This window comes from uncultured Porphyromonas sp., from assembly GCF_905372525.1.
Classification (GTDB): Bacteria; Bacteroidota; Bacteroidia; order Bacteroidales; family Porphyromonadaceae; genus Porphyromonas.
Map to the genome: position 1 here is coordinate 1 of NZ_CAJPPN010000021.1, position 41,434 is coordinate 41,434.

Genomic DNA, 41,434 nt, shown 5'->3' on the forward strand with positions numbered 1-41,434 from the left:
GGGTAGGAGAGGGAGTGGTACTAGGGGTGGCTTCCTCCTTGGGGGACTCCTTCTTGGGGGGAGGGAAGCCGATCTCGTGGATGGCGTGGGTCGGGCATACTACGACGCACTTACGGCAGAGTCGGCACTTGGTGTGGTCGATGTAGGAGAGGTTGTCTGCGATGGTGATGGCCTCGAACTTACACTCCTTGAAGCAGAGCGAGCAGCCGATGCAGGCATTCCCACAGGCCTTCTTTGCCACACCGCCCTTATCCTTATTGACGCAGCTGACGAAGATCCTTCGCCCCTTGGGCCCTCGGCGCCTTAGTTCGATGATGAACTTCGGGCAGGCCTTGACGCAGGCACCGCAGGCGACGCACTTGTCTTCGATGATTACGGGGAGTCTCGTCTCGCTGTCCATGTACATCGCGTCGAACTCGCAGGCATGGACGCAGTCGGCCATCCCTAGGCAGCCCCAGCTACAGTCGGTATCCCCCTTGTAGAGGGCTGAGGCGACGGCACAGCTGGATGCGCCGTCATAGACGTTGGTCCTAGGGCGCGCCTCGCAGGTACCATTACAGCGGACGACGGCTACGAGAGGGTCTTTCTTTGCTGCGGCCATCCCGAGGATTGCTCCGACCTTCTCCATCACTGGTGATCCGCCCACAGGACAGAAGAGTCCATCCAGTCCGCTCTCACTCTTGGCACAGGCGGCGGCGAAGGCGGCACAGCCGGGGAAGCCACAGCCCCCACAGTTGGCCTGGGGGAGGACCTCTGCGACCTCTGCTATGCGCGGGTCTTCCTTGACCTCAAATTTCTTGGATACGATGTAGAGCAGTCCGGCTCCGAGAGCTCCGATGAGTGCCAGTACGGCTATTGTGATGCCCATAGTATGGTTAGCGTTGAGATGTATCTGAGGGGGAGAGGGGGTGTACCTCTAGGGCTAGGGAGCGTCTGAGGCTACGGGCGCAGGTGTAGAGCGTCAGGTAGTAGAGGCAGAGGGCGAGCAGGGCCAGTAGGATCGAGGCCGTCTCGCTCCAGTGCAGGAGCTCCTGACCTATGCCTAGAGCTGAAAGCAGGAGGAGTAGGGGGAGGACGAAGGCAAGTAGGATGGCTCGCCGACCGATACTATTGCGTCCCTCGACGATGACTGCTTGGCCTACCTCGTAGTGCTCAGCCTGGTGTGTCGGTATGGACAGGAGGCGATCCTTGCAGTCGGCAGTGGTGCAGAAGTCCTTGGCATGGCACCCTGTGCAGGCGCTCAGCTGCTGAATCTTCACGATGAGCTCGCCGGGGTGCACTGCTGCCACGATCCCCGTACGTCGCTCTGACCCAGAGTTCTTTCTGTTCATAGTGGTGATACCTTGGATGGTGAGGAGCTGTAGTTATCAGCTCAGATCAGGGTATCCCTCCGTAGGGGAGGAGTACCCCCATACAAATCACATCAGCAAAAGTAGGTATTCTTCCAGAAAGATACAAGGGTGTTCCTCCCCGCTTTTAGGTACTGTTAAGTAATTTTACAGAGGAGTGTCTTTTGCGCCCTCAGAAGGGGGGGGTCTTTGCAAGAAGGGGCACCATAGGGGCATCATCGGACTGAGAGACCCTGAGGGGTAGGTGTCTCCTATACCATATATAATAGGTTAGGGACAGCTAGCTGGAGGGTATCCTCCGATGCTAGCTGTCCCTAGGGATGGGGGGCTCTCATATGGGGAGCTACCCCTCGGGGGATTAGTCTAGGAGTAGGGTGACGTTCTTGGCGATGAGCTGTCCCTTCTCGTTGCGGTCTAGCTCGAGCTCTACGTGGTCGCCTACGGAGAGGTTGTTGAAGACCGTCCCAGAGAGGCTCTTGTAGTGGAAGAAAGCGTTCTCGCTCATACCCACATCGATGAAGCCAAAGCCAGCCTTCAGCGCGTTGATATACCCCTCGGTGATTTCAGGTAGGGGCTCACTGGCACGCTTGATATGCTCCTCTAGGTCTGGGAGCTGGATCTTCCCCACGACCTTGACCTCGGGTACGGGGAGAGACTCCTGCACCGTCATGGTGAGCTTAGGCTGAGGCTCCTCGGCGATCTTCGTCTCGGACTCACTCTCGTCCTCAGAGTCTTCTACGGGCTTGACCTCCGTACTCTCGGGGATCGGGCGGGTACGTGCTGTGGGAGCCTGATAGGGACGTCCCTTGGTGTCCCTTAGCCGGTCGTCGGCACCATTCTTAGAGACGAAGAGTCCATTGATGATAGGATCGCTCCGATAGGCACGGCTATCGATGAGCTCGTTCATCATCACGGGATAGGTGGCCTCCTCTAGGAGCTCAAAGGACGTATACGTCGTCGTGGGCTCCTTCTTCTGCTCGCCGTCATGCTCTAGGTCCCAGCCGAGTACCATCACCCGAGTACCTAGGGCGTGGAGCTTCTTGACGAGTGGGATATAGTCTCCATCGGCAGCGATGAGTACTACGACGTCGAACTCCTGATGGAGTGCTCGCTCGTAGGCCTCGAGGGCAAAGAGGACATCCACTCCCTTCTCCTTCTTCTTCCCCTTGCCAGCACGAGAGAGGGGCAGGTGATGCTGTGTGACCCCCTCGGCGTTGAGCACGTCATCGAAGAGCCGTTCGTAGAACAGTACATCCCCAGCAGCCTTGGCAGCCTCACTCGCAGAGAGGCGACCGCGGAAGTAGTGAGCATCGACGATCTTGCACAGTTCAGGCTGTGTGGCCTCCATCTGGGCGATCTGGTAGCGTAGGAAGCGGTGTAGTCCCCCGACGCTCAGTCTACTCTTACGCTCGTGATGCTGATAATAAAAGGTACTTACGTGCCAAAAGTAATTCCCGTCGTAGAAGACACCTACGCGGGTCAGTTGTGATCTTTTTCCTTTAGTCATTATGCAAAAATTAAATTGTGATCCATGGGAGGGCAAAGCACTCGCCCACGGCATACAAAGATAGCTTTTTTACATAAAAGGCTCGTATCCCCGAGCATAACGTCCCTGAGTCGTACGTCCCTAAGAGTCCCCCGGTCGGGGTACCCTCAGCCCCGTCCGACTCTTCCCGCTACCTCCCCCCGATGATGTATCTAGGGTGGGGGAGCTGGCCTCATGACTAGGCTGATAGGAGCTCAGTCGGGGGGATCGGAGTTCCCTGCCAAGCGCCCTGAGTGCCCTGTCGTACCTGGGAGGGTACGCTCTAGGGATACCCTCCCAGACGCTCTGCGTATACCCCCCATTGCGCTCTCGACTAGAAGGGGAGAGTGTACACGTGAGTACACTCTAGTGTACGCGTGGGTACACTGTTGTATACACACGTGTACACTAGACCCCTCTCGGTAGGTCCTCTGGGATGGATATATCCAGCCCACTCCCTCGTCCCTCCCGCTCCCTACCTCACCTGCTCCCTAAGGGGGGGATTAGCCTGAGTGGTACGCCCCGAGCAGAGGTATACCCCTTAGGGATTTGGAAGTGTCAAAACATATGCTTTAATTTGTACTGAAGAAGGCTAAGGGTCACCCCCATTAGCCACTCGTACACATTCATCCCGAGAGATAATCAGTCTGACAACGTACTAGATAGCCTATAGGAGTAGCATTACATATCTACATAAAAGTAAGGTCGAACCGCCGCGTGCCTCCCCCTCTCTCCTGAGGGATCCCCTAGACGGGGCTGGAGCATGTCGGTACAAAAGCAAGACGGAAATGAAAAGATATGAAGGCATGATAGATGATGAGCTCGTTCATCTCTACGCTGCAGGTTGCGATGAGGCTTTCAATGAGTTGTTGGCACGGTATGATGCGTATGTGCATACCTATATCCGCTATTCCATCTCAGACGAAGACCAGGTGGAGGACGTCTTCCAAGAGGTCTTCATCAAGGTCATGCTCACCATTCGTCAGGGACGCTATACGGCGGAGGGTAAGTTCAAGAGCTGGCTGGGACGAGTCGCACACAACCTCGTCATCGATTACTTCCGCAGGCAGAAGGCCCGGGGAGCCTCCCAGCCCATCGAGAGCAACGACCCAGAGCAACCCCTACAGACCCTACAGGTTCCCTCGTCCGACCTGAGTGCCGAGGAGTCCATCATCCTACGGGAGCACCTTACCGACCTGAGTGAGGGGATCCGCCACCTCTCTCAGGAGCAGCAGGAGGTCGTACGTCTGCGCTACTGGGAGGATCTGAGCTTCAAGGAGATCGCAGAGCAGACGGGGGTGAGTATCAATACCGCTCTCGGGCGGATGCGCTATGCCCTAGCGCATCTGAAGCGTCACATGCGCTCATAGCCCTTCCCCTTTCCTGCACCCCATGATCGCCCCTAGGTGTCTACTGCTACTAGGCATGAGCCTCTGTGTCCCCGCTCTCGTGGGGGGCACAGATGCTCATGCTCAGCAGGGACGACCGGAGCATCAGCCCTATGTGGATCTACGTCGCTACTATCTAGGCTTCCGTATCGGGCTGCACACCTCTGACCTACACATTGTGAGTAGGGGAGAGCCAACCCCCGAGGGTACGACCCTCTGGGGGGAGACCCCGAGCTATCAGCCAGGCTTCAGTATCGGGGTCATCGGGGGGCTAGCCCTCGGCTCTGGGCTGGAGCTTCGCCTCTTGCCCACTCTGCATCTAGGAGAGAGCGAGGTCGCCTATACGGATGGTCGGCGAGAGGTCGGACGGTATAGCGTGAAGATGCACTTCGTGAGCCTGCCCCTAGAGCTCAAGTGGGGAGCCCTGCGCCTAGGTAATATCCGCCCCTTCGTCTCGGCGGGTATCTATACCCAGACGATGCTCGGGGGGAGTCGGGGCGATGTACTTCGCCTGCGGAGGATGGACTACGGGAGCTCGCTAGGTGTGGGCTGTGACTTCTACTTCCGTCTCTTCAAGCTCTCGCCTCAGCTGACCTTTAGCTACGGGATGGGTAATGTCCTCGATACCGATCGTCCGGATCTACGAGAGGATCGCCGCATCTACTATACGCAGGCACTAGAGCGGGTAGGGACACGTATGATCCTCCTCTCCCTGAGCTTCGAGTAGGAGCCTACGGAGGGACCGTATGATGTAAAAACGTATCTTTGTAGCGTTTTTCAGACATAGTATGCTGTAGGGAGGAGGGGAGAGAGACCTTGACCTTCCCCCGATACACCATTATAAGTAGGTACGATTTATGAGCCAAAAGTTCCCTGAATACGAGAGCTTACTGCTATCCGGGATCAACCAGAAGGTCCTGAACCGATGGCAGGAAGAAGACCTCTTCGCCCGAAGCCTCGCCCTGAGAGAGGGCGCCCCCTCGTTCGTCTTCTACGAAGGCCCCCCCTCAGCCAATGGGATGCCGGGGATTCACCACGTCATGGCTCGCTCGATCAAGGACATCTTCTGTCGGTACAAGACGATGAAGGGCTACCGCGTAGACCGCAAGGCCGGCTGGGATACCCACGGCTTGCCCGTAGAGCTCGGCGTAGAGAAGGCCCTCGGGATCACCAAGGAGGACATCGGCAAGACCATCAGCGTGGCAGACTACAACGCAGCCTGCCGACAGGAGGTGATGAAGTACACCCAGGAGTGGGAGGAGCTGACACGCCTCATGGGCTACTGGGTGGACATGGAGCACCCCTACATCACCTATGACAATAGATATATAGAGAGCCTCTGGTACCTACTCAGCGTCATCTACAAGAAGGGGCTCCTCTACAAGGGCTACACCATCCAACCCTATTCCCCAGCTGCAGGGACGGGGCTCAGCACCCATGAGCTGAACCAGCCGGGGTGCTATCGGGACGTAAAGGATACGACCTGCATCGCCCAGTTCCCCATCCTTAATCCTAAGGAGGAGATGAAGGGGCACGGGGCTGCCTATTTCCTAGCTTGGACGACAACCCCCTGGACACTTCCCTCCAACACCGCTCTCTGCGTCGGACCCACGATCGAGTACGTCGCCGTGCGTACCTACAACCCCTATAGCGGTGACCCGATCACCGTCGTCCTCGCCGAACCTCTCCTGCACACTCTCTTTGCTCAGGAGCTAGAGGGGCAGGAGGCACTCCGGGCTTACCAAAAGGGAGACAAGAAGCTCCCCTATCAGGTCGTCGGACGCTGGCAGGGTAGCGAGCTCGTGGGAATGCACTACGAGCAGCTACTCCCCTGGATGACTCCGAGTGGAGATGCCTTCCGAGTAATCTCTGGGGACTTTGTGACCACGAGTGACGGTACGGGGATCGTACATATCGCTCCTACCTTCGGGGCTGATGACAACAAGGTCGCCAAGCAGAGCGGCATCGGGGCTCTCCTCGTCCGCGACCGAGACGGCAACGAGCGTCCGATGGTGGATATGCGGGGACGACTGTACCGTATCGAGGACCTTGATCCTCAGTTCGTAGCCTCCTCGGTGAACGTCGATACCTACCGTGAGTATGCCGGTCGCTACGTCAAGAATGCCTACGATGAGACGCTCACCGAGAGCGATGAGACCCTCGACGTCTCCATAGCACTACACCTCAAGGGTGAAGGTCGGGTCTTCCGCATCGAGAAGCACGTACACTCCTATCCCCACTGCTGGCGCACGGACAAGCCCGTGCTCTACTATCCCCTAGATAGCTGGTTCATACGTACCACAGCCTGCCGGGAGGAGATGATGGAGCTCAATAGCAAGATCAACTGGAAGCCCGAGAGCACCGGTACGGGTCGCTTCGGTAAGTGGCTCGAGAACCTCCAGGACTGGAACCTCTCTCGTAGTCGCTACTGGGGTACTCCTCTACCTATATGGCGCACAGAGGACGGGCAGGAGGAGATCTGCATCAGCTCTGTCGAGGAGCTCTACAACGAGATCGAACGCTCCGTACAGGCGGGCTTCATGCCGAAGAACCCCTGGGCAGACTTCACCCCAGGGCTCTACACCAAGGAGAACTACGACAAGATCGACCTACATCGTCCCTACGTGGATGAGTTCATCCTCGTCTCTCCCTCGGGCAAGCCTATGCGTAGGGAGACAGACCTCATCGACGTATGGTTCGACTCTGGCGCTATGCCCTACGCCCAGCTACACTACCCCTTCGAGAACAAGGAGCTGCTGGAGAGTGGCCGAGCCTTCCCCGCAGACTTCATCGCAGAGGGGGTAGACCAGACACGTGGGTGGTTCTTCACCCTACACGCTGTGGCCACGATGGTCTCCCACCAGAGCTCCTACAAGGCGGTCATCTCCAACGGCCTCGTGCTGGACAAGAATGGCAACAAGATGAGTAAGCGTCTCGGCAATGCCGTAGACCCCTTCTCTACAATCCGCGAATACGGCTCCGACCCACTACGCTGGTATATGATCAGCAACTCCTCGCCCTGGGACAACCTGAAGTTTGACCTAGAGGGCATCGATGAGGTGCGCCGTAAGTTCTTCGCTACCCTCTACAACACCTACCAGTTCTTCGCTCTCTATGCCAACCTCGATGGCTTCACGGCCGAGGCTACAGAGGTGCCTCTCAGTGAGCGTGCCGAGATCGACCGCTGGGTACTCTCCGCTCTCAATAGCCTGATCCTAGAGGTAGACCGAGACCTAGAGGACTACGAGCCCACCAAGGCCGCTCGTGCTATCGGGGACTTCGTCTCGGAGCAGCTGAGCAACTGGTACGTACGTCTCTCTCGTCGCCGCTTCTGGGCAGGCGAGATGACCACTGACAAGCTCTCCGCCTACCAGACCCTCTACCACTGTCTGGTCACGGTAGCGAAGCTCATGGCTCCTATCGCCCCCTTCTACTCCGACCAGCTCTACCGAGACCTCGTCAGCCGAGGGACGAACGAGACGCAGTACTCCGTACACCTAGCAGACTTCCCCGTAGCAGACCGCACCGCTATCAATGCTGAGCTAGAGCGTAGCATGAGCCTAGCGCAGAGCATCTGCTCGATGGTGCTCGCTCTGAGACGCAAGGTCAATATCAAGGTGCGCCAGCCCCTACAGCGCCTCATGACCCCCGTAACCAGCGCCGAGGAGCGTGCTGCGATAGAGCCCGTCATCCCACTGATCCTCAGCGAGGTCAACCTCAAGGAACTCCAGTTCGTCTCCGACGGAGGAGAGGGGATCCTCGTCAAGCGTATCCGCCCCGACTTCAAGAAGCTCGGCCCACGCTATGGCAAGATCATGAAGCCCCTAGCCGAGGCACTCACCGCCCTCGAGCAGGCCCAGATCCTAGAGCTAGAGCGCACCGGTAAGCTCACTCTGAGCGTCGCTGGTACGGAGGTGCTCCTAGAGCGGGAGGATGTAGATATCTATTCTGAGGATATCCCCGGCTGGCTCGTGGCCAACGAGGGGACACTCACCATAGCCCTAGACATCACGGTCACCGAGGAACTACGCCTAGAGGGGACCGCCCGAGAGCTCATTAACCGCATACAGAACCTAAGGAAGCAAAGTGGCTACGAGGTCAGTGACCGCATCCGAGTCCTCCTACCCGAGGATGAGGAACTCGCGAGGGTGCTCGGCCGCTATGGCTCCTACATCGCTCGAGAGGTACAGGCCGTGAGCATCGACCAGCGTGCCGACTTCACACCACTCCTAGAGCTGGATCTGGACGACAGACTGATCCCTATATACATCGAGCGCGAGAATATCTAAAACACAAGCTGGGCGAGGGAGGTCGTCACCTCAGACCCCCCTCCCCGTCCAGCCCTTTACCCACTATACTATCCAATGAGTACAGAAAAGACCTCTTACACGGATGAAGAACTCCAAGAATTCAAGGAACTAATCCTACACAAGCTGGATCAGGCGATCAAGGACTACGAGCTCCTGCGAGGCAGTGCTACCAACTCCTCGGAGAACGATGTGGCCGATACGCTCCCGACCTTCAAGGCTGTCCACGAGGGCGCTGTAGCCCTCTCCAAGGGTGAGGCAGGGCGTATGGCCGAGCGTCTACTGAAGTTCATCCACAACCTGCAGGCCGCTCTGCGCCGTATCGAGAATAAGACCTACGGTATCTGCCGCGAGACGGGCAAGCTCATCCCTAAGGAACGCCTCCGTGCTGTGCCCCATGCTACCCTAAGCATCGAGGCCAAGCTCAACGAGAAGAAATAAGCATGACCGAAGGCAAAGGCACCAGAAACAACCTAATTATCTGCCTCACATTCATCCTCCTGCTCCTAGTCATCGATCAGGTGACGAAGATCTGGGTAAAGACGACGATGATCGAGGGAGAGATGCACGAGATCGCCTCGTGGTTCAAGATTTACTTCGTGGAGAACGAGGGGATGGCCTATGGGATCACCATCGGGAGCAAGCTCCTGCTGACGCTCTTCCGCATCCTAGCCATGAGTGCAGGGCTCTACTACCTCATCAAGATTATCCGCATGGGGCGGTTTGGCTTACCATTCAGTCTGTGTATCTCGCTCGTTGTAGCAGGGGGCTTTGGTAATATCATAGACTGCCTCTTCTATGGGGAGGTATTTACCTCGAGCCACGGAGCTGTGGCCCAGCTTGTCCCTTGGGGGCAGGGCTATGGGGACTTCCTGCACGGTAAGGTCGTAGACATGCTCTACTTCCCGATCATACGTACGACTTACCCTAGCTGGAGCCCGATCCATGCTGGTGAGCCCTTCGTCTTCTTCAGTCCTATCTTCAACTTTGCAGACTCCTGCATTACCACCGGGGTACTGATCCTACTCCTCTTCTACCGCAAGACCTGCACAGCAGCCCTGGAGCTCCTCCAGCACAAGGGACAGACCACCTCTACTCCCCCCGAGGCTTAGCCATGCTCCCCCCCCGACGACTCCTGCGCTCACGGCTCACAGCGTATCTCCTACTCACCCTCCTCGCTCTCGGAGTGGGGCAGGGCTGTCGCTCCCATGGCTGGCATCGGGTGGATCTGCAGACGATGCAGCGTATCATGGGGGAGATGGCGATGGCTGAGGCTTCGTTCTCGGAGCGTGGTCTGTCAGATAGCCTACGTATCATCGGCTATCAGGCTCTCCTCGCTCGCTACGACATCACCCTACAGGACTGGGATAGCTCCCTCGTCTGGTACAGTACCCACGAGCTGGAGAACTATACGAAGATCTACGAGTATGCTACAGCCGACCTCACGAGCCGCCAGACTCAGCTCAAGCAGCGCATCGACAGCCTAGAGCGTATCCAGGAGCGACTACGACGCTGGCGAGCTGGCGACCTAGACTCGGTGAACCTACTAGAGGATAGCGTCTCCTATTATCCCGCTGGGGGGTATGTAGAGCGGACCTTCGAGTACACTCCTGATATGAGCTACTCGGCTCCAGCTCAGGTCTCCTTCGCCGTACGGGTGCTGGGGCAGGGAGGCAAGGGGAGCCGTCCACTACGCCTCAGCCTCCATCTGGCACTCACGGACTCGACGCAGCTCTCCCGGGAGCTTCGCCTCTCTCGTGCGGGGCTTCACGAGATCCGCATCGACCTCCCCGAGGGGAAGTCCATGCGTACGGCCTATGGTAGTCTAAGGGGCTTTGCTCCGAGCGCCAAGGGCTCGCTGCTGGCTATCGATAGCTTTAGCTTCGCTCGCTACAAGCCCGCAGTACCCGATGCACCTGCCCCCGAGGAGACCCTCTCAGAGGGCGAAGGCAATCAACCTGAGGTGCTATGAGCCCCGTAGGAGCCACTCCAGGAGCGGGCAAGGGGGAGAGACCCTCGCCCTTCTATGCTAGTCATAGCCTTCGTCTAGGGGGCTACATCGCTCGTTGGATAGCTGTACGGCTCACCCCAGCGGGCACCCTAGAGCTCCGTCCCTTCACCGAGGAGACGGAGCGAACGATATTCATAAACGGGACCATCACATTAGTCGCCCCGACTCTACCCCTAGAGCAAGGGCAGGAGGAGCTCATCGACTTCCCTGCACTCGTTCGGCTCACGGCAACACATCGCCCCCCCTGGAGGCTGCTCCTGCCAGATGAGACTCGGGGGACGGGCACAAGGTGACCACAATAAACTAGATCACATGTCTGAACGAAAAGTCCGAGTACGCTTTGCCCCTAGCCCTACAGGGGCACTCCACATCGGAGGGGTACGCACCGCTCTCTATAACTATCTATTTGCCAAGGCACATGGTGGCGAGCTCCTCCTACGTATCGAGGATACGGATAGTCAGCGCTTCGTCCCAGGGGCGGAGGCCTATATCATCGAGTCGCTGAAGTGGCTCGGGATAGGCTTCGACGAAGGAGTAAGCTACGGGGGAGACCTCGGGCCCTATCGACAGAGCGAGCGCCGAGACATCTACCGACACTACGTCCAGGAGCTCCTCGACAAGGGGAAGGCCTATATCGCCTTCGACACGCCTGAGGAGCTTGAGGAGAAGCGTCGGAGCATTCCGAACTTCCAGTACGATGCCTCCACCCGAGGCTCTATGCGCAACTCCCTGAGCCTACCCAGAGAGGAGGTCGATCGCCTACTGAGTGCGGGCCAGCAGCATGTCGTTCGCTTCCTCGTGGAGCCCAATGTGGAGGTAGAGGTAGATGATATGATCCGTGGACGTGTGACCTTCAATAGCTCTGTGCTCGACGACAAGGTCCTCTACAAGAGTGCAGACGACCTACCCACCTATCACCTAGCCAATATCGTCGACGACCACCTCATGCAGATCACCCACGTGATCCGTGGAGAGGAGTGGCTCCCTAGCTCACCCCTGCATGTCCTGCTCTACCGAGCCTTCGGCTGGGAGGATACGATGCCTCGCTTCGCCCACCTAGCCCTCCTGCTCAAGCCCGAGGGCAATGGCAAGCTCAGTAAGCGTGACGGTGATCGCCTGGGCTTCCCCGTCTTCCCCCTTCGCTGGGTAGACCCGAAGACGGGTGAGGTCTCCTCGGGCTACAGAGAGAGTGGTTACCTGCCCGAGGCTGTCGTGAACTTCGTAGCACTCCTAGGCTGGAATCCCGGCAATGAGCATAGCGAGGTCATGAGTCTCGAGGAGCTCGTCCGCTACTTCGACCTAGAGAAGTGTAGCCGTTCGGGAGCAAAGTTTGACTACGAGAAGGGTAAGTGGTTCAACCACTATTATATCCAGCAGTCCTCGGATGAGCGCCTAGCACTCCTACTCCGCCCTTACTTCGAGGAGACAAAGTATCCCTTTGACCTCGCCTTTGTCACCCGCTGTATCGCCCTCGTGAAGGAGCGAGCACAAACACTCTCCGAACTCTTTGACCAGCTTAGCTACTTCTTCGTCGCTCCTACGACCTATGACGAGAAGACCGTAGCGAAGCGGTGGAAGGCAGAGAGTGCATCGCAGATGCGGGAGCTCATGGAGCTCCTAAGTACGCTCTCTGAGAAGCTCCCCTCGGAGGATACCGAGGGTCGGGTGAAGGCTTGGCTCGAGGAGCGTGGCTACGGGATGGGTGCTGTGATGAACTGCTTCCGTCTCGCACTGGTCGGGGCTGCTAAGGGACCTCATCTCTTTGACATCACGGCACTCCTAGGGCGCGAGGAGACGCTTCGTCGTCTGGCTCGCATCATTGAGGTCCTTGGGTAAGCTTGCATGTGCTATCGATGAATCCACTCTATAGCTTTGCTGGTATTCTTGCCTCTGCGGCACTACATCTAGCCTCCACATTCAACCCGAAGGCTCGGCTTATCGTCGAGGGACGGCGTGCTACGCCCGAGCGTCTGAGCAAGCTCGACCCCGAGCGTCCGGTAGCATGGTTTCATGCCTCTTCGCTAGGGGAGTTTGAGCAGGGACGTCCGTTGATCGAGGCGCTGCGTCGTACTCATCCCGAGTATCAGATCCTCCTCTCGTTCTTCAGCCCCTCGGGCTATACGGTGCGGCATGACTATGCCGGAGCGGACGTGGTCGTCTACCTTCCCTCTGATCGTCAGCCCTCGGTGGATCACTTCCTAGAGCTAGCACACCCCTCACTAGTCGTCATCGTCAAGTATGACTTCTGGCCAACGATGCTCTATGCCCTCGCTAAGCGAAGGATCCCTACCTATCTGGTCTCGGCGATCTTCCGTCGGGAGCAGCTCTTCTTCCGCCCATGGGGAGGGTGGTATCTCCGCCTGCTGACACTCTTTGAGCACCTCTTTGTGCAGGATGAACCCTCTAGGAGGCTCCTCGTAGAGCATGGTATCGAGGCTGTGAGCGTGACGGGGGATACTCGCTTCGATCGTGTGATGGAGATAGCCGAGGAGGCAAAAGATATCCCCGAGGCTGCCTGCTTAGAGGGGCGAGTACTCGTCGCTGGGAGTTCTTGGCCAGAGGATGAGGAGCTCCTCATCCCCTATTTCAATGAGGCTCCCTCGGACTTCAAGCTCATTATCGCCCCTCATGAGATCCATGAGGAGCATCTGCAGACGATCGAGGCGAAGCTACAGCGTCCCTTTGCCCGCTATACCGAGGTAAAGGCGGGGCGAGTAACAGCACCCTATGAGTGTCTGATTATTGACTGCTTCGGTCTACTCTCCTCTATCTATCGCTACGGGCGTTATGCCTATGTCGGGGGAGGCTTTGGCAAGAGTGTGCACAATACCCTAGAGGCCGCCGTGTATGGTATCCCTGTCTTCTTTGGCCCCGAGATACACAAGCATCGGGAGGTACGAGAGCTCTGCACCGAGGAGGTAGGCTTCGTCCTACATACGCAGGCGGAGCTCGCGAAGCTCATCGCACGCTTTGACCAGAGCCAGGAGGCACGGGCTGTCGCCTCTCGAGCTCGAGACTACTTCGCTACCCAGCGTGGGGCAACAAAGACAATCCTGAAGGCTCTCTTCCCCGAGGAATAGACTTCCTGAGATAGAAGTCTATGAAAAAGGAAGGCGACACACTCCATATCTAAGAGTCTGTCGCCTTCCCTTTTTGCCCTTGATGGGGCGCCTTCAGCCAATCTCGCTAGAGACCTTCGTAGACACGTACCCAGCCGTGCGTGTCTGGATAGTCGCCGTACTGGATAGCGCGTAGACGCTCATAGAGCTTGATAGACAGAGGCCCAGGCTTGCCGTCCTTGCTGATGATATAGCTCTTCTTGAGGTCTAGATCATCGACACGCTCGATAGGGCTGATTACGGCCGCAGTACCGCAGGCACCAGCCTCCTCGAAGGTCTCAAGCTCCTCGACATGCACCGGACGACACTCTACCCGTAGGCCTAGATCCTCGGCTAGCTGCATGAGGCTCTTGTTGGTGATGGAGGGTAGGATAGAGGTGCTCTTAGGGGTAATATACGTATTGTCTCGTATGCCGAAGAAGTTGGCAGGGCCACACTCATCGATGTAGAGCTTCTCCTTGGCATCGAGGTAGATCACAGCAGAGTAGCCCATAGAGTGGGCTAGCTCACCAGAGCGTAGGCTGGCAGCGTAGTTCCCACCGACCTTGTAGGTGCCAGTACCGAGGGGAGCTGCTCGGTCATAGCCCCGCATGATCGCCATGGGGGTAGGACGGAAGCCCTCCTTGAAGTAAGCCCCCACTGGGGTGACAAACATGAGGAACATATACTCGTTGGCGGGCTTGACCCCGACTTGCTTCCCGAGTCCGATCATCAGAGGACGGATGTAGAGCGAGGCACCACTCTCGTAGGGTGGGATGAACCGCTTGTTCAGCCGAAGCATCATATCGATCGCCTCTAGGAAGCGCTCAGTCGGTAGCTCGGGCATGAGGATCCCACGGCTCGTCTGCTGCATGCGCTGGGCATTCTCCTCGGGGCGGAAGACCCGTACCTTCCCATCCCTTCCACGGAAGGCCTTGAGTCCCTCGAAGGACTCCTGTCCATAGTGTAGGCAGGTAGCTGCCATTGGGATGGTGATCATGTCGGATGAGGAGACCTCCCACTCGCCCCATGCGCCGTCACGCCAGTAGCAGCGGACGTTGTAGTCCGTAGGGATGTAGCCGAAGCTGAGACTCTTCCAGTCTAGGAGCTCTTCTTGTGATTCCATACTATACGTTAGTTACTTGAATAGGTGTATATATAATCTCATTGCCCTGTGTGCCGGCGGATGATCTCACCGCCACGCTCTAGGGCTTTCATATTCATCGGGATGAGCTTGTGATGACGCTCAGGGAGTGACTTCTCGAGTCCCTTGCGGATGCTATCGAGGGGGAGCATCGGATGTACCGAGAGGGTTGCCCCGAGGACGAGCATGTTGAAGACCTTGGCGTTGCCCATGTGGTTCGCCTCATCGGTGGCTGGGACTTCGTAGATCTGTATGTCTGTTCGCTCAGGGATGTGGGTCACTCCATTGGTGTCGTAGATGAGTATCCCCCCGGGCTTGACACGGGGGGTGAACTTATCGACGGAGGGCTGGTTGAGGGCGATGACGACGTCGTACTCATTGACGAGTGGGGAGCTCACTGACTCATCGCTGATGATGACAGTGACGTTGGCTGTCCCACCTCGCTGCTCGGGGCCATAGGAAGGCATCCAGCTGACGTTCTTGTCCTCCATGAGTCCAGAGTAGGCTAGGATCTTGCCCATCGAGAGGACGCCCTGCCCCCCGAAGCCGGCTATTACTAGTTCGCAGGTCATAGTAGTAGGTATGTTAGTGTGGGGGTTAGACGTTCTTTAGGTCGCCTAGTGGGTACTCGGCGAACATATGCTCGGCCATCCACTTATTGGCTTCGTCTGGAGTCATCTTCCAGCCGGTATTACAGGTCGAGACGATCTCCACGACGGAGGTGCCTCGGCGCTCCATAGCGTTCTGGAAGGCCTTGCGAAGGGCTTTCTTTGCCTTCATCACGGCCCCAGCCGTGTGTACTGACTGGCGGGTGACGTAGCAGGTGCCATCTAGTAGTGCGAGTAGGGAGGAGATCTTCAGAGGGTATCCGTTGAGCTCCGTCTTACGCCCCTGTGGGGTGGTCGCAGTCTTCATCCCTATGAGGGTGGTGGGAGCCATCTGCCCTCCGGTCATACCGTAGATACCGTTGTTGATGAAGATGATCACGATGTTCTCTCCTCGGTTGCAGGCATGGATCGTCTCGGCTGTACCTATTGCGGCTAGGTCGCCATCGCCCTGATAGGTGAAGACCATCTTGTCGGGATTGAGTCGTTTGATCGCAGAGGCGAGGGCGGGAGCTCGTCCATGAGCAGCTTCCTGCCAGTCTACGTCGATGAACTTGTAGGCAAAGACGGCGCAGCCTACGGGAGCGATCCCGATCGTTGATTCCTCTAGTCCCATATCTGCGATCGTCTCGGCTACGAGCTTATGCACGACTCCGTGGCTACAGCCAGGGCAGTAGTGCATCGCCACGTCGTTCATCAGAGCGGGCTTGGCATAGACCAGATTCTCGGGCTTGATATGGTCTTGTATATTAGATGTTGGTGCCATAGTGTATCGTGGGGTTATCCCTTCTTTGTATAGACTAGTAGCTTCAGGTAGAAGAGCACACGCACGACGATAGCGGCCAATCCGAGGATCTGGAAGAGTCTCGGGGTGGTGTCTCTACAGGCGAAGAAGGCTACGACTGAGCCGAAGGCTAGGATGTAGAATCCCCATTGTAGGGCTCGGTCTATGCGGTCTGCCTGGCGTCGGCTACTCGGTCTATTCATATCACTTACTTGATGAGGAGTTTCTTTAGGTTCTCGAGGATCTCACTTGGGGAGAAGAGCATCCCCCCCATTCGTCCGTAGTGCTCTACAGCGACCCGTCCGTTCACGGCAAGGCGTACATCCTCGACCATCTGCCCAGCGTTGAGCTCAGCGACGAGGAAGCCCTTGGCTTGGTGGCTAAGGCGCTGTATCGCCTTCGTCGGGAAGGGCCAGAGGGTAATCGGGCGAAGGAGTCCTACTCGGATCCCTTCGGCACGAGCCTGCTCTACGGCCTTCTGGCAGATACGGGCAGAGGAGCCGAAGGCTACGAGGATGTAGTCTGCATCCTCGGTCTGGATCTCTTCGTAGCGGACTTCGTTCTCTTCGATGAGCTTGTACTTAGCCTGGAAACGCTCGTTGTTATGCTCCATGATGGAGGACTCAAGCTCTAGGGAGGTGATGATGTTGGGCTTGCGTCCGCCCTTGCGTCCGAGGGTGGCCCAGGGGCACTCGGCTCGGATCTCATCCTCGGTACGTCGGGGGGTGTAGTCTGGTAGACGTACCTTCTCCATCATCTGGCCGATGATCCCGTCGGCGAGGATGATCGCTGGGTTGCGGTACTTGAAGGCGAGCTCGAAGCCTAGGGGGACGAAGTCTGCCATCTCCTGCACGGAGTTGGGAGCAAGGGTGATCAAGCGATAGTCTCCGTGTCCGCCTCCCTTGACGGTCTGGAAGTAGTCAGCTTGGCTGGGCTGGATCGTCCCGAGACCAGGCCCACCACGCATGACGTTGACTAGGAGGCAGGGGAGCTCTGCCCCTGCGATGTAGCTGATCCCCTCTTGCTTGAGGCTCATCCCGGGGGAGGAGGAGGAGGTCATGACGCGTTTGCCACAGCCAGCGCCTCCGTAGACCATGTTGATCGCGGAGACCTCACTCTCTGCTTGTAGGACGACCATCCCGGTGGTGTCCCAGGGGTGCTCCTCGGTGAGGGTCTCGAGCACCTCGGACTGGGGGGTGATAGGGTAACCGAAGTAGCCATCTGCGCCTGCGCGGATAGCCGCATGGGCGATCGCTTCGTTGCCCTTCATGAGTTTGATTTCTTCTGCCATAGTGGATGTTGATGTGTGTCGGTGATTACTTCAGGGTTCGTTCACTCTTTCCACTTGTAGACGGTGATACAGCCATCGGGGCATACGAGCCCACAGCTGATACAGCCGATACAGTCGTTGTCGTTTTTCAGTCGTGCGTAGTGGTAGCCTTTCTGGTTCACATCCGTAGGATGGAGCTCAATGACGTCTGTTGGACAGGCCACAACACACAGGTCACAACCCTTACAGTGCTCTGTGTCTACGACGATCGTTCCTCTTGTCTTAGCCATAGTTCCAATGGTGTTGTAAATCGTTCGTGTCGTGTCTCTCCCTCTGGCTCGGTCATTCTCGTCTGGTGCGAGGTGGTGTGTAGCTCGCTCCATGTACCCAACTAGGGGGATTGACACCTCAAATATACCAATTATTTGCTATTGTACCTATGCTCTGTATCTTCTTTCCTACCTATCTCGGAGATCTGTCCACCCCAGAGCGCCCGATCGTGTCTCCTTGTTCGTGGCGAGAGCTCCCCTCTGTACGGCCTGGGATGGGCGGTGGATAGCTCTCCTCTAGCCCTATGGGAGGGGGCTTGGGGACTACCCTCTCACTATAATAATAGGTATAGGCTAGAGGGGTAGGACTACCCTCCTAGCCTATACCTATTGTTATATAGTGACTCTCTGATCGCTCAGCTAGATGGATGCTACACGCTCCCCCCAGAGTCTACGTAGGGAGGGGAGGGCAGAGGCAAGCTCACTCATGGAGTGCAGGACGAGGTCGGCCCCTTCGCTCCGGAGGATCTCGTCAGCGAGAGGACCCGTATTGACTGCGACGGTGAAGATACCAGCACGGCTGGCGGACTGGACGCCCATGGGGGCATTCTCTATCACGATCGCCTCGCTAGGGGAGACACCTGCCTTACGGAGACCCTGTAGGTAGGGCTCGGGGTTAGGCTTACCTATCTGCACATCCTTGCCCGTGACCATGAGCTCGGGGGTGAAGGTATGGGGGAATGCCTTGTCGAGACGATCCAGGAGTGAGGCCTGCGAAGAGCCCGTTACGACGAGACGACGTAGGTCCCTCACCTGCTTCAGTACCTGCTCTATATCTGGTATCGCATGACCCTCGTCATAACGGACGAAGAGCTCGGTCTTGCGCTGATAGAGGTGGGTACGCTCCTCGGGGGTAGCCTCTCGCTGGTGAGTACGCTGGTAGAGGAGGTCGATCGTGTAGCCCCCAGTCTGACCCTCGAAGAGGTACACGTCCTCAGGCTCCATCATCAGTCCCTGCTCGTGTGCTGCCTCTACCCAAGAGCGGCAGTGTGCGGGCATGGAGTCGAAGAGCACCCCGTCCATGTCGAAGAGTACAGCTCGTAGACTCGGGGGCGTAGTGATGTGATGGCGTGTCCGATAGGCTTGGAGCCTAGTGGCGATTACCTCGGGGAGGGTCGTGGGGGAGAGTGTCATGTGGGGTGTTATTCTTTCCTATTGCGTGCGGTGAAGGTATCGACGACGACTGCTATCGCACCGTCGCCAGTGACGTTGCATGCTGTGCCGAAGCTATCCATAGCGATGTAGAGGGAGATCATCAGGGAGAGCTGCACCTCATTGAAGCCGAGGATCGAGCTGAGGATCGCTAGAGCGGCCATGATGGCGCCTCCTGGGACACCCGGAGCTGCGACCATCGTGATCCCGAGCATGAGGATGAACTCGGTGAAGAGCCCGATGTCGTGGGTGCCCCCCGTCATGAGGATGAGGGCAAGGGCACAGGAGACTATCTTCAGCGTGCTCCCCGAGAGGTGTATAGTCGCGCAGAGAGGGATCACGAAGGAGCTGACCTCGTCCGAGACTCCGTTCTTCTTCGTCTGTGCCAACGTCACGGGGATCGTGGCTGCCGAGGAGGCCGTACCTAGGGCGGTGAAGTAGGCGGGGAGCATATTGGTCAGCAGGCGTAGAGGGTTCTTCCGAGAGATCAGCCCCGCTAGGGTAAACTGAAGTAGGAGGAGGAAGATGTGTAGGACGAAGATGACCCCGATCACCTTGGCGAAGATCAGTAGGGTGTCCAGCACCTCATCGTTGCTCGCCATCCCGAGGAAGACCCCAAAGATATAGAGGGGGAGTAGGGGGATAATCACCTGGGCGATGAAGTAGGAGATGATCTCCTTGACGTCTATGATCACGGCCATGAGGGATCGGGAGTGGATCTTTGCTGCTCCTAGACCGAGGATGAAGGCTAGGATAAGTGCTGTCATCACGCCCATCACAGGAGGCATCTCTACGGTGAAGAAGGGGGTGAGAGCCTCGGCCTTCTCTACGCTCGGTGTGAGTCCTCCGCCCTGGATCAGCTGGGGGAAGATCGCACTACCCGTCAGGTAGGCGAGGTAGCCAGAGAAGACTGTGGAGCCATAGGCGATCCCCACCGTCAGCAGGAGGATCTTCCCGGCCTTGTTCCCAATGCTCCCGATAGCCTCTGCTACGAGGGCTAGGATAATCAAGGGGATCATGAAGCCGAGGAACTGTGAGAAGATGGCATTGAAGGTCAGGAAGAGACGTGCCACGAAGGTGCTCGCTACCTGAGGCAGCAGTAGGGGCATCAGTCGTCCGAGGACGAGTCCGAGGAGGATAGCGATGACGATACGTCCGAGGAGGCTAATCTTGATACGTTTCATGTAGAGCTTGAGTTTATGTTTATGTGTAGTCGTTATGGTGCTAAAGTAGTGATTTCCTCACATATCTGTACTTCTTCTCATTATATCTCTCGCCATACTGTCCCCAGACAGAGTGAGCGACCTATGCCGCGCTTGCTTCGTGCCGTCGGTATAGGTCGCTCTACTCATCTAGCTCTAGGGAAGTGTCTGCGCCTAGGGGCGCATCATAGCTAGCTCTGTCGGCTCTGTCGCTTGCGCTCAGTCTCGTCGAGGATGATCTTGCGCATACGCATGGAGTGGGGGGTGATCTCTACGTACTCGTCGGGACGGATATATTCCAGAGCATCCTCTAGGCTGAAGACCACGGGAGGGGCTAGGGACACCTTGTCGTCACTGCCCGAGGCTCGCATGTTCGTGAGTTTCTTGCTCTTGCATACGTTCACGGCGAGGTCACCTTCCTTGGTATGCTCCCCGACGACCTGACCTGCATAGACCTCCTCCTGGGGGGAGATGAAGAAGCGACCTCGGCTCTGTAGGTTGTTCAGCGCATAGGCATAGGCTGTCCCCGTCTCTAGGGCGATGATAGAGCCGTTGCTCCTGCGCTCGATGTCTCCCTTCCAGGGCTGATACTCTAGGAAGCGGTGGGCCAGGACGGCCTCGCCTGCCGATGCGGTGAGGACATAGTTATTGAGCCCGATGATACCTCGTGAGGGGATGGTGAACTCGAGGAAGACGCGGTCACCACGGGTCTCCATCATGACCATCTCCCCCTTGCGCCGTGTGACGATGTCGATGATCTTACTAGCGGACTCCTCGGGGAGGTTCACCGTCAGGAGCTCTACGGGCTCGTGGCGTACCCCATCGATCTCGTGGATGATCACCTGGGGCTGTCCTACCTGCAGCTCATAGCCCTCACGGCGCATCGTCTCGATCAGGACAGAGAGGTGGAGGACTCCACGTCCATAGACGATCCAGCTATCGGCTGTCTCGGCGGGCTGGACGCGTAGGGCTAGGTTCTTGTCTAGCTCACGCATCAGGCGGTCATGGATGTGGCGGGAGGTGACGAACTTCCCTTCCTTGCCGTAGAAGGGGGAGTTATTGATCGTGAAGAGCATACTCATCGTGGGCTCATCGACGGCGATCGTCTCTAGTGGCTCTGGGGTGGAGGCATCGGTGATGGTCTCACCGATCTCGAAGCCCTCGATACCGATCAGGGCACAGATGTCGCCGGAGGAGACACTCTCTACCTTGGTACGCCCGAGACCCTCGAAGATATTGACCTCCTTGATACGCATCTTGCTGACCGTACCATCACGCTTGCATAGGGCTACCTCCTGTCCCTCTCTTAGGGTGCCTCGATGGACACGACCTACGGCGATACGTCCTACGTAGGAGGAGTAGTCGAGCGAGGTGATGAGCATCTGTGCTGGCCCCTCGAGCTGTACGGGGGCGGGTATCTCACGTATGATCGTATCTAGGAGTATGGAGATGTCCTCGGTGGGCTGCTGGTAGTCGGTGCTCATCCAGCCCTGCTTGGCCGAGCCATAGATCGTAGTGAAGTCCAGCTGCTCCTCTGTAGCCCCGAGGGAGAACATGAGGTCGAAGACCATATCCTCCACCTCGGCAGGACGGCAGTTGGGCTTGTCTACCTTGTTGATGACGACGATAGGCTTTAGTCCCATCTCGATAGCCTTCTGTAGGACGAAGCGGGTCTGAGGCATGGGACCCTCGAAGGCATCGACGAGCAGTAGGCAGCCGTCGGCGAGGTTCAGTACACGTTCTACCTCGCCACCGAAGTCGGCGTGGCCTGGCGTGTCGATGATGTTGATCTTGACATCCTTGTAGCGGATACTTACGTTCTTGGATAGGATGGTGATGCCTCGCTCACGCTCCAGGTCGTTATTGTCTAGGTAGGTATCTACTTCGGCAGCCTTATCATCCCTGAATAGCTTACCGGCTAGGAGCATCTTATCGACAAGGGTGGTCTTACCGTGGTCCACATGTGCGATAATCGCTATATTGCGAATGTCTTGCATTTTCTTCTCTCTATAAGTCTTCTTATTTTACGGCTGCAAAGGTAGTTAAATATGCGCACTTGCTTCCCCTACCTATTTTACTTGGATACCTACTTCTCTATATGCCTATCCATAGCCCACCCCAGACTCTGGGTGATGGCTCCTTCGCTTGACGTCCAAGCTCTATCACTCAGAGCTACAGGTGGACTCTGAGCATGGAGCCGTGAGTTTCTACTCGCAGGCATCCATCCCTATGCGACGGAGCCGTTTCTTAGAGGCGTCTAGCGCCTTGAGCTCCTCAGGAGTGAGCTCCCTTTCGGTCTTTCGATAGAGGGATTCATAGCTATAGGGGTATCCTCCTATACGATATTCACAAATCTCAGGCTTGTCTGTAAAATCGAAGACAGAGTATAGCCAAGCACCCTTATCGGTTACATGGACGATAAATAGGGGTTTCCCCTTAAAATTCCGCTCGTAAATAGAATATTCGTATTCCTCGAAAGCCTTTATGAAGCGTTTGGTCGGGGTGAAGCGAATACGCTTGAATTGCTCTCGGCTAAGCATGATGGGCTCTTCCTTTACGAAAAATCGGAGCACCCCGATGCAGTAAGTGTATGGACGATAATGGTAACGAAAGACTGGTAGGTCAATAGAGTCTTGTATGCCACGCCAAGCAGGACGTAGAAAGCTCCATCCTATTCCTTTGGGTAGATTGAAGTTCTTCGTCTTTATAGCCCTTCTCCATCGCTGTACATAGGCTCTTGAGGAGCCTGCTTGTGGGCTCTTGCTCCAGTGGTTCAGGAGGTAGATGGTGTCTACCTCCTGAGCCCTGAGACAGGTGAGACAGAGACAACCGGCAAGGAGTAGTAAGATGCTTCTTAGCCTGCTTGATCTTCTCCTCATACTCTTATCTTCATAAGTAGTTTTATCGACAGGGATCCATTCCTATACGACGGAGCCGTTTCTTGGAGTCTTTTTGAGCCTTGAGCTCCTCTGGAGTGAGCTCCTTTTCGGATTTTCGGTAGAGGGATTCATAGCTATAGGGAGCTCCTCCTATATAATAACACTCTTCCATCCAGCGGTCAACTGTAAAAGCGAAGACGGAGTATAACCAAGCTCCCTTAGGGGTTACATGGACGATAAATAGGGGCTTCCCCCTCAATCTCCGCTTGTCTGCTGTATCATCGTACTCATCGAAGATCTTTGAGAAGCGCTTGATCGGGGTGAAGTGAATGCTCTTCAGTCGTTCTCTGCTGAGTACGATAGGCTCTTCCTTGACGAAGAAGCGTAAGAGACCGGTACAGTAGCGATAGGGGAGATAATGGTAACGGAAGAGTGCTAGGTCGATGGAGTCTTGTATGCCACGCCAAGCAGGACGTAGACAACTCCACCCCACAGCCTCAGATCTGTGGAAGTTCTTATCTTTTAGGGTTTTATCAAATTCTATCTCAAAGTCTCTCCTAGAGCCTGCTTGTCGGCTCTTGCTCCAGTGGTTCAGGAGGTAGACGGTGTCTACCTCCTGAGCCCTGAGGCTGGTGAGACAAAGGAAGCTAGCTGGGAGTAGTAAGACGCTACTTAGCCTGCTTGATCTTGTCATCATACTCTTATCTAGCCGTGAGTTTCTACTCGCAGGGATCCATCCCTATGCGACGGAGCCGTTTCTTAGAGTCCTTTAGCGCCTTGAGCTCCTCTGGTGTGAGTTCCCTTTCGGTCTTTCGATAGAGGGATTCATAGCTATAGGGGTATCCTCCTATACGATACTCTAGGAGCCCAGTTTCAACCGTAAAATCGAAGACGGGGTATAGCCAGGCTCCCTTAGGGGTCACATGGACGATAAATAGGGGTTTCTCCCTCCACTTCCCCTTTTCATCTGTATAATCGTACTTACTGAAGACCTTTGAGAAGCGTGCAATCGAGGTGAAGCGAATGCTCTTCAGTCGTTCTCGGCTGAGTACGATGGGCTCTTCCTTGACGAAGAATCGCAAGACACCAGTACAGTAGCGATAGGGTAGATAGTGGTAGCGGAAGAGTGCTAGGTCAATGGAGTCTTGTATGCCACGCCAAGCAGGACGCAGACAGCTCCACCCCACTCCCTCGGATTGGTGGAAGTTCTTATCTTTTAGTGATTTATTAACTTGGATCTCAAAGTCTCTCCAGGAGCCTGCTTGTCGGCTCTTACTCCAGTGGTTCAGGAGGTAGACGGTGTCCACCTCCTGAGCCCTGAGACTAGTGAGACAAAGGCAACCAGCTAGGAGTAGTAAGACGCTCCTTAGCCTGCTTGATCTTGTCCTCATACTCCTATCTTCATAAGTAGTTTTATCGTCAGGGATTCATTCCTATGCGACGGAGCCGTTTCGTAGCTGCATCCAGAGCCTTGATTTCCTCAGGAGTGAGATCACTTTTTGTCTTTTGGTAGAGGGATTCATAGCTGTAGGGATATCCTCCTATATAACACTCTACAATCTCAGATGCAACCGTAAAATCGAAGACGGGGTATAGCCAAGCTCCCTTAGGGGTTACATGGACGATAAATAAGGGCTTCCCCTTAAATCTCCGCTCGTAAATAGAATTATCGAACTCCTCGAAAGCCTCTGTGAAGCGCTTGATCGGGGTGAAGCGAATGCTCTTCAGTCGTTCTCGGCTGAGCACAATGGGCTCTTCCTTGACGAAAAAACGCAACACACCGGTAAAGTAGCGATAGGGAACATAGTGGTAGCGGAAGAGTGCTAGGTCGATGGAGTCTTGTATGCCACGCCAGGCGGGACGCAGGCAGTCCCACCCCACAGCTTCTGATTGCTGAAAGCTCTTGTCTTTCCAGGCTTTCTTAAATTGCATATCAAAGTCTCTCCATGAGCCTGCTTGTCGGCTCTTGCTCCAGTGGTTCAGGAGGTAGACGGTGTCCACCTCCTGAGCCCTGAGGCTGGTGAAGCAAAAGCAACAGGCCAGGAGTAGGAGGATACTACTCAATCTGATTGATCTTGTCTTCATACTCTTTCTTGTCTTTTTCTATCTGCCTTCGTTTTGGATCAGGGAGCTGTTTGTAGGCTCTGGTATCTTCTAGACCAATCCAGAAAAGAGCCTCACATTTATTCCTTGGGATCTCTCCACCGAAATGATTATAGATAATATCGACAAAGTCTTTCTGATAGTGAGGACCATAAAGTTCGTGGGTAAAGTGGTCTTTATTATCCTTAAACCTAGAGTAGTAGTCTGCTAGTCCTGGATAGTCTGAGGCATTGAATATCTGCTTTAACTCACCAATGATGGATGATCTCCCCCCACAGCGGGAAAGCATTGTTGCGAACAAATGGGCATGCAGATACTCATGTAAGATTGATGTCGCTAAAACTTCAGGAGGAAGTTGGTTCACAAGCCTAGCATTGAAGACAATCTTCACCATATAATCCTTCGGTGGAATGGTATGGGCAACTATAGTCTTCCGTTTTCCATCTTCGGTCTTGCTATCCGGAATGTCCTCAACCTCAAGCCGCAAATGGGCAACAGACTTCTTTCCATCAAAGAACCTAGTGAACCTCTTCATGAGTTTGCTATCCTTCAAGAGTTTGGTATAATGGGGCATTACCTTAGAATCCTTGAATGAGGGCGTTACAAAAATCTCATCATTGAGCTTGTCCTCTGGGTCTGGATCTGGAGCGGGAGGAGTATAGTCTCCTCCACCTCCTCCGCCTCCATAACCGCCCCCATCACCTGAGTCATCCACAGGAGGAGGGAGTTTTTGATTCTTATCATCCTCATCATATGGACCTGGTACCCATTCATACCAGCAACGTTCCTTCCACTCTAGATTGTCATCGCTTTCTGCACCAGCAGCATACTTGACGCATTTAGACCTAAGGGCTCTGAGGCCATCTTTGTCTGAGAAGATAGTTCCATCTTTGGGTTTTTTCTCGAGTGCGAATGTCGTGAAGTAGTCGAACCTCCACCATTCATCCTTCGGGAGATGGGACCTATGAATGAATTGGTATCGGAAAGTCGTATCTCCATGAAGGTGGAATACCTAGAGTAGGTTAATCTCCTCAGGGCTCTTGCGCTCAAACAAGGGGATGAATACGAGAGTATCTATCCCCTGATCTGCGATGATAGCAGAGCCCCAGAGGGGACTTATTCCCCTCTGTGAGAACTGGGAGGCTAGGTTGGTGGTGTCATCGCGAAGCTGGAGTTGCCGAGCGATAGCATATAGCCTAGCATCGAGATTAGTCTCGAGGTTAAACGGAGAGTTTACGGGTGTCTCCCCTTGGGTAACCTCATCTTTCCTACAAGAGGAAAAGAGGGTCAATGCTCCTAGTAGGAGGAGTGCTATCCAGGAGCTGATAGTTCTGTTCATAGGACTGATAGTTATATGTAGAGTTAGACATGTACGTATGGTCATGGGGAGAGTGCTACTCGAATAGCATCCTCTACGACTACAAATGTAGTAAATTCTTCTTCCCATTATTCCCTCTAGTACAAGGTTGGATGAATGGCTTGAAGGTGCTATATGTCAGGTAGTTGTAAATGCCTGCTGAGTATAAGCCCCCTGGGAGATAGAGGTCTCTCAGGGGGCTCGTCGTAGGTGTTGTTAGTTCAGGCTTCCTTGGAGGTCTTAGGGGATAGGGAGCTCTACCTGTAGAGGGTTTAGTCCCTCTCGCTCCACGAGAGGGTGAGCCTGCCCCACCTTAGGTTTTTCCTCGGGGGATTTCTTTCCCTAAGGATTCCTACAGCAAAGGGTAGAGGTGTGTCCCAATGCTTCGTCTATAACGAGTTCTGTATCAGAGATTCTAAGAGGGGCTAGAGGACATGCAAAGGAGCCCTAGAGAGGACATACTTAGAGCGAGGTAGTGTACACGCGTGTATACAGTTGTGTACACGTGGGTATACTATTGTGTACACACGTGTACACTTCTCCCTTCTAGGTAGGAGGTATATACTAGCTGAGTCACACCTAGGGTAGAGATACTTCTATCTTGGGTATGGGCTCCTCGATGACTTTGCCCTCGACCTCTAGTGGTTTCACGCGTCAGCCCTGTCCTAGTCCCCATAACCCATTTACTATACCCTAGGTATTCCTTATATTTGTAGAGATAAGTAACGAACGAACTAAAAGCAAAGCAAAAGATGGCACTTCAGATAGGGGATCTCGTCCCCGACAGCCTAGGACTAGACCAAGATGGTGTAGAGGTACGTCGTAGTGACTACCCAGGCAAGAGGATTATCCTCTACTTTTATCCCAAGGACAATACCTCTGGCTGTACCGCTCAGGCCTGCAGCCTGCGTGACGGATACGCAGAGCTCCGTGAGGCAGGCTATGAGATCATCGGGGTCAGCCGAGATAGCGCTCGGAGTCACAAAGGCTTTATCGAGAAGCATCAGCTCCCCTTCCGACTCATCGCCGACACGGATGTACAGCTCAATGAGCTCTTCGGGACATGGATCGAGAAGAGTATGTATGGGCGTCGGTATATGGGTACCGAGCGCACAACTTTCGTCATCGATGAGGCGGGGCGCATAGAGCGTATCCTGCGTGGTAAGGAGGTCAATACCAAGGAGCATGCCCAGCAGATCCTAGCGAGCAAGTAACACATTACATATATACAAGTAGCATGAGCGAAGAAATAAAGGAAAAGCCTACCAAGGCAAAGGACAAGGATAAGGGCCTCTCTCTCGAGGAGGCCAAGCGCAAGACCCTCAGTGTGGCACTGGCCAACATAGAGAAGGTACACGGCAAGGGCTCTGTGCTCAATATGGCAGAGCGTCCTACGGTAGATGTAGCAGCCATCCCCTCGGGGTCTATTGGCCTAGACGTCGCCCTCGGTGTAGGGGGCTATCCCCGTGGTCGTATCATCGAGATCTACGGCCCTGAGTCTTCGGGTAAGACCACGCTAGCTATCCACGCTATCGCAGAGGTGCAGAAGCAGGGCGGCTTCGCAGCGATCATCGACGCCGAGCATGCCTTTGACCCCGTCTATGCCGAGGCGCTGGGGGTGGATATGAGCAGCCTCTATATCTCCCAGCCCGACAACGGGGAGCAGGCTCTGGATATCGCCGAGCAGCTCATCCGCTCGGGGGCTATGGACCTCGTGATCATTGACTCCGTGGCGGCTCTCGTGCCTAAGGCCGAGATCGAGGGCGATATGGGCGAGGCCAAGGTCGGGCTACAGGCTCGCCTGATGTCGCAGGCCCTTCGCAAGATCACGGGGGCTATCAGCAAGTCCAATACGACCTGTATCTTCATCAACCAGCTACGTGAGAAGATCGGGGGCAACTCCTATGGTCCCTCGGAGACGACCACGGGGGGGAATGCCCTGAAGTTCTACGCCTCGGTGCGTCTGGATATCCGTCGTATCGGCCAGCTCAAGGATGGTGATGAGGTCTTCGGGAACACGACACGCGTACGGGTCATCAAGAATAAGGTCGCTCCCCCCTTCCGCGTCGCCGTCTTCGACATCCTCTACGGAGAGGGTATCTCCCGTATCGGTGAGATCATTGATCTAGCAGAGGCTGCTGATATTATCAAGAAGAGTGGCTCGTGGTATAGCTATGGCGAGACGAAGCTCGGACAGGGCAAGGAGAATGCCAAGCAGACCATTGAGGACAACCCCGAGCTCCAGGAGGAACTGACTCGCCTCGTCTTCGAGCGCCTCAAGGAGGGCCCCATCGGCAAGGACAAGAAGAAAAAGAAGTCCACGAAGGACGAGGACGAAGATGAGGAATAGAGTCCCCCTCCGTACGAAGCTACTATGGGTAAGCTAGTCGTCATCTCTGCACCCTCCGGCACGGGCAAGAGTACGCTCATCACACGCCTACGGGCAGAGCACCCCGAGCTGAGACTTCGCTTCTCTATCTCGGCTACTAGCCGTGCCCCACGGGGGACGGAGCGTGATGGGGTGGAGTACTACTTCTTCTCGCCCGAGGAGTTTAGGTCTCGGATAGAGGCAGGGGAGTTCCTCGAGTATGAGGAGGTCTACAGTGGTCGCTACTACGGCACACTACGTAGCGAGGTAGATCGGTGCCTGCAGGAGGGCGACAACCTCATCTTCGATGTGGACTATGTCGGAGCCTTGAATATCAAGAAGGCTTATGGAGCCTCTGCCCTGAGTATCTTCATCAAGCCCCCCAGCATCGAGGAGCTACGTCACCGCCTACAGGGACGCTCCACCGACAGCGAGGAGGTCATCGAGGAGCGTGTCGCCAAGGCTGCACTTGAGCTAGAGCATGCCGAGGCCTTCGACGAGGCGCTCGTCAATGATGATCTCGAGACCTGCTATGGCGAGCTCTACCGACTCATCCATACCTTCCTCTCCGCCTAGAGTATATCTGGCCTAGAGCTATTACGACCAGCCCCCTCATGAGCGAGACCTTAGTCTCGACCCATGAGGGGGCTGGTCGCTTTGTTGGGGTATGGCCTTCTGCCGGGGGCTACTTGTCGTACCAGACGACACCCCGCTGGTCAGTCAAGGTGAGTACGAGCTCACCGCCCTGCATCAGCTGGGTATAGGTGATATGGGAGCGATTGAGTGGACGACCATTGAGCTGTGCCGACTGGATATATCTCCTAGTGGAGGAGAGCCCAGGGGCGGAGATGGTGAAGGTGCGCCCATTCTCTAGGTGTAGGGTGAGGCGCTCGAAGAGGGGTGTCGTCACCTCATATTCGCTCGTGAGCGGATCGACCGGGTAGAGACCCATGGCGGTGAAGACATACCATGCAGACATCTGTCCACAGTCCTCATTGCCACAGAGCCCATCAGGGCGGTGCGAGTAGAGCGTAGAGCGTACCTGATGAATGAGGTCAGCTGTCTTCCAGGGCTCATTCACATAGTTGTAGAGGAAGATCACGTGGTGGCTAGGCTCGTTGCCCTGGACATACTGCCCGATCATACCTGTGGAGAAGATAGGGAGTGCTATCTCTTTGGGCGTCGTACGGGAGAAGAACTCATCGAGACGATCACGTAGCTGCTCACGTGAGCCCATGAGCTGCTCTAGCTGACATACTGCATGCTGGGCAGCGAAGAGGTACTGGTAGGCATTGCTCTCCGTGAAGTGCTTCGTGTAGGCAAAGGGATTGAAGTCTGGGAGCCAACGTCCCTTACCATCCTTAGGACGGAAGAAGCCCGTGCCCTTATCCCATAGGTTCTTGTAGCTCTCTGCACGTGCTCGATACTGCTCTGCGACATCACTATCACCCATCCACTCGGCATAGGCTGCGATGGCAGCATCGTCGTAGGCATACTCCAGCGTCTTGGAGACACTCTCATCCTGTAGGTCGGCAGGTACGTAGCCACGGCTCTGGTACTCATCTAGCCCACGGTAGTACTGTCGCTCGGCAGTGTTACGTAGGAGGTTCAGTAGGTCGGCAGGATCTGCGGGCTTATATACGCCCTTGAGTACCGCCTCTACGATGACAGGTATGGAGTGATGCCCGATCATCATATCAGTCTCAGAGGCAAACATATTCCATACGGGTAGGTGGAACATGTTCTGATCGCCGAAGTCAATGAGCGACTGAACCATATCACGGTTCTCCTTGGTGGCTATGAGATTGTAGAGCGGGTGTACGGCACGATAGGTGTCCCATAGGGAGAAAGTGCTGTAGGTAGCTGTGTTATCCTCCCTGAAGTGTGTCCTTCGGTCAGCCCCTAGGTAGTTCCCATCGGTATTGCTATAGAGCGTGGGACAGACCTGTGCACGATAGAGTGCGGTGTAGAAGGTCTTCTTGAGGCTGTCGGGGGCATTCTCGGGGATGGTGATCCTGCTTAGTCGTTCCTGCCAGAGGGTCTCGGCCTGGGTACGATACTTGTCGAAGTCAAACTCCTTCTCCTCATCCGTCCAGTTGCCCATGGCTCCCTGAGTGCTCGTACCCGATAGTGCCGTCTCGATGATGAGCTGATCGCCAGCCTTCACCTTGTAGTATAGGTAGGCAATAGCCGAGCGACCAGAGGCTTGTCCGTAAGGCTCTCCCTGACGATGCTCGATGAAGATACTATCGGGGGTACGTGAGAGCTGTGTGTAGAAGTACACCTCTTGGTCACGTGCCCAGCCCGTAGACTTGCGGTAGCCCTGCAGTGCCGTGGGGGTGACCTGCTCCACATCACTCTCTGTGGTACGATCCCAGTTCATCGCTCGGTCTAGGTCTAGAATGACACAGGCGGAGTCGGAGGCACGATTGAAGGTATAGCGCTGCACACCCATGTGGGGCGAAGCCGTGAGCTCCACTCGTATGTCGTAGGGCTCGAGGGTCACCGCATAGTAGCCAGCGTGTGCCTGCTCTGTCTCGTGTCTGAAGCGTGCGTGTCGCCCTAGGCGAGCTGTCTCCCCAGTCGCCTTGTCTATGGTGTAGGTTCCGCCCTCTAGGGCAGGCAGTAGCACGGGCATGAAGGGTATATCATAGAGGTCACCAGCCCCCGTACCACTTAGATGGGTGTGGCTGAAGCCCGCTATCGTGCTGTCGGGATAGAAGTAGCCTGCTATCCGATCCCAGCCTGGTAGCCCATTGTCTGGGCTCAACTGTACCATCCCGAAGGGGACGGTAGCGCCAGGATAGACATTGCCCACCCAGTCGGTACCGATAAGTGGATCGACGAGCTGGGCAAGGGGATTCTTGTCGTCAGTCTTACGATTGCTACAGCTACTGAAGCTGCAGAGGAGGGCTAGCCCGAGGGCTAGGATACAGAGAATAAGGGTAAGCTTTGTTTGTCTCATATTCATCACTGTCAGGAGCGACTTCGCCTGTATCTTAGCCCCCTCGCAGTGAGGCTAAGAGTGGTGGCGCAATCGCAGGGATGAAGATAAGGATAATTTTACACACTGCTCCCTCGTGTAAGGGCTGGGAATGCACTAATGCAAAAGCAAATGGGGCAGAGAGGGATATCCCTCTCTGCCCCATTCTGTGTATTGATGGCTCTCCCAAAAGGCTAGGGCAAGGCTACCTCTAGCGTGAGGGGAGGAGATGCGTTGGAAGTGCTAGCTGAGGCTCTTAGTGTGTAGGGTTCTGTGTCAGCTTCCCTGGGTAAGCATCGATCGCATTCTGCGGGATGAAGTACACCACTCGGTAGTCGGTGGGGGCTATGTCCTCACGCTGATGGTGAGCCCCGGGGTAGCGACGTATGAGTGAGCCCCCGTTGCGGAATACATCGTAGCTACGCTCAGCCTGGAAGGCAAGCTCCAGCTGGCGCTCCTTGTCGATGCGCTCAGGTGCATTCGTAGCATCAAGGCTCGTATACTGCGCGCCAGGGATGGAGCGTGTACGCACGAGGTTGAGGTCGGCAAGGGCTGCACTGTAGTGACCGAGCTTGGCCTCGGCCTCAGCACGATTGAGGTACACCTCGCCTAGACGTGAGATGACAGGGGAGTGTAGCTGGCTATTCTCACCCTCACGGGAGCACTTTGTGATGTAGAACATCGGGTAGGCTCTATTGAGTGCGATATAGGTATCCAAGACCCCTCGGTATGTCTTCCCGCCGTAGGTGATGCTGTAGATCTCCTGAGTAGCGTCTATAGGGGTCAGGGTATAGGAGGATGCTTGACCCTGATCCTTCTCCTCCTTAGCTATTATCTGCCCATTGGTGCGGGTGACGGGGAGCTGTAGGTAGTTCATATCCCCGGAGTCCTCCGTCTTAATGAAGCGGAATACCTCTCCCTTATCGTTGTCATACACGGGCTCGATGAAGGCTGCACGAGCATCTACGATACGCATCCTATTGGGGCGGTAGTCATTGCGCCCCGTCTCGTCTAGTAGAGCGAGGTACTTGGCACTGGCGTACATCTCGCCCCAGCCCATACCGCCGATATTGGCATACATCCCACCGATACCGTAGTAGTGGTCGTAGCCAGAGAATTCGGAGGCTAGACGACGGATGACGAAGATGGACTCCTTGTTGTTCTCGGGGAGGATCTGGTTGTACTTCATGAAGTCCTCACGGTCGAGGAGCTGATACTTAGCACTCGAGATCACCTTGGAGGCATATTCAGAGGCCAGCTGAGCATACTTAGTATTAGGCTGGTCATAGGTGCCACTCATATAGAGATAGAGGCGGGAGAGCAAGGCTTGGGCGGCACCCTTAGAGGCATAGAAGGGTGTGCCAGTGCGCTCGGGAAGGAGCGTCTCAGCCTGCTTCAGATCCTCGATAGCCTGTGCGTAGGTCTCAGCTACGGTAGCACGGTCGGGGAGAGTGAACTTACCGAAGATGTTCTTGGGCGCACTCTTGATGATCGGTACGCCGAGGTTCTTCTCGGGGTTTTGATAGTAGGGACGCCCGTAGGCTCTCACGAGGTAGAAGTAGAGGAAGCCACGTACGAAGTAAGCCTCTCCGACATGAGACTTGACCTCGGCATCGGTGGAGGAGCCATAGAGGTCGATGATGTTGGAGGCTTGTATGATAGCCTTGTAGCTATTGTCCCAGAAGGCTTGTAGGCGGTAGTTCTGTGGGGTACGGTTGAAGGTGATGAACTCAAAGAAGGCATCTGTCGAGGCACCACGTATCATGATGTTGTCCCCTGCGTACTCGCCGCAGCGGTGCATGGCATCACTCCAGGTCTTGAGCTGGGCATACATCCCGTGGGTCATCCCATCGATAGCCTCCTCGGGGTGATCGAGGATACGCTGGCTAGACATGCTCCCCTTGGGCTCTCTGTCGATGTTGCAGGCTACTAGTAGGCAGGAGGCCACTAGCAGCATAAGTATCTTGTTCATATCTGTATCGTGTAGCTAGAGTGAGAGGTTGAAGCCTAGGACGAAGCGGCGGACGGGGGGGTAGACACTGATCCCCGTTGTCCCCATGACAGAGCCGTCGGAGGCGGGTAGCTCGGGGTCTACGCCTGAGTACTTCGTGAAGGTCAGGAGGTTCTCAGCATTGAGGTAGATACGTAGGGTCTGTATCTTCAGCTGAGGGAGGGAGAGGTTGTAGCCGAGGGTTAGGGTACGTAGCTTGAAGAAGGAGTTGTTCTCTAGGTAACGAGAGGAGGCCTTGTTCCCATTGTCCTTATTGTTGTATAGGGCACGTGGGTGGGTAGCGATGTCTCCCTTCTTCTGCCAGCGTGACCAGCCCTTCTGTAGAGCCATCTGATTGCGGTCTGTGTAGGCGAGGTCAGAGTCTAGCTCCTGGCGAGAGTAGTTGTAGATCTGTCCCCCGAGAGCGTAGCCAAAGGTAGCTGAGAGGTCAAACTCTCTCCAGCGTAAGCTCGTCGTGATCCCCCCGAAGACCTTGGGTGCAGCAGAGCCGAGCTTGTAGTACTTGGCCTCGGCGTAGTTCTTGGTCGTGACCTTCTTGCCATCAGCATCCTCCTTGTACCATAGGGGACGTCCGTCCTCTGGGTCTACACCTGCCCACTGGGGCATATAGTAGGTGTCGATGGGCGAGCCGATCTCTAGGATACGAGTGGCTGAGCCTGCGATACCGCTCCCGTCGCCGATGATGACTGGCTTGGCGATGTACTGACCCGAGGGATCATACTGACGGAAGATGTCGGTGAGCTTATTGGCATTGTGTCCGATGTTGAGGTCTAGGCTCCAGGTGATGTCCTTGGTGCGGATGAGGTCACCCCCGATAGCCACTTCGATACCTCTATTGTCCATCTTACCGATGTTGCGGTAGACGTGGGTCACCCCTGTTAGGCTGGTGACGGGGACGTTGTAGAGGATGTTATCGGTCTTCTTGGAGTAGAGGTCGAGGGTGAGGCGTAGACGGTTCTCCCAAAGCGAAGCATCGAGCCCGATACCAGCTGTGTAGGTACGCTCCCAGGTTAGGTCTCTATTGCCTATCTGCGAGATGAGCATACCTGGCTGGCCATTGTAGTTGGAGGCTATGGAGTAGAGGTCATACTGAGGGTAGAGGGCAGAGGGGCGGTTACCAGCTGAGCCATAGGAGGCACGGAGCTTGAGCTGGTCGAAGGCCTTGACCCCAAACCATGACTCGCGGTGAATGTTCCACCCACCACTGATGGAGAAGAGCGTCCCATACTTGGCTCTTGAGCCGAGGTTGGAGGCACCATCACGGCGGATAGAGCCCTCGACGAGATAGCGGTTGTCGTAGCTATAACGAGCATTGGCGAAGACGGACTGTACAGCCCACTCAGCGATACCCCCCTTGGCTCTCTCGGGCTTGGCGGTAATATCGAGCACCTCAAAGCCGGGTACAAACCCCGTCCCGTAGACATCGGTCGATTTGCCCCAGTAGTCGTTGAACTCGTAGGCTAGGAGACCATTTAGGTTGTGTAGTCCCCAGCTATTGCTCGTCAGGAGCTTTTGGTTCGTATAGCGTCGGGCTACCTGTCCGTGATACTCGGTGATACGTCCCTGCACGCTCTCTCCACCGCTGGAGCGTGGGTCTTGATAGCCGTGGCTCGTGCTGTGGACGTACTTGTAGTTATTGACCGAGGAGAAGGTCAGCCAAGGAGTGATACGGGCATCGAAGTCGAGGTTGCCCATGAACTCATAGTTACGTCCCTCGGCATGGTTCCACTGCAGGTCTCGGATGTAGTTCGTACTGTTGCTGTTCACCCATCCAGAGTACTGGTGGGGGACGGGCTTGCCATCAGCATCATAGGGACTATCCCAGGGGAGCATAGAGTACATAGCGGAGACGGAGTACTCCCTATCATCGGAGGTCTGCATCGCACCACTGATCATGGGGCGGATGGTGAGCCAGTCGAGGGGCTTGTAGGCAGTCTTGAGGCGGAAGTTGTATCGCTTGTAGTCGAAACCCTTGACGGCGCCCTTCTCATCGTAGTAGCCTAGGGAGAAGAGGGAGTTCATCGTCTCGCTCCCGCCCTGTATCGTGAGGTTGTAGTCCTGTGAGATGCCCGTGCGTGTAGCTAGTGCCCACCAGTCGAAGTTATCGTTGCGTAGGGCGGGCTTCCATCGGGGGAAGGGGATGGTGCTAGCGTTGCCTGTGGAGGCGAAGTAGTCGTAGAGCTCGGCACCGTTCATCATGCGTAGGTTGCCATTGTTCAGGCGGCTAAGGCCTGCACGGACGGAGGCAGAGACACGGAGCTTGCCTGAGCGGCTGCTCTTGGTGGTGACGACGACGACCCCATTAGCTCCAGCAGAGCCGTAGATGGCGGTGGAGGCTGCGTCCTTGAGGATCGTTAGCCCCTCGATGTCCTGAGGATTGAGCTGTCCAGGGTCGTCCCCTACGATCACGCCATCGATGACCCAGAGGGGGCGTGTATTCCCATTGAGGGTGGCTTGTCCACGGATCACCACGGCTGCACTCGAGCCAGGTTGTCCCGATCCAGGTGCGACGTAGACCCCGGGAGCCTTGCCATTGAGGAGGTTGGAGACGGAGGGGGTGGTCATGTCCTTGAGCTTGGTATCCTTGAGACTGATCATTGCCCCCGTGAGGCTCTCCTTGCGCTGTGTCGTATAGCCTACGACGACGAGTTCGCTTAGGGTCTTTGAGTTTTCTGTCAGCTGGATGACTTGCTCCTTCTCGGTAGCTCGTACCTCTAGGGTCTCGTAGCCGATGTAGGAGATGACGAGTGTCACCCCGGGCGCAGCAGACAGGGTATAGCCCCCCTGCATATCGGAGACAGCACCGATACGCTTGTTGCCCTTGACATGGATACTAGCACCGATGATCGGCTCACCAGTAGCAGCATCCACGATACGCCCACGTACCTTCCCAGCTACTTGGGCTAGAGTGAGAGGGCTCGATGACGGCTCTTGCTCGGGGGCTGCACTTGCCGCAAGGGGCAGTGTGCAGATGGTGAGCAGGGAGACGGCAAGCGTACTCCGTAGCCGAGCCCGATGTGAAAGTGGTCTTTCGTTCTTCATTCTTTTGAGTCTTTATGGTTAATGAAGTAGTACAATTCCGTGGCAAATATAGAGCATTCCTAGGGGATACGTACCTAAACTAAGGTGTTCATACTTAATAAAATAATAAAGGAAGTCAGAGCTTTGTCTACCAGTGTTTTACCCAGTGCTTTGAATGATATTTAGGAATGTGTCTGTACCTCGCTCAAGGGGGAGAGTTGGGTGCGCTCACTCCTAAACAAACGATCTAGGTGGGGACTAGTACGAGACCCTCTGCTCCATAGTCATATCACGCTCCTCAATCCGACCCTGGTAGTGACGATACCTAGGGGGTAAAAACGAACATACCGAGAACGCTCATGCGCTCTCGGTAAGGACGCCTTTGCGTTCATACTAAGATCGTAGATGCGCTCTTAGTATGAACGCTGATGCGCTCTCGGTAAGAGCGCAAAGGGGCTATTTGTACGTGCATTGTAACCCCCTCATCATAAGCGATATGAGGGGGTCGATACCTCTCTGGAGGTGCGGGCTATTCGGTCGATGGGAGTTGCTGGGGCTATCTCTGACCTCGTGGGTCGGGATAGGATGAGCCAGCTCTCGGAGGGGGGGCTGATACTAGGCTAGAGCATCGGAGCGAAGAGGCGCATCACAGACTCTGCCATACGTGTCTGCCGACTGCGCTTCTCCCATTCCTCGGCAGTGAGCAGACGACAACGCTTCTTGTCAGCCTCGAATAGGGCGATGAGTCGCTTCGTAATGCCAGAGTCGTAGACGAAGCCCGAGATCTCGAAGTTGTGCTCCAGGCTACGGAAGTCCATATTGGCAGAGCCAATGGAGGCTAGGCTGCTATCGACCATAATGAGCTTGGAGTGAAGGAAGCCCTCGGTGTAGCGATAGATCTTCACCCCAGCCTCCAGCAGTAGAGTCAGATAAGAGTTGGCAGCGTAGGTCGTGAGTCGAGAGTCGGTACGCTCGGGGAGCATGAGCTCCACTTGGACGCCAGCTAGGGCTGCGGTGATGAGGGCGTTATTGAGGTTCTCGGTCGGTAGGAAGTAGGGTGTCTGGATGTAGATACGCTCACTAGCACGAGAGATCATATAGATGATGGCCTGCTCGATGGATCGCCAGTGACTGATCGGGCCACCCGAGACGAACTGCACGGAGGGCGAATATTCGTTGGCTGGTACGGAGGGGTCAAAGTAGCGGTCCATATTGACGACCTTGCGTGAGACGGTGTACCAGTCGATGAGGAAGGAGCTCTGCAGACCCGCCACAGCGACCCCCGTGATACGGAAGTGGGTGTCTCGCCATCGCCCTAGCTCGTTGCCCGTGAGGTAACGCTGGGCGAAGTTCATCCCCCCTACATAGCCGATAGAGCCGTCGATGATGACGATCTTGCGGTGATTGCGGTAGTTCACCGTCGTGGAGAGTAGCGGGAAGGCCACACGCATGAAGGCATAGACCTGTATCCCCGCCGAGCGCATACGCTGCCAGTAGGCCTTGGGGACATTGTACGAGCCGAGATGGTCGTAGATGATACGTATGGTTACACCCTCCTTGGCCTTGCGGATGAGTATGTCGGTCAGGCGGTCAAGTACAGCATCTGCCCCGAAGATGTAGGCCTGTAGGTGGATGTACTCCTCAGCCTGCTCTAGGTCGTGGAAGAGTGCCTCGTACATATCTGCCCCCCAGGCGTAGATCTCTAGGGACTGTAGCTGTAGGAGGGGGGTATTGGAGTTGCGCTGGATGAGCTCGATCAGACGAAGGTGCTCCTCCGTGATCTGTCGCTTGCGCTGTAGGTGCTTCGGTAGGGAGAGCTGCTGGGGGCGACGCATGAGTCGTCGGTAGAAGCGTCGACTGATGCTATGTAGTCGCCTCTGGTCTTGGCCGAAGACGATATAGGTCATGATCCCCACGACCGGTATTAGCCCGATGATGAGGATCCATGCCGATGCCTTCAGAGGGTTACGGTTCTCACTGAGCACCGTGCCGATGACCCCTAGGGTGGTCACTATATAGGCTATGATGAGCCAGCTAGAGAATGCCATAAGAATGAGAAACCAAAGGGCTAGATGAGCGCAGGGAACTCCCCGCAGTCAGGCTAGCTCGTGACGAGTAGGTGGTAGCGATCCATACGTACCACTCGGTAGCGTCTCAGGGGGGACTGGGCAGAGCCCTCCTCGGGGCGACCAGTACCCTGTAGCACCTCGAAGGCACTCCTGCAGCTCGGGCACACCAGTCGCATCCCCTTCACCTCCAGCTGTGCTCCCTGACTATGCTCCCCTGGGCAAGCGAGGTCAAAGGCGTAGAACTCCTCCGCCTGCTCGACAGAGCGTACCACCGCTAGCCCAGCATTGCCGAGACGATCCTGTGCCGTCTCGGGCTGGGTGATACGCACGATGCCCGCAGGAGAGAGTAGTGCCCTGTGGCGAGTATCCTGCAGGTGGAGGTGGTAGTACACCGCAGCCTGAGGTACCCTAGGCTCCACAGCTCTCGTACAGGATACGAGCCCGACGAGCCCAGCGAGTGCGAGGTAGTCACACAGACGAGCCATACTATCTAGGAGGTGTAGGGATCAGTGAGGGGAAGGGTAGGATCAGTAGGGGAGGATAGCCAGCATATCGGCTAGTCGCTCGATACCCTCCTCGAGCTTGCTCCCGATCATCTTCCGGATGAAGAAGTTTAGGTCGGCACGTAGGGTCAGCCTGAGGCGTGTATCGTTAGGTGCGGGCTCGAGTAGCTGTATCCACAGGGTGAGGTCTAGGGGAGACTGCTCGGTGGCAAGCTTGATCGTACCCTCAGGCTCACGCTCTATGACACGTAGCAGGAGTCTACCTGCGCCGGGGATGACGAAGGCACAGCTATCCGCATCGATAGGCTCTATCTGGATCTTCTCCTTAGCCTCCTCGGGTAGTCGATCCCGTACGGAGGCTAGACCATTGAGGTCGGAGAGACGCTCATAGACACGATGGCGGGGGGCAGCGATACTCTTGATCGAACTGGTATAGTCACTCATTGAGATAAGTCTAATGTATGAGGTGATAGGGGCGATAGGGACGGGGGCGCACTAGCATCTCCCCGTCCAGGTGTCTGGGCTCTGACGCCACTGCTTGAGTAGCGACTCGTCCTCGGGCGAGATGTAGCCCGTCGCAAGGGCCTCGGCGATCACGGTGTCGTAGTCGCTGAGGGTGACTAGACGCACAGAGGCTTCGGCGAAGGCCTCTACAGCCTGAGGGAAGCCATGGGTGTAGACAGCGACCATGCCGAGGACTTCGCTACCAGCCTGACGGAGGGCCTCTACGGCCTTGAGGCTGCTCCCACCTGTGGAGATCAGATCCTCTACGACGAGGACACGGCTACCCTCGGGGAGCTCTCCCTCGATCTGATTGCCCATACCATGATCCTTAGCCTTGGGACGTACATAGACGAAGGGGAGACCTAGGAGGTCTGCTACGAGTGCGCCCTGTGCGATAGCACCCGTAGCGACACCTGCGATGACCTCGGGCATCCCGTATTCCCTACGGATGGCCTCAGCAAGCTCCTCCTTGATGAGGGTACGTACGGCAGGATAGGATAGGGTGACACGATTGTCACAGTAGATAGGGGACTTCCACCCTGATGCCCAGGTGAAGGGTGCATCGGGCTGGAGCTTGACGGCCTTGACTTCGAGCAGGGCTTTGGCAACACGCTCAGCCGTGGTCTTTGTATTCATTTGTCGATGTATCTGATGTATATTGAAGAGTAGAGTCTTAGGGGAGGTCGAGGGTGAAGCTATCGGCATCCTCCCATACGGGGAACTTATGCCTTAGGTCAGCCAGCGGAGCATAGTCGAGTGTCGCTACGAGGACTGTCTCCGCACTCTCCTCTGCCTCGGCGAGGGCTTCCCCACGAGCGTTGAGTATCGCTGAGTCGCCCGTGTAGACGAGTCCCTGTGGATCGGTGCCTACACGATTGAGCCCGACCATATAGGCGAGGTTCTCCATAGCTCGTGCTCTGAGGAGGGTCGAGAAGACCCGACGACGAGGACGAGGCCAGTTGGCCACGCAGATAATGAGGTCATACTCATTATGCACGTTGCGACACCAGACGGGGAAGCGCATATCATAGCAGATGATAGGCAGTATCCGCCAGCCATGGAAGGAGAGTATCTGACGCTCCGTAGCTGCAGAGACGAACTCCCGCTCGCCACCAGGGGCGAAGAGGTGTCGCTTAGGCTGTCGCTGCATCTGTCCCTGCTCGTCGATGAGGAAGAACATATTATAGATCTTGCCATCGCTCGCCCGTGTGAGGTAGCTCCCAGCGATCCCTACTTGGTACTCCTTGGCTAGCTCTGTGAGGAGAGTACAGACCTCGCCTCGATCTTCGTCAGCGAGCTGTGCGGCCTCGGCAGAGAAGCCTGTCGTGATCGTCTCAGGGAAGATGATGAGCTCAGCCTCGTGGGCATGCTGGGCTACGTAGCTGCGGATGCGCTGGCAGTTGCCCTCGACATCATTCCATAGGATGGAGCACTGCACAGCTGCCACACGTAGGGTGGGGGAGGGAGAGAGG

General features: G+C 55.9%; 38 protein-coding genes. 12 read left to right on the top strand and 26 right to left on the bottom strand.

What is annotated here, in order from left to right:
- The 3 genes from QZ170_RS05210 to QZ170_RS05220 form a co-directional block, all read right to left on the bottom strand.
- A partial coding sequence (locus QZ170_RS05210; protein ID WP_297178155.1) for a Fe-S cluster domain-containing protein occupies nucleotides 1–868 on the bottom strand: 868 nt, incomplete at its 3' end.
- Nucleotides 869–875: 7 nt separating this feature from the next.
- Nucleotides 876–1,331: a SoxR reducing system RseC family protein gene (locus tag QZ170_RS05215; RefSeq protein ID WP_297178158.1), complete on the bottom strand. Its 456-nt coding sequence runs from the start codon at nucleotides 1,329–1,331 to the stop codon at nucleotides 876–878.
- 376 nt (nucleotides 1,332–1,707) lie between these two features.
- Nucleotides 1,708–2,856 (bottom strand): NYN domain-containing protein, encoded by a 1,149-nt coding sequence (locus tag QZ170_RS05220; RefSeq protein ID WP_297178161.1) that lies wholly within the window; start codon nucleotides 2,854–2,856, stop codon nucleotides 1,708–1,710.
- An 806-nt stretch (nucleotides 2,857–3,662) separates the two neighbouring features.
- Here QZ170_RS05220 and QZ170_RS05225 point away from each other — a divergent pair.
- The 9 genes from QZ170_RS05225 (at nucleotide 3,663) to QZ170_RS05265 (ending at nucleotide 13,660) form a co-directional block, all read left to right on the top strand.
- On the top strand, nucleotides 3,663–4,244 hold the full coding sequence (locus QZ170_RS05225) for a sigma-70 family RNA polymerase sigma factor (protein ID WP_297178164.1): 582 nt from the start codon (nucleotides 3,663–3,665) through the stop codon (nucleotides 4,242–4,244).
- A 55-nt stretch (nucleotides 4,245–4,299) separates the two neighbouring features.
- Complete coding sequence (locus QZ170_RS05230) at nucleotides 4,300–4,989, top strand: porin family protein (RefSeq protein ID WP_297178166.1); 690 nt, start codon at nucleotides 4,300–4,302, stop codon at nucleotides 4,987–4,989.
- Nucleotides 4,990–5,119: 130 nt separating this feature from the next.
- Nucleotides 5,120–8,551: an isoleucine--tRNA ligase gene (gene ileS, locus QZ170_RS05235; RefSeq protein ID WP_297178170.1), complete on the top strand. Its 3,432-nt coding sequence runs from the start codon at nucleotides 5,120–5,122 to the stop codon at nucleotides 8,549–8,551.
- Between the two features lie 75 nt (nucleotides 8,552–8,626).
- On the top strand, nucleotides 8,627–9,010 hold the full coding sequence (locus QZ170_RS05240) for a TraR/DksA C4-type zinc finger protein (protein ID WP_297178173.1): 384 nt from the start codon (nucleotides 8,627–8,629) through the stop codon (nucleotides 9,008–9,010).
- A 2-nt stretch (nucleotides 9,011–9,012) separates the two neighbouring features.
- Entirely contained in the window at nucleotides 9,013–9,681 is a 669-nt protein-coding gene (locus QZ170_RS05245; RefSeq protein ID WP_297178176.1) for a lipoprotein signal peptidase, read from the top strand.
- 2 nt (nucleotides 9,682–9,683) lie between these two features.
- Complete coding sequence (locus QZ170_RS05250) at nucleotides 9,684–10,541, top strand: DUF4296 domain-containing protein (protein WP_297178179.1); 858 nt, start codon at nucleotides 9,684–9,686, stop codon at nucleotides 10,539–10,541.
- Nucleotides 10,538–10,873 (top strand): hypothetical protein, encoded by a 336-nt coding sequence (locus tag QZ170_RS05255; protein WP_297178181.1) that lies wholly within the window; start codon nucleotides 10,538–10,540, stop codon nucleotides 10,871–10,873. The genes QZ170_RS05250 and QZ170_RS05255 overlap by 4 nt, the downstream gene beginning before the upstream one ends.
- A gap of 19 nt (nucleotides 10,874–10,892) precedes the next feature.
- Entirely contained in the window at nucleotides 10,893–12,416 is a 1,524-nt protein-coding gene (gltX, locus tag QZ170_RS05260) for a glutamate--tRNA ligase (protein WP_297178184.1), read from the top strand.
- Nucleotides 12,417–12,433: 17 nt separating this feature from the next.
- Nucleotides 12,434–13,660 (top strand): glycosyltransferase N-terminal domain-containing protein, encoded by a 1,227-nt coding sequence (locus tag QZ170_RS05265; RefSeq protein WP_297178186.1) that lies wholly within the window; start codon nucleotides 12,434–12,436, stop codon nucleotides 13,658–13,660.
- A 106-nt stretch (nucleotides 13,661–13,766) separates the two neighbouring features.
- Here the strand turns inward: QZ170_RS05265 and QZ170_RS05270 are convergent, their stop codons facing one another.
- The 15 genes from QZ170_RS05270 to QZ170_RS05340 form a co-directional block, all read right to left on the bottom strand.
- Nucleotides 13,767–14,804: a branched-chain amino acid aminotransferase gene (locus tag QZ170_RS05270; RefSeq protein ID WP_297178188.1), complete on the bottom strand. Its 1,038-nt coding sequence runs from the start codon at nucleotides 14,802–14,804 to the stop codon at nucleotides 13,767–13,769.
- A gap of 38 nt (nucleotides 14,805–14,842) precedes the next feature.
- Entirely contained in the window at nucleotides 14,843–15,394 is a 552-nt protein-coding gene (locus tag QZ170_RS05275; RefSeq protein WP_297178190.1) for a 2-oxoacid:acceptor oxidoreductase family protein, read from the bottom strand.
- Nucleotides 15,395–15,419: 25 nt separating this feature from the next.
- Complete coding sequence (locus QZ170_RS05280; RefSeq protein WP_297178191.1) at nucleotides 15,420–16,193, bottom strand: thiamine pyrophosphate-dependent enzyme; 774 nt, start codon at nucleotides 16,191–16,193, stop codon at nucleotides 15,420–15,422.
- 14 nt (nucleotides 16,194–16,207) lie between these two features.
- Nucleotides 16,208–16,414 carry a hypothetical protein gene (locus tag QZ170_RS05285; protein WP_297178194.1) on the bottom strand — a complete coding sequence of 69 codons (207 nt, stop codon included), beginning with the start codon at nucleotides 16,412–16,414 and terminating at the stop codon, nucleotides 16,208–16,210.
- A 5-nt stretch (nucleotides 16,415–16,419) separates the two neighbouring features.
- Nucleotides 16,420–17,502: a 3-methyl-2-oxobutanoate dehydrogenase subunit VorB gene (locus tag QZ170_RS05290; RefSeq protein WP_297178196.1), complete on the bottom strand. Its 1,083-nt coding sequence runs from the start codon at nucleotides 17,500–17,502 to the stop codon at nucleotides 16,420–16,422.
- 41 nt (nucleotides 17,503–17,543) lie between these two features.
- Complete coding sequence (locus QZ170_RS05295) at nucleotides 17,544–17,771, bottom strand: 4Fe-4S dicluster domain-containing protein (RefSeq protein WP_297178197.1); 228 nt, start codon at nucleotides 17,769–17,771, stop codon at nucleotides 17,544–17,546.
- Between the two features lie 399 nt (nucleotides 17,772–18,170).
- Nucleotides 18,171–18,944, bottom strand: a complete 774-nt coding sequence (locus QZ170_RS05300; protein WP_297178199.1) for an HAD-IA family hydrolase — start codon at nucleotides 18,942–18,944, stop codon at nucleotides 18,171–18,173.
- A gap of 8 nt (nucleotides 18,945–18,952) precedes the next feature.
- The gene (locus QZ170_RS05305; RefSeq protein ID WP_297178202.1) at nucleotides 18,953–20,146 is read right to left on the bottom strand and encodes a dicarboxylate/amino acid:cation symporter; all 1,194 of its coding nucleotides are present in this window, start codon (nucleotides 20,144–20,146) and stop codon (nucleotides 18,953–18,955) included.
- 209 nt (nucleotides 20,147–20,355) lie between these two features.
- The gene (typA, locus tag QZ170_RS05310; protein WP_297178205.1) at nucleotides 20,356–22,161 is read right to left on the bottom strand and encodes a translational GTPase TypA; all 1,806 of its coding nucleotides are present in this window, start codon (nucleotides 22,159–22,161) and stop codon (nucleotides 20,356–20,358) included.
- A 210-nt stretch (nucleotides 22,162–22,371) separates the two neighbouring features.
- Nucleotides 22,372–23,043 (bottom strand): hypothetical protein, encoded by a 672-nt coding sequence (locus QZ170_RS05315; RefSeq protein ID WP_297178207.1) that lies wholly within the window; start codon nucleotides 23,041–23,043, stop codon nucleotides 22,372–22,374.
- A gap of 22 nt (nucleotides 23,044–23,065) precedes the next feature.
- A complete protein-coding gene (locus QZ170_RS05320) occupies nucleotides 23,066–23,740 on the bottom strand; it encodes a hypothetical protein (protein WP_297178212.1) in 675 nt (224 codons plus the stop codon).
- A gap of 22 nt (nucleotides 23,741–23,762) precedes the next feature.
- Nucleotides 23,763–24,434 (bottom strand): hypothetical protein, encoded by a 672-nt coding sequence (locus QZ170_RS05325; protein WP_297178215.1) that lies wholly within the window; start codon nucleotides 24,432–24,434, stop codon nucleotides 23,763–23,765.
- A 28-nt stretch (nucleotides 24,435–24,462) separates the two neighbouring features.
- Nucleotides 24,463–25,128, bottom strand: a complete 666-nt coding sequence (locus tag QZ170_RS05330) for a hypothetical protein (protein WP_297178217.1) — start codon at nucleotides 25,126–25,128, stop codon at nucleotides 24,463–24,465.
- A complete protein-coding gene (locus QZ170_RS05335; protein WP_297178220.1) occupies nucleotides 25,100–25,861 on the bottom strand; it encodes a hypothetical protein in 762 nt (253 codons plus the stop codon). The genes QZ170_RS05330 and QZ170_RS05335 overlap by 29 nt, the downstream gene beginning before the upstream one ends.
- 297 nt (nucleotides 25,862–26,158) lie before the next feature.
- Complete coding sequence (locus QZ170_RS05340; RefSeq protein ID WP_297178223.1) at nucleotides 26,159–26,485, bottom strand: hypothetical protein; 327 nt, start codon at nucleotides 26,483–26,485, stop codon at nucleotides 26,159–26,161.
- 770 nt (nucleotides 26,486–27,255) lie between these two features.
- Here QZ170_RS05340 and QZ170_RS05345 point away from each other — a divergent pair.
- From QZ170_RS05345 to gmk, 3 genes are read left to right on the top strand one after another with little or no spacing between them, the layout of a single operon-like run.
- The gene (locus tag QZ170_RS05345) at nucleotides 27,256–27,717 is read left to right on the top strand and encodes a peroxiredoxin (RefSeq protein WP_297178225.1); all 462 of its coding nucleotides are present in this window, start codon (nucleotides 27,256–27,258) and stop codon (nucleotides 27,715–27,717) included.
- Between the two features lie 23 nt (nucleotides 27,718–27,740).
- Entirely contained in the window at nucleotides 27,741–28,853 is a 1,113-nt protein-coding gene (recA, locus tag QZ170_RS05350; RefSeq protein WP_297178228.1) for a recombinase RecA, read from the top strand.
- A 24-nt stretch (nucleotides 28,854–28,877) separates the two neighbouring features.
- Nucleotides 28,878–29,447 carry a guanylate kinase gene (gene gmk / locus QZ170_RS05355; RefSeq protein WP_297178231.1) on the top strand — a complete coding sequence of 190 codons (570 nt, stop codon included), beginning with the start codon at nucleotides 28,878–28,880 and terminating at the stop codon, nucleotides 29,445–29,447.
- A gap of 109 nt (nucleotides 29,448–29,556) precedes the next feature.
- Here gmk and QZ170_RS05360 read toward each other — a convergent pair whose 3' ends face one another.
- The 8 genes from QZ170_RS05360 to QZ170_RS05395 all read right to left on the bottom strand — a co-directional run.
- On the bottom strand, nucleotides 29,557–31,836 hold the full coding sequence (locus QZ170_RS05360) for a GH92 family glycosyl hydrolase (RefSeq protein WP_297178234.1): 2,280 nt from the start codon (nucleotides 31,834–31,836) through the stop codon (nucleotides 29,557–29,559).
- A 274-nt stretch (nucleotides 31,837–32,110) separates the two neighbouring features.
- A complete protein-coding gene (locus tag QZ170_RS05365) occupies nucleotides 32,111–33,826 on the bottom strand; it encodes a RagB/SusD family nutrient uptake outer membrane protein (RefSeq protein WP_297178237.1) in 1,716 nt (571 codons plus the stop codon).
- A 15-nt stretch (nucleotides 33,827–33,841) separates the two neighbouring features.
- Nucleotides 33,842–36,907, bottom strand: coding sequence for a TonB-dependent receptor (locus QZ170_RS05370; RefSeq protein ID WP_297178240.1), 3,066 nt, complete (start codon nucleotides 36,905–36,907; stop codon nucleotides 33,842–33,844).
- A 599-nt stretch (nucleotides 36,908–37,506) separates the two neighbouring features.
- Nucleotides 37,507–38,934, bottom strand: coding sequence for a cardiolipin synthase (gene cls, locus QZ170_RS05375; RefSeq protein ID WP_297178243.1), 1,428 nt, complete (start codon nucleotides 38,932–38,934; stop codon nucleotides 37,507–37,509).
- Between the two features lie 53 nt (nucleotides 38,935–38,987).
- Nucleotides 38,988–39,440: a hypothetical protein gene (locus QZ170_RS05380; protein WP_297178246.1), complete on the bottom strand. Its 453-nt coding sequence runs from the start codon at nucleotides 39,438–39,440 to the stop codon at nucleotides 38,988–38,990.
- A gap of 42 nt (nucleotides 39,441–39,482) precedes the next feature.
- A complete protein-coding gene (locus tag QZ170_RS05385; RefSeq protein WP_297178249.1) occupies nucleotides 39,483–39,902 on the bottom strand; it encodes an SRPBCC family protein in 420 nt (139 codons plus the stop codon).
- A 51-nt stretch (nucleotides 39,903–39,953) separates the two neighbouring features.
- Entirely contained in the window at nucleotides 39,954–40,598 is a 645-nt protein-coding gene (pyrE, locus tag QZ170_RS05390; protein ID WP_297178251.1) for an orotate phosphoribosyltransferase, read from the bottom strand.
- Between the two features lie 37 nt (nucleotides 40,599–40,635).
- A partial coding sequence (locus QZ170_RS05395; RefSeq protein ID WP_297178254.1) for a nitrilase-related carbon-nitrogen hydrolase occupies nucleotides 40,636–41,434 on the bottom strand: 799 nt, incomplete at its 5' end.

Coding starts and splice junctions, on each gene's coding strand:
- recA (WP_297178228.1), top strand. CDS start 27,741: ATGAGCGAAGAAATAAAGGAAAAGCCTACCAAGGCAAAGGACAAGGAT.
- QZ170_RS05245 (WP_297178176.1), top strand. CDS start 9,013: ATGACCGAAGGCAAAGGCACCAGAAACAACCTAATTATCTGCCTCACA.
- gmk (WP_297178231.1), top strand. CDS start 28,878: ATGGGTAAGCTAGTCGTCATCTCTGCACCCTCCGGCACGGGCAAGAGT.
- QZ170_RS05365 (WP_297178237.1), bottom strand. CDS start 33,826: ATGAACAAGATACTTATGCTGCTAGTGGCCTCCTGCCTACTAGTAGCC.
- QZ170_RS05360 (WP_297178234.1), bottom strand. CDS start 31,836: ATGAGACAAACAAAGCTTACCCTTATTCTCTGTATCCTAGCCCTCGGG.
- cls (WP_297178243.1), bottom strand. CDS start 38,934: ATGGCATTCTCTAGCTGGCTCATCATAGCCTATATAGTGACCACCCTA.
- QZ170_RS05250 (WP_297178179.1), top strand. CDS start 9,684: ATGCTCCCCCCCCGACGACTCCTGCGCTCACGGCTCACAGCGTATCTC.
- QZ170_RS05325 (WP_297178215.1), bottom strand. CDS start 24,434: ATGAGGACAAGATCAAGCAGGCTAAGGAGCGTCTTACTACTCCTAGCT.
- QZ170_RS05220 (WP_297178161.1), bottom strand. CDS start 2,856: ATGACTAAAGGAAAAAGATCACAACTGACCCGCGTAGGTGTCTTCTAC.
- pyrE (WP_297178251.1), bottom strand. CDS start 40,598: ATGAATACAAAGACCACGGCTGAGCGTGTTGCCAAAGCCCTGCTCGAA.
- QZ170_RS05230 (WP_297178166.1), top strand. CDS start 4,300: ATGAGCCTCTGTGTCCCCGCTCTCGTGGGGGGCACAGATGCTCATGCT.
- QZ170_RS05255 (WP_297178181.1), top strand. CDS start 10,538: ATGAGCCCCGTAGGAGCCACTCCAGGAGCGGGCAAGGGGGAGAGACCC.
- QZ170_RS05265 (WP_297178186.1), top strand. CDS start 12,434: ATGAATCCACTCTATAGCTTTGCTGGTATTCTTGCCTCTGCGGCACTA.
- QZ170_RS05300 (WP_297178199.1), bottom strand. CDS start 18,944: ATGACACTCTCCCCCACGACCCTCCCCGAGGTAATCGCCACTAGGCTC.
- ileS (WP_297178170.1), top strand. CDS start 5,120: ATGAGCCAAAAGTTCCCTGAATACGAGAGCTTACTGCTATCCGGGATC.
- QZ170_RS05340 (WP_297178223.1), bottom strand. CDS start 26,485: ATGAACAGAACTATCAGCTCCTGGATAGCACTCCTCCTACTAGGAGCA.
- QZ170_RS05240 (WP_297178173.1), top strand. CDS start 8,627: ATGAGTACAGAAAAGACCTCTTACACGGATGAAGAACTCCAAGAATTC.
- gltX (WP_297178184.1), top strand. CDS start 10,893: ATGTCTGAACGAAAAGTCCGAGTACGCTTTGCCCCTAGCCCTACAGGG.
- QZ170_RS05315 (WP_297178207.1), bottom strand. CDS start 23,043: ATGAGGAGAAGATCAAGCAGGCTAAGAAGCATCTTACTACTCCTTGCC.
- QZ170_RS05305 (WP_297178202.1), bottom strand. CDS start 20,146: ATGAAACGTATCAAGATTAGCCTCCTCGGACGTATCGTCATCGCTATC.
- QZ170_RS05215 (WP_297178158.1), bottom strand. CDS start 1,331: ATGAACAGAAAGAACTCTGGGTCAGAGCGACGTACGGGGATCGTGGCA.
- QZ170_RS05295 (WP_297178197.1), bottom strand. CDS start 17,771: ATGGCTAAGACAAGAGGAACGATCGTCGTAGACACAGAGCACTGTAAG.
- QZ170_RS05370 (WP_297178240.1), bottom strand. CDS start 36,907: ATGAAGAACGAAAGACCACTTTCACATCGGGCTCGGCTACGGAGTACG.
- QZ170_RS05275 (WP_297178190.1), bottom strand. CDS start 15,394: ATGACCTGCGAACTAGTAATAGCCGGCTTCGGGGGGCAGGGCGTCCTC.
- QZ170_RS05380 (WP_297178246.1), bottom strand. CDS start 39,440: ATGGCTCGTCTGTGTGACTACCTCGCACTCGCTGGGCTCGTCGGGCTC.
- QZ170_RS05280 (WP_297178191.1), bottom strand. CDS start 16,193: ATGGCACCAACATCTAATATACAAGACCATATCAAGCCCGAGAATCTG.
- QZ170_RS05225 (WP_297178164.1), top strand. CDS start 3,663: ATGAAAAGATATGAAGGCATGATAGATGATGAGCTCGTTCATCTCTAC.
- typA (WP_297178205.1), bottom strand. CDS start 22,161: ATGCAAGACATTCGCAATATAGCGATTATCGCACATGTGGACCACGGT.
- QZ170_RS05330 (WP_297178217.1), bottom strand. CDS start 25,128: ATGAAGACAAGATCAATCAGATTGAGTAGTATCCTCCTACTCCTGGCC.
- QZ170_RS05270 (WP_297178188.1), bottom strand. CDS start 14,804: ATGGAATCACAAGAAGAGCTCCTAGACTGGAAGAGTCTCAGCTTCGGC.
- QZ170_RS05285 (WP_297178194.1), bottom strand. CDS start 16,414: ATGAATAGACCGAGTAGCCGACGCCAGGCAGACCGCATAGACCGAGCC.
- QZ170_RS05385 (WP_297178249.1), bottom strand. CDS start 39,902: ATGAGTGACTATACCAGTTCGATCAAGAGTATCGCTGCCCCCCGCCAT.
- QZ170_RS05345 (WP_297178225.1), top strand. CDS start 27,256: ATGGCACTTCAGATAGGGGATCTCGTCCCCGACAGCCTAGGACTAGAC.
- QZ170_RS05320 (WP_297178212.1), bottom strand. CDS start 23,740: ATGATGACAAGATCAAGCAGGCTAAGTAGCGTCTTACTACTCCCAGCT.
- QZ170_RS05290 (WP_297178196.1), bottom strand. CDS start 17,502: ATGGCAGAAGAAATCAAACTCATGAAGGGCAACGAAGCGATCGCCCAT.